Genomic DNA, 56,266 nt, shown 5'->3' with positions numbered 1-56,266 from the left:
TCAGGGCATGCCAATCGGCTGTGCCGTCACCCTTCGTGGAGACCGCATGTATGCCTTCCTGGAGCGCCTGATCAATCTGGCTCTGCCCCGCATCCGCGATTTCCGCGGTGTGAGCCCCAAGAGCTTTGACGGCCGTGGCAACTACACCCTGGGGGTGAGGGAACAGATCATCTTCCCTGAGATCTCCTTCGACAAGATCGACGCCATCAGGGGCATGGACATCACCATCGTGACCACTGCCCGCACGGATGAAGAGGGCCGGGCCCTCCTCCGCGAGATGGGAATGCCATTCCGCAGCAACTGAGCCCCCCTCGGAAACCACTATGGCCAACCACGACCCTATTTCCGACATGCTCACCCGCATCCGCAATGCGAGTGAGAAACGTCATCAGACCACCAAAGTTCCCGCCTCTCGGATGTCCCGCAGCATCGCCAAGGTGCTGCAGCAGGAAGGCTTCATCGCTGAAATCAGCGAAGAAGGCGAAGGCGTGCAGGCGCACCTTGTGCTCGAACTCAAGTACAGCGGCAAGCACCGTCAGCCCACCATTCGCTCCATGCAGCGTGTAAGCAAGCCGGGCCTGCGCATCTACAAGAACACCCGTGGCCTCCCCAAAGTGTTGGGCGGTCTTGGAGTGGCGATCATCTCCACATCCAAGGGTGTAATGAGCGACCGCGATGCCCGCAAGCAGGGCGTCGGTGGTGAAGTGCTCTGCTACGTCTATTGATCCGGAGCCAGAACCATGTCTCGTATCGGTAAATCCCCCATCCCCATCCCCGACAAGGTGAGCGTGAGCCTCGATGGTCTCGCGGTCACCGTGAAGGGCCCGAAGGGCGAACTGAAGCGCACCCTCCCTGAGGGTGTGACCATTAGCCAGGTGGAGAACACTCTGGTGGTGGCTCCCAGCAGCGACAAGCGCCGCTCCCGTGAGCGTCACGGTCTCTGCCGCACCCTGGTGGCCAACATGGTCGAAGGTGTCAGCACCGGATTCAGCAAGAAGCTGGAAATCGTCGGTGTGGGCAACCGAGCCCAGGTGAAAGGCAAGAACCTTGTCGTAAGTGCCGGTTACAGCCACCCCGTTGAGATGATTCCTCCCGACGGAATCACCTTTGCGGTGGAGAACAACACCAACGTCACCGTCTCCGGAACCGACAAGGAATTGGTGGGCAATGAAGCCGCCAAGATCCGCGCCATCCGCCCACCTGAGCCCTACAAGGGCAAGGGCATCAAATATGCGGGCGAGCGCATCCTGCGCAAGGCCGGCAAGTCGGGCAAGAAGTAACCCCCTGCCAGACCCCCTTCCGCATTTCCCACCATGTCGACTCTTTCCCGCAAACAACAGACCCAGAAGCGCCACCGGCGCCTGCGTCGCCAAATCAGCGGCTCCGCCGAGCGTCCCCGGCTGGCAATTTTCCGCTCCAACAACCACATTTACGCCCAGGTCATCGACGACGAGGCCCAGAGCACCCTTTGCTCAGCCTCTACCGTCGACAAGGACCTGCGCACCAGTCTCAAAGCCAACGCTGGAAGCTGCGATGCCTCCGTCGCCGTTGGCGAACTGGTGGCCAAACGCGCCCTCGCCAAGGGGATCCAACAGGTGGTCTTCGATCGCGGCGGCAACCTGTACCACGGACGGGTGAAAGCCCTTGCCGATGCCGCCCGGGAAGCGGGCCTGCAATTCTGACCCTGCTCTCACCATGACCGAACCCAACACCCAGACCAACCCCAACGACATCCCGGCAGCATCCGATGTACCTGCAGCCGCCGAAGGGCAGCAGGAGCAGCGCCGGGGCCGTGGCGACCGCGACCGCGGTGATCGCCGTGGTGGTGGACGCCGTGGCGACCGCCGCAACCAGGAGCGTGACTCCGAATGGCAGGAGCGCGTGGTGCAAATCCGCCGCGTGTCCAAGACCGTCAAGGGCGGTAAGAAAATGAGCTTCCGAGCCATCGTCGTTGTCGGCAACGAGAAAGGTCAGGTCGGCGTGGGTGTCGGCAAGGCCGGCGATGTGATCGGTGCTGTTCGCAAGGGCGTGGCCGATGGCAAGAAGCATCTGGTGAAGGTGCCTCTGACCCGCCACAACTCCATTCCCACCCTGTCCAATGGTCGCGATGGCGCCGCCAGCGTGCTGATCCGCCCCGCCGCTCCTGGTACGGGTGTGATCGCGGGCGGTTCGATCCGCACCGTGCTGGAACTGGCCGGCATCAAGAACGTGCTTGCCAAGCGCCTGGGCAGCAAGACTCCCCTCAACAATGCGCGGGCTGCCATGGTGGCCCTCGAGGCTCTCCGCACCCACAAGGAGACCGCCAAGGAACGGGGGATCTCCCTCGAGCAGATCTACTCCTGATTCCCCATGACTCTCCGACTCGACAATCTCAAGGCCAACGCCGGCGCCCGACGCCGCAAACTGCGCAAGGGTCGCGGCATCGCCGCCGGCCAGGGCGCCAGCTGCGGCTTCGGCATGCGCGGCCAGAAGTCACGTTCCGGCCGACCCACCCGCCCCGGCTTCGAGGGTGGCCAGATGCCCCTTTACCGCCGGGTACCGAAGCTCAAGCACTTCCCACTGGTGAACCCAAAGTTCTTCACTGTGGTGAACGTGTCTGCCCTCAATGAGCTCAAGGCCGGCAGCACCGTCAACCTCGACTCCCTAGTCAAGGAAGGGGTTGTGACCAGCCCCAAGCATCCGCTCAAGATCCTTGGCAATGGTGAGCTGAAGGTGAAACTCACCGTTCAGGCTGCGGCCTTCACCGCCTCCGCCCGCACCAAGATTGAAGCCGCTGGCGGCAGCTGCGAACTGCTCGACTGAATCCTCACGGATCCGCCAGTGCAGATCTAAGGTCTGAGCCGTCCGCAGTCCCCTGGTCTGCGGACGGCTTTTTGGCATCAAGCCCTTTCATTTCCATTCATCCATGCTCGTCAGTCGGGGTCGCAATCCCAGCGCCGGAGAGGTGATCACCCAGCTGGTGCAGAACAAAGAGTTGCGCGGTCGAGTGCTCACCACCCTCGGTCTGTTGATGCTCGTGCGCCTTGGGATTTACATCCCCATGCCCGGCATCGACCGGGTGGCCTTCCAGGACTTCCTGAAGCAAGGCGGCCAACTGATCGGCTTCCTCGACATCTTCACCGGAGGAGGCATCTCCACCCTGGGCGTCTTCGCCCTAGGGATCCTGCCTTTTATCAATGCCTCGATCATCCTTCAGTTGCTGACAGCGGCGCTGCCGCAACTCGAGGACCTTCAGAAGAATGAGGGCGAGGCCGGGCGACGCAAAATCGCCCAGATCACCCGCTATGTGGCTCTGGGCTGGGGACTGCTGCAGAGCATCGTCTTCGCGATGATCCTGCGCCAGTACGCAGTGGAAGGTCTCAGCGAGACGGTGTTCGTGGCTCAAACCGCGCTAGCACTGGTCACGGGATCGATGGTGGTGATGTGGATCAGTGAGGTCATCACCGAACGGGGCATCGGTCAGGGCGCCTCGCTTGTGATTTTCCTGAACATCGTGGCCACCCTGCCGCAGGCGCTCGGGGCCACGATCGAAAAGGCTCAGACCGGAGACCGCAATGATGTCCTGGGCATCATTGTTCTGGTGCTGGTGTTCCTGGTCACGATCGTGGGCATCATTTTCGTGCAGGAGGGCGCCCGACGACTGCCGATTGTGAGCGCCAAGCGCCAGGTGGGCGGCACCGCCCTTTTGCCCAGTCGTCAGAGCTATTTGCCTCTGAAGCTCAATGCCGGTGGCGTGATGCCCATCATCTTTGCCTCGGCACTGATCTTCTTGCCGATCACCATCGCCAATTTCACCAAGAATCCGCTGCTGATCCGCGCCTCCAGCGCCCTCAGCCCTGGCGCACCGAATCCCTGGCCCTATGCCCTGCTCTTCTTCGCATTGATCCTGGGATTTGCCTATTTCTACGCTTCGCTCACCGTGAATCCGAGCGATATCGCCTCCAATCTCAAAAAGGGTGGCGTGGCGATTCCAGGGGTGCGACCAGGCAGTGCCACGGCGACCTATCTCTCTGGGGTGCAAAACCGACTCACCTTGCTGGGGGGCCTCTTCCTTGGTGCGGTGGCGATCATCCCTTCCGCGGTGGAGCGAGCCACAGGAGTCACGACCTTCCAGGGCCTGGGTGCCACCTCGCTCCTGATTCTGGTCGGCGTGGCGATTGACACCGCCAAGCAAGTTCAGACCTACGTGATCTCCCAGCGCTACGAAGGACTTGTGCGGCAATAGGCACGTTTTCGATACGCAAAAAACACGCAATGAGCACGGCAACGTGCTTTTGCCTGACATACCCCCGATTCCCTGATCCTCCTCTTCCCACGACTACAGCCATGAAGAACCGCCTCCTCTTCCTCGGCCCCCCGGGCGCCGGCAAGGGAACCCAGGCCGCACGCCTCTCCGCAAGCCACGGCATGAAGCACCTCTCCACCGGAGATCTGCTCCGTTCCGAAGTAGCCGCCGGCAGCGACCTGGGCAAGGAAGCCGAAGCGGTCATGAACACCGGAGAACTGGTCAGCGACACCCTGGTGCTCGCCATCGTCAAGGCCCAGCTCGGCAGCCTTGATGGCGGGGGCTGGCTGCTTGACGGTTTTCCTCGCACCGTTGTTCAGGCCGAGGCCCTGGCACCACTGCTCGACAGCCTCAAGCAACCCCTCGAAGCCGTAGTGCTTCTGGAGCTCGATGACGCGGTGCTCATTGAACGAATGCTCGCCCGCGGCCGCGCTGACGACACTGAAGACGTGATCCGCCACAGACTCGAGGTCTATCGCGAGAAGACCGCTCCATTGATTGATTACTACCGCCAGCAGGGCTTACTGCTCTCGGTCGAGGCCCAGGGCAGCGTCGAGGCGATCACCGAGCGGATCGAACAAGCGCTTCAAGGGTCTTGATAGACCCGCTGTGATAGGTTAGCTGTTTGGAATTTTGGAGAGCCACACCCCATGAAGGTGCGCGCCTCGGTCAAGAAAATGTGCGACAAGTGCCGTGTGATTCGCCGCCACGGCCGGGTCATGGTCATCTGCACCAACCCCAAGCACAAGCAGCGCCAGGGCTGATCCCCAGCTGCCGGACCTGAGGTTCAGCTCTGACAGCAGAGCCCCTCAGGCCATCGCCTCAACTGCCGACACCGTCGGCCCCCGTCCCCCCTTCGATTGATTGCTCAGTGGCAAGGATTGCTGGCGTCGACATTCCCCGCGACAAGCGGATCGAAGTCGCCCTCACCTACATCTATGGAATTGGCCCCACCCGGGCCCGGACCATCCTGTCCAAGACCGGTGTCAACCCTGACATCCGCGTCAAGGATCTGGAGGATGGCGATGTGCAGAAACTGCGCGGCGCCACCGAGGCCTACACAATCGAAGGTGATCTGAGGCGTCAGGAGGGCATGGCCCTTAAGCGCCTGCAGGACATCGGCTGCGTCCGTGGCCGTCGCCACCGCATGAGTCTTCCTGTGCGCGGCCAGCGCACTCGCACGAATGCCCGCACCCGCCGTGGCGCGCGCAAAACTGTCGCTGGCAAGAAGAAGTGAGGCGAAGCCGCTGACGCCCGTCGTCACCGACCGCCCGCCCCTGACATCTCCCCCTATTCGCCTCCAGGCCCCAGCCCATGGCCAAACCCGCCAAAAAATCAGGCCCCAAGAAGGCCAAGCGCAACGTCCCGAACGGCGTTGCACACATCCAAAGCACCTTCAACAACACGATCGTTTCGATCACCGACACCACCGGCGAGGTCATCTCCTGGTCGTCGGCTGGAGCGAGCGGTTTCAAAGGCGCGCGCAAGGGCACACCTTTCGCAGCGCAGACCGCTGCCGAAGCAGCCGCCCGCCGTGCTCTCGAGCAGGGCATGCGTCAGATCGAGGTGCTGGTGCGTGGTCCCGGTTCAGGCCGTGAAACCGCCATCCGCGCCCTCCAAGTGGCCGGGCTGGAGATCACCCTGATCCGCGATGTCACGCCGCTTCCCCACAACGGCTGCCGCCGTTCCAAGCGCCGTCGCGTCTGATCGACGTTCCGCCCCCAGGTTTCCTTCCCTCCTCCCCGCTACAGACCGTGCTGCAATACCAGATCGACCGTATCGAGCATCAGATCGCTGATGATCGCGCTCAGACCGGTGTATTTCTCATCGGTCCCCTGGAGCGTGGCCAGGCAACCACCCTCGGCAATGCCCTGCGTCGGGTGTTGATGGGAGGCCTGGAAGGCAGCGCCGTCACCGCGGTACGCATTGCCGGCGTCAACCATGAATACGCCACCGTTCCCGGAGTTCGAGAGGACGTTCTCGACATCCTCCTGAACTGCAAACAGCTGAGCGTCAACAGCCGCACCAGCGAGCTGGAAATCGGTCGGCTTGTTGTCTCTGGTCCCGCTGAAGTGAAGGCCCGTGACCTGCAGTTTTCCTCCCAGGTGCAGGTGGTGGATCCGGAGCGACCGATCGCAACGGTGAGTGATGGTCACAGCCTGGAGCTGGAAGTCCATGTGGAGCGCGGCATCGGCTATCGCCCCGTTGACCGCCACAACGAAGACACCAGTGCCATCGATCTGCTTCAGATCGACGCCGTGTTCATGCCCGTACAACGGGTGAACTTCAGCATCGATGAAACGGCCGTTGCCGAAGGTGGATCTGCTCGTGAGCGGGTGCGCATGGAGGTGGTCACCGACGGTTCGATCACTCCCGATGACGCCATTGCTCAGGCGGCCAACCAGCTGATCGAACTCTTCCAGCCTCTGGCCACGGTCACGATGGTGGAGGAGCCCGGACTCGAGCCCGAGCCATCCGCAGAGGCCCAGATCCCCCTCGAGGAACTCAACCTCTCGGTTCGGGCCTACAACTGCCTGAAGCGTGCCCAGGTGAATTCCGTCTCCGATCTTATGGGCTTCAGTTACGAAGACCTGCTTGAGATCAAGAACTTCGGCTCCAAGTCAGCCGATGAGGTGATCGAAGCCCTCGAGCGCATCGGCATCTCGATCCCCCAGAGCCGCACCAGCGCCTGATTCCATCCGTTCGTCCCACCTCCGCACCTGAACCATGCGTCACCAATGTCGAGTTCCCCAGCTGGGTCGTCCGGCTGACCAGCGCAAGGCCATGCTCCGTGGCCTCACCACCCAGCTGATTCGTGAGGGTCGTGTGACCACCACCAAGGCCCGTGCCAAAGCCCTGCGTGATGAGGCCGAGCGCATGATCACGCTGGCCAAGGACGGCAGCCTCGCAGCCCGCCGCCGCGCCATCGGCTACATCTTTGATAAGCAACTCGTTCATGCCCTGTTCGACAAGGCTCAGGATCGCTACGGCGACCGGAACGGGGGCTACACCCGAATCACCCGCACGGTGCCCCGTCGTGGTGACAACGCCGAGATGGCGATCATCGAATTGGTCTGATCCAGACATCAGCGCTGTTCTCCGAATCCTCGACTGTCGAACCCTCGTCTGTCTCTGACGGCCCCATCCGGAAACGGATTGCCATCAGTGTGCAGTACGAGGGTTCCCTGTTTTGTGGATGGCAGCGGCAACGCCAAGGCACCAGCGTGCAAGGGGTCCTGGAGAGCGCGATCGCGGAGCTGGATCCCTTCCGCCCGATCCAGGCCGTTGCTGCCGGTCGTACCGATGCAGGAGTTCACGCCGCTGGCCAGGTGGTGCATTTCGACTGCTGCGGACCGATTCCTGCGAGCCGCTGGGCGCCGGCACTCAATGGGCGCCTACCCAAGAGCATCCGCGTGCGTGAAGCCGTGGAACGCCCTCTGGACTGGCATGCCTGCCACTCAGCCACCTACCGGCGCTATCGCTACACGATCTACAACGGGCGCCGTCCGAACCTGTTCCTCAGCCCCTGGACGTGGCACCGCTACCAGCTGCGCCTCGACGAGGGCGCGATGGCTCAGGCGTTAGAGGGAATGCTGGGACTGCATGACTTTTCAGCCTTCATGCGTGCCGGCAGCCGCCGCGCCCATGCCCGCACCACGATTCAGGATGTGAACCTGGAACGGCAAGGGGACCTGGTGGTCATGGACATCCAGGCCAGTGGTTTTCTCTATGGAATGGTGCGACTGCTCACCGCACAACTCGTGGCAGTGGGAGAACATCGACTCAGCCCTTCCGCCTTCGAACAACGCTGGCGGGAACGGCGTCGCCACGAAGTCAAGGAGGCCGCGCCACCCCAGGGCCTCTGCCTGCTGCGAGCTGGCTATACCGAGGCAATCTTCAGTGAGGGTGGGTGGTACGATTGCCAACCGCGGTATTTTCTGGCATCGAGTGATCCGCCACCGGATCCTCCTTCCATGCCAGAACGCCACTGAACCATTCCGGAGGCAGTGTTCGTTCACTGCACCGGCCAGAACGGCCCGCCACCTCATCAGCAATCAGCCCTGTTCCAGGGAGGAATCCACGACGAGGTAAGCTCTTTGTTTGAGCTCGGATCAGAGGGCGGTGACGCAATCTGATCCCATCTGCCCAGCTCCGCCAGCTCAGGTGGGGCATACCCGAACCGGCATGCCGGCGTGATGAACAAGACATCCGTTCCCTCCATCGATTCGATCGAACGCCAGTGGTACCTGGTGGACGCTGAGAATCAGACCCTCGGCCGACTCGCCACCGAGGTGGCATCTGTCCTGCGCGGCAAGACCAAGGCCTGCTACACCCCACACCTCGACACTGGCGATTTTGTGGTCGTCATCAATGCCGACAAGGTGCGTGTCAGCGGTAACAAGCCCCAGCAGAAGCTGTATCGCCGTCACTCCGGACGTCCGGGCGGCATGAAGGTTGAAACCTTCGCTCACCTGCAGGAGCGCCTGCCTGAGCGCATCGTGGAGAAAGCCATCAAGGGCATGCTTCCCCACAACGCTCTGGGCCGCCAGCTGTTCCGCAAGCTCAAGGTCTACAAAGGCAGCGAGCATCCCCATGCTGCTCAGCAGCCCAAGCCCCTCGCGCTCGATCCCGCCGCTTCCGCCCAATGAGCACCTCTAATTCCGTCGTCTACTGGGGCACTGGTCGCCGCAAGACCTCCGTGGCCCGCGTCCGCCTGGTCCCCGGCAACGGCACGATCACCATCAATGGTCGCCCGGGTGACAATTATCTGAACTACAACCCGGCCTACATCGCCGCCGTCAAGGCTCCTCTGCAGACCCTCGGCCTCACCGCCGACTATGACGTGCTGGTGAATGTCCGTGGTGGTGGCCTCACCGGTCAGGCCGACGCCATCAAGCAGGGTGCAGCCCGAGCCCTCTGCGAGCTGTCGGCGGACAACCGCAAGCCGCTCAAAGTTGAAGGTCACCTCAGCCGCGACCCCCGTGCCAAGGAACGTCGCAAGTACGGCCTCAAGAAAGCCCGCAAGGCTCCTCAGTTCTCCAAGCGCTGATCCCTGTCATGCCCAAGCCCGAAATTCATCCCACCTGGTATCCCGACGCCAAGGTGATCTGCAATGGAGAGGTGGTCATGACCACTGGCTCCACCCAGCCGGAGATTCACGTCGACGTCTGGAGCGGCAATCATCCCTTCTTCACTGGAACCCAGAAGATCCTCGACACCGAGGGCCGCGTGGACCGCTTCATGCGCAAATACGGCATGGGTGGCGCCGGACAGGCTGCTGGCGAAAAGAAAGCCGCTGACAGCTCCAAATCCGATGCTGCCAGCAAGGAAGAAGCTGCTGCCGACGCCTGAACAAGGCCTCCCTGTCCAGGGTCTGATGACACCTGCACTTACCACCCCCGGCCCCGGACAAGCGTCTGAGGTCGGGGGTCTTTTGATCACCGCCTGCCTGAGGGGATGGACAGCTCAACCCTGATCAGCCGCTTGGAAGCCGCCAGCACCAGCTTCCGAACCCTGGAGCGTCAGCTGGCGGATCCAGATGTGGCTGCAGATCCCAAACGCCTGGAGACGATCGCCAGGGAGCGCGCGCGACTGGAACCCCTGGTGCAGGATTACGCGAGCCTGAATCAGATCGAGGTGGAGCTCGATCAGACCCGTGCGCTCTTGCGGGACAGCCGCGGCGATACCGCCATGGAGGAGCTCGCTCAGCAGGAGCTGCAGGCCCTCCAGGACCGCCATGACGAACTGGTCAGACGGGTCACCCTGGCGTTGCTTCCCCGCGATCCACGGGATGAACGCAGCGTGATGCTGGAGATTCGCGCCGGTGCCGGCGGCGATGAGGCCTGCCTCTGGGCAGGCGATCTGGCTCGGATGTATGAGCGCTATGGCAGCCGCCGGCAGTGGTCCGTGCAACCGGTCAGCGCCAACATCGCCGATCTCGGCGGCTATCGGGAACTCATCCTCTCGGTCAAGGGGGATGCGGTGTTCAGCCAACTGAAATTCGAAGCTGGGGTCCATCGCGTGCAGCGGGTGCCCGCCACCGAATCCCAGGGCCGTGTCCACACGTCCACCGCCACTGTGGCCGTGATGCCAGAGGCGGACCCGGTGGAGGTGCAGATCGATCCCACCGAACTTGAGATCAGCACAGCGCGCTCAGGGGGAGCGGGCGGCCAGAACGTCAACAAGGTGGAAACGGCCGTGGACCTGCTCCATAAACCGACTGGGATCAGGGTGTTCTGCACCCAGGAACGCTCCCAGCTTCAGAACAGGGAACGGGCCATGGAGATCCTGCGCGCCAAGCTTTACGAGCGACAGCTGGCAGAAGCGAACGCAAAGGAGAGCTCAGCCCGCAGGGCTCAGGTGGGGACAGGCGATCGCAGCGAAAAAATTCGCACCTACAACGCCAAAGACAACCGAGTGACCGACCACAGGCTGGGGCGCAATTTCAGTCTTGATCCGGTGCTGGAGGGTCAGTTAGAAGATGTGATCGGCGCCTGCATCGCTGAGGAACAGCGCGCCAAGCTCGAGGCCCTCAGTGACGACACGGACGCCTGAGACTCAGGCCCCGATCACATATTTGGCCCACTCGCTGCGACGGCCTGAATCAATCTGACGGGTGGCCTCAAAGCTGAGGCTGCTCAAGGGCCGACGCGGCACCCGGCGCAGGGGCATGTTCGCCTCCTGAGGAGTGCGGTTTCCCTTGCGCACATTGCAGCGCAAACAGGCGGTGGTCACGTTCTCCCAGGTGTCGTCCCCACCACGACTGCGGGGCAGAACATGGTCGATCGAAAGCTGATCGCCACGGCTTCCGCAGTATTGGCAGCAGTGGTTGTCGCGCTGAAACAGGTTGCGGCGGGTCAGCGGCAACTGACGGAACGGAACGCGCACGAACTGGCGCAACCGAATGACCGTCGGCACCAGCAGATCGGCACGCACGCAGTGGTCAGGATCATGTTCCAGGCCCTCGGCCTTTCCTTTGAGCAACATCACCATGGCCCGACGCCAGGTGGTGATATTCAGCGGCTCGTAGGACGCATTGAGAACGAGAACCTGGCCCATGCCAGCCCCCTGATTAAGCGGCATGCTATCGGCATCCAACCCCTGTCAAGGTGTCCTTCACGACCGAGCCAATGACGCCCCTGCGGGACACGGAAGCGCCCGATCCCCGTCAGAGGGCCTGGCTGGAGGTATCACCAGCGGCCATCGAAGCCAATGCCCGGTCCCTTCGCGGCCTGCTGCTGCCATCCTGCGCGCTGATGGCGGTCGTGAAGGCCGATGGCTATGGCCATGGAGCCGTCACCGTGGCCCGTGCGGCCGTAGTGGGCGGCGCCAGCCAGCTCGGTGTGGCCACGCTGCAGGAAGGGATCGAACTCAGGAAGGCCGGACTGGATCAGCCCGTTCTGGTGCTGGGAAACCTCACCCAACCGGAGGAGCTGCGGGCCTGCCTGCATTGGCAACTGATGCCAACCCTGAGCAGCATGCGCGAAGCGCTGCTCTGCCAAAACCTCGCCAGTGGCAGTGGGCGTCCTTTCCGTGTCCAGCTGAAACTGGACACGGGGATGACGCGCCTGGGTTGCGACTGGGAAGAAGGGCCACGGCTGGCAGCGGCGATTGGGCAGCTGGATCAGATCCAACTCAGCGGGGTTTACAGCCACCTGGCCCTCGCCGATGGCGAGCCTGAAGGCGAGGGTGACCGGGTCACAGCCCTGCAGCAACAACGGTTTGAATCGGTTCTGCAACACCTGCCCGCCGGCGGCCCCTTGCGTCATCTCGCCAACTCGGCCGGGACGCTGCGCAGCCAGGCTCTCCATCACGACCTTGTCCGCGTTGGCCTGGCGCTCTATGGCCATTGCCCAAGCCCGCATCTGGATGGAGCCATAGCCCTGGAGCCGGCCATGGCCGTCAAAGCACGCGTGACCTTGATTCGCCAGGTGTCCGCCGGCGTTGGGGTCAGCTACGGGCATCGCTTCATCACCCAGCGCCCCAGCCGACTGGCCGTGGTGGCGATTGGCTACGCCGATGGCGTGAGCCGAGCGCTCTCGGGTCGGATCGCCGCCCTGCACCAGGGTCGGCGTCTACCCCAGGTTGGAGCGATCACCATGGATCAACTGATCCTCGATGCCACCGACCATCCCCAGCTGGAAGCCGGCAGCGTGGTGACCTTGCTGGGCCAAGACGGTGCTGAGAGGATCACCCCCCGTGATTGGAGTGAGCAAAGCGGCTCCATCCCCTGGGAGGTGCTGTGCGGTTTCAAACACCGTCTGCCAAGGGTGGTGATCTGACCTTCTGGGCCCACTCCTTGGTAAGGTGGGCAAGCCGCTGGAGAGGTGGCTGAGTGGTTGAAAGCGGCTCCCTGCTAAGGAGTTACAGGAGGCAACTTCTGTCGAGGGTTCGAATCCCTCCCTCTCCGTTGACTTAATCGATCGCAAATGCTGCGAGCTCTCTTGCCAGAGCAGGGAGCAGTGCTGTGTCCTGCGCCCGCTCCTGGCCGTCGCTGAACACCACCAAGAGGGACGGTGAGGCATCAGGCAAGCTCCACCAGGCGGCATCGTGACGGGCCTGACTCATCCAGCCGGCCTTGCTCCAGACCCTGCTCTCTGCAGGCAGCCCTTCCCCCAGGAATCCATCCACCTGATTCTCAGGATCGGCGGCCCGTTGGGCCAGATCGAGGGAACGCTCCAGCAGATCGCGTAAACGACGGCTGGCCGGAGGGGACAGCAGCGCATCGGTCATCACAGCCTCGAGCACCCTGGCCGTAGCGGCAGTGCTGAGGGCATTGCGATTGTCATTCATGACCCCGTAGAAGTCACGTTCGCGGCCATAGGGCCCTTCATTCCAGGTTTTCTGGCAACAGTTGATGCGTTCCAGCTCAGGCCATCCGATCGTCTGCAGCCAGGTGTTGACCAACTGCCGCTGCTGCTGCCATTGGCTCCAGGCCTGCCCCCGCAAGGTGGGGCCGCTGGTGGTCGCCGTGAGCAGATCCACGACCAGACCGGTGGCGTCGTTGCCGGAGTCCACGATCATGTCCCGCAGAGCCCGACGCAATTCGTCGTTGTCCACAAGGAGATCGCGCTGCAGCCAATCCTCAGCCGCCACCGCATAAAACAGCTTCACCACACTGGCGGGATAGAGGAGACGCTGATCCGCCCAGGCCGCTCCGAGGCCAGTGCCGGCAGCCGGAGCCTGCTGGTCGTAGCGCACCCACGTGATGGCCACCTGCTCAGTGAGCCCAGGCCGTCCCTCCGACTCCAGTCGGCGCAACAGGGAGGACAGATGCTCCTGCATCGCCGGGTCGGGACGGTAGAACGCCATGAAGCTGGCCGCTGAACCATGCCGACCCTAGGCACCCCACTCGCCCCTGAACTGCTCCAAGCAGGAAGCGTCTGGCAACTGACGCGAAGCGTTAACGGTTACGCCCGTGCTGCGGGCAATGGTCTGGCGACCCAAGCAGCGGCGGGCCGCCGATTCCGGGTGGTGGACAGCCCAGAACAGGCCCACCCTGGGCGCTTGCGCATTGTGCTGCTGGAGGATGGCTATCCCTGCTGGATGGCACTGACAGAGATCGTCGGCCAGGCCCGCAGCAGCGCCCCATGGAGACCGGCACTGCTCGATGAGAAGGCGATCGTCCACCGGCTGCCGGCAGTGCTCAGCTGGATCGCCGCTGCTGCCGCAAGGCCGAATGTCTATCTCTGGGGTGGCACGGTCGGGCCAGATCTTGACTGCTCAGGGTTAGTGCAAACGGCCTTTGCAAGCACCGGAATTTGGCTGCCACGGGACGCCTATCAGCAGGAGCGGTTCTGCATGCCAGTCGCCGTGCGCCCCGGGGATGACAGTCTGCTGCGCCCCGGGGACCTGCTGTTCTTCGGCACACCTCAGCGCTGCACCCATGTGGGAATTCACAGGGGTGGAGGCCATTACTGGCACAGCTCAGGACAGCAACATGGCCGCAACGGAATCGGCAGCGACTGCATTCATCCCCGTGATCAGCACCCGGTCGCCTGCCATTACCGGGCGGAACTGCGCGGGGCCGGCCGCGTGCATCGCTGCCATGACGGAACCTCATTGCCGTAGCAGCCTCTGCCATAGCAGCCCGATCTAGGTTGCCCCCACCGAACCGCACCGGGATGTCCCTCAGCGCCGCACCCTCAGCCACTGCCCTCGATGCGGGCGAGGCTCCGCTCGATCTCTCGGTGGTGGTGCCTCTCTACAACGAAGAGGAAAGCCTGCCCGAGCTGGTGGAGCAGCTGCTCACGGCCCTACGCCCCACAGGCGAACGCTTCGAGCTGGTGCTGGTCAACGATGGATCCAGCGATGGCACGGCCCAGGTTCTGGAGGATCTGAGCCTGGAGATTCCAGAGCTGGTGGGGGTGCTGCTGCGCAAAAACTATGGCCAAACAGCAGCGATGGCGGCCGGCTTCGACGTGGCACGCGGCGAGGTGATCGTGAGTCTGGATGGTGATCTCCAGAACGATCCCGCCGATATCCCGCTGCTGCTCGCCACCCTGCGCGAGGGCTTCGACCTGGTGAGCGGCTGGCGGCATCAGCGCCAAGATGCAGCACTGCAACGCAAGCTGCCTTCGAAGATCGCCAATCGCCTGATCGGGCGGGTCACAGGCGTGCGCCTGCATGACTACGGCTGCTCCCTCAAGGCCTATCGCCGCGAAGTGCTCAGCGACATGCGTCTGTATGGCGAGCTGCACCGCTTCCTGCCCGCCCTCGCCTTCATTGAAGGCGCCCGGATCACAGAAGTGAAGGTCAACCACCGCGCCCGTCAGTACGGAAGCAGCAAATACGGAATCGACCGCACCTTCCGCGTGCTGATGGACCTGCTGACGGTGTGGTTCATGAAGCGATTCCTCACCCGACCGATGTATGTGTTCGGCTTCGGTGGCCTGGTGGCGATCGCCGCCAGCCTTGTGGCCAGCGCCTACCTTCTGGCCATCAAGCTGATGGGTGCGGACATTGGCAACCGCCCCCTGCTCACCCTCGCGGTGGTGCTGGGGCTCACGGGCGTGCAGCTGTTCTGCTTCGGCCTGCTGGCAGAGCTGCTGATCCGCACGTATCACGAAAGCCAGGGTCGGCCGATCTATCGCATCCGGGCCACGTTGCGCGGTGGGCGCGCCAGCTGAACGCTGCGGCGCCCTGGAGCGCCGCGGTGGCGCTCCATCGCCGCTGCAGCCGCTTCCACGATGCGGGGATCGGGATCGCGAAGCCCTCGCCGCAACACAGGCAGTCCTGCACTGTGCCCCCACAGGGCCGCAAGGCGCACCGCCTCCAACCGCTGCTCCGGGTCACCGGACATCAGGCGGCGTAGCTCGGTTTCCAGGGTCAGACGTTCCGCCGTTGTGGATGGCGGCGACCAAGGCTCACCATCGAGGCCCACCGGCTCCAGCTCAGCCTGCGCCTGTTGCACAAGCTCCACCTGAGCGCGATTAAGGGCGGCGACGGCAGCCGCGTCGGTGCTTCGCAACAGGGTCTTGCGGGGCCGACGGCCCATTCCCCAGAGCAGAAGCGCGAGAACGATGGCAGCGCCACCAGCAAAGAACTGAGACATCGGGGGATTGAACTTTTATGTCGCCGCGAAAGCCGGCGGCGGGCGCTAAGAAAAGCGATCCCTACAGTAACGGCGGACCTTTTTGGCTTAGGCCGTCGCCATGACTGGAGATTTCGTCGCCGCCTGGATGCCCTCCGTGTTCGTGCCCCTGGTGGGAATCATGGGCCCGGCTGTGGCCATGGCACTGCTCTTCAACGTGATCGAAGCTCGCGACTGAGTCGCACCGCTCGCTTCCCAAACCGTCATTCCGATTCCTCCCATGACTGTGACCCCCGTCGCCGATCCCACCGTCGGCAACCTGGCCACCCCGGTGAACAGCAGCTATTTCGCCAAGGCCTTCCTCAACGCGCTGCCCGCCTACCGTCCGGCCCTGTCCCCCAACCGCCGTGGCCTGGAAGTGGGCATGGCCCATGGCTTCTTCCTCTACGGCCCCTTCGCCGTCTGCGGCCCCCTGCGCAACACCGACTACGCCGCCACCGCAGGTCTGCTGGCTGCCATCGGTCTGGTCTCGATCCTGACCGTCTGCCTGTCGATCTACGGCACCGCCGGCAATGGCCCCAATGTGCAGCCTGCCGACGCGACCATCGACAACCCGCCTGCCGATCTGTTCACGAAGGCCGGCTGGGCTGAGTTCGCCAGCGGCTTCTGGCTGGGTGGTTGCGGCGGTGCCGCCTTCGCCTGGTTCCTGGCTGGCACGGCCATCGTTGCCCCCCTGGTCAACATCGCTGGTGGCGTCTGGAGCGTCAGCTGATCAGACCAGTCTGACTTTCCAGTCATTCCTGTTCATTCCTTGATTGCCCCTGATGGAGCTCTTCGCCTCCATCAGGGGCTTTTCGCTGTCAAGATCGTTGCGCTTCTGCAGCAGGTGCTGCCTTGCGGTCTATTTCACAGCCGTTTCTGCGCCGGCCTGTCTTCACGATCGTGTGCAGCCTGTTGGTGTTGCTGGCCGGCCTGGTGGCCCTGGTGGGTCTTGGACTGGAGGATCTCCCCCAGCTTGCCCCCACCCGCGTGAGTGTCAGCGCCACCTTCCCAGCCGCAGGGCCGGAGGTGGTGGAGCAGAGCGTGACCGCCGTGCTCGAGAAACAGTTCAACGGGCTGGAGGGGCTCGAGAGCATGAGCTCCAGCAGTCGCCAAGGAGGCGCAAGCATCTCTCTGCGCTTTGAAGGGGGAGACCCGGAGCTCAATGCAATCAAGGTTCAGAACGAGGTCAACCTGGCGAATCGTCGACTGCCGCAGGCCGTGACCCGCCAGGGGCTCAACGTGCGCAGGTCGTCGGATGACATCCTGCTGATCCTTGGCTTCAGTGCCCCCAAAGATCTTTATGCCCCCACCTTCGTAGGGGGCTGGCTGGACCAGACCCTGCGTGAGTCGCTGCGCAGCACGCCGGGAGTTGGCGATATCCGGGTCTTCGGTAGCAGCGAACTGGCCTTCCGCCTGTGGCTGAACCCCGATCAGCTCGAGCAATACAACCTCACGAGCAACGACATCACCGAAGCCCTGGCCGAGCAAAACGTGCTGGCCGCCCTGGGCAGCCTGGGCGAGGCGCCGGCTCCTGCCGGCCAGATGTTGAGCCTTCCGGTGGATGCGGAAGGCCGACTGCTCAGCAAGGCTGACTTCGAGGCCATGGTCGTGAAACGCACAGCCGCCGGTGGGCTCGTGCGACTGAAGGATGTGGGCCGGGTGGAACTCGGCAAAGAAAATTACGGAAGCAGCGCCATGAATCTCCAGGGGGAGAGTGCCGTGGCGGTGGGGATCTATCAGCGCGACGGTGCCAATGCTCTTGAGGTGAGCCGAGCGGTGCAAACCGAGCTGACCCGTTTGCAGGAGAGCTTCCCCCCAGGGGTCAGCATGCAGGTGATCGTGGATGTGGCCGAGACGGTTCAGGCCAACCTCGACCGCACCACCGACACCCTGAGGGATGCGGTGCTGCTGGTGCTGGTGGTGCTGGTGCTGTTTCTTGGCCGCTGGCGTCTAGCGATGATCCCTGGGATCGCCGTGCCGGTGGCCCTGATTGGCAGTTTGGTGATCGTGAAACTGAGCGGTTCCAACCTCAACAGCCTGATCCTCTTTGGCCTGGTGCTGGCCACGGGCATCGTGGTCGATGACGCGATCGTGGTGAGTGAAGACATCGCCGGTCGCATTGAGAGAGGCGCAGAACCTCAGGGGGCTGCAGAAGATGCGATGGCAGAACTTGCCGGTGCTGTGATCGCCACCTCGCTGGTGCTGGCGGCCGTTTTCGTGCCGGTGCTGCTGATTCCTGGCTCCATCGGCCGCCTCTATCAGCCGATTGCGTTGGCGATCAGTGGCGCGATCCTGTTCTCCACTTTCAATGCACTCACCTTCACCCCGATGGCCTGCGCCAGGGTGCTCGGCCCCGGTGGCGGCCGACTGCCCGGTCCGATTAAACGGCTCAGCGCCAGCCTGCGTGGAGGGATGAGCAACCTGCAGGAGCGCTATGGACGCCTGTTGGCGATCTGGCTCCCCCGGGGACGCATGGTGATCGCCCTGCTGCTGGCGGGCCTGATGATCACAGGGATTGGGCTCGCGACGATGCCCACCGCCTTCATCCCCGATGAAGACCAGGGTCAGGTGCGTGGCTATTTCACCCTCCCAGACGGAGCCAGCCTGGAGCGCACCGAAGCGGTGATGGAACAGATCCGACAGGTGGTGGCTGGCGAGCCGCTGATTCGCACCGGCAACTTCTACGCGGGACGATCCTTCGGACAGAGTGGTGAAGACAAGGGATCCTTCTATCTGCGGCTGGTGCCACTGAAGGATCGACCGGGGGCGGAGAACAGCAGCGAAGCCGTGAAGGAACGTCTGAACAGGGCCCTGCGACGGCGCATCAAGGATGCCCGCGTGGTAGTCACCACCCCCCCCACAGTGCGTGGCTTCAGTAGTGAGTCGGGCCTTCAGCTGGAGCTGCTCGATCGCAGCGCCGGCCAGCTCAGCCTGGCGGACTTTGAGGAGCAGGCCCAGCGCTTCATCCGCGCTGCCGAGGCCACTGGAGATTTCGAGCGGGTGAGCACCCGCTTCGATGCCAGCTCACCGCGCTGGCGCCTGGAGATCGACCGCAGCCAGATGGCAGCGCTCGACCTACCCGTTGGGCGGACCCTGCGGGACATCGGCACGGCCATCGGCGGCCGCTACATCGATGACACCTTTGAAGGCGGGCAGATCCGCACGATCTATCTGCAGCTCGATGGAGCCAACCGCCGTGATCCAGGAGATCTCACCAGCCTGATGGTGCGCAATCGCCAAGGGGATCTGGTCTCGGTCGCCAACGTGGCCCAACTCAAACCGGCCGAAGGTGCCAACAGCATCGACCACTACAACCAGAACCGCTCCATCAGCATCACGGCGATTCCAAACGATGGCGTCAGTAGCGGTCAGGCGATCGACCTGCTGCAAGACATCAGTGAGCGCACGGGCGGCACCAGTCTTGGCTTGGCATTCACGGGCTTAGCCAGGGAGGAAACCAAGGCAGAAGACGTGTCATGGATCCTGTTCAGCTTGGGGATTCTGGTGGTGTATCTGCTGCTGGCCGGTCTCTACGAAAGCTTCCTCGATCCGTTGATCATCCTGCTCACGGTGCCGATGGCCCTGCTTGGAGCACTGATCGGCCTCAAGCTGCGCGGACTGCCCCTCGATGTTTACGGGCAGATGGGAATGCTGGTGCTGGTGAGCCTGGCTGCCAAGAACGGCATCCTGATCGTGGAATTCGCCAACCAGCGGCTGGAGCAGGGGATGGCTCTGCTTGATGCGATCGAAGGAGCCGCGATCAACCGCATGCGACCGATCCTGCTCACGGCGGTCACCTCTCTGGCGGGCTTCCTGCCACTGCTCCTGGCGAGTGGCACTGGCTCCGCCAGTCGTCTCAGCATCGGCACGGTGGTCTTCAGTGGCCTGCTCGTGTCCACCCTGCTCTCCTTGTTTGTTGTGCCGGCGATGTATCTGCTCCTGAAGCGCTGGCGCGGAGTGCGGCCGGAGCCTGCTCCGCAGTTGGATGGATGATCCTCAGCAGGGCTCAAAGCGGGCATTCAAAGCAGGGCCACCCCCGGGCGGAACCCTGCAGGGTCCAGCGTCCGGGCGTTCTTTAGGCCTGGAGGAATGGACAACGGAGCTCACGCCAGGAGCCTTTGCCACCCTTGATGGGACAGCAACCGGTTCATCAAGCCTGACCTGCGCGAGGTCGATGCGCTGACTGGGCAGCATCTGCATGGTCAGGTTGTACGTGGTGGTAGCGGCAGCCAGTAGAAGCACCAACTCGAGCTTGGGAGGAATCGATGGCCAGCGGGACGGGGGCATGACAAGCAACTGCACAGGCTCTGCCCAGTGGAGCGCGGAGCCAAGCCCCAAATGTGACTGCATCGCCACCCAACAGTGACGCGATGCATACGGAACCGGCGTGCAGCGATTCGTAAGGTGTAAGCCTCTTTGTCGTGTGGTGTGTCCGTCATGGTCAGCAGTGCATCGACCCAGCGCACCTCCTCGGAGCAGGCGCAATTCTTCTCCTATGGCGAAGCCGCCAACCCGATTCGCAGTGGCCTGACAGCGTTGGTGCCCTATCGATCCTTCTCACCTGCCTTCTTCCAGGAGCCTGGTAGCGCGGTGCTGCCACTGGATTTGAGTCAGGAGCTGGGCTGCGCAGGCCCCGCCACGGGTCCGTCTCTGTGTGCCAACTTCATCCGCCTGGATCAAGGCGAGTTGCGAACCGCCGCCGTAGCGACCAGCCAGCTGTTCTTCGTGGCCGAGGGCGAGGGAGAAACCGCAGCCTGTGGTGAACGCTTCGCCTGGAGCAAAGGCGACATCCTTGTGCTGCCGGCCGGCGGCGACGCCATCCACACTTGCGGCCACAAGGCCGCCATCTACTGGGTTCACGACGCACCCCTGTTGCGTCATCTCGGAGTCACCCCAAGCGAAAGCCGGTTTCAACCAACCTTCTACAGCCACCGCGACAGTCAGCGCCATCTAGCTGAAATCGCCGAAAGCCCCTCCGGTGCCAAGGCCAATCGGGTGAGCGTGCTCCTGGGCAACAGCGCCTTCGCTCAGTCGCGCACGGTCAGCCACACACTCTGGGCCATGCTGGGGATCCTGCCGGCGGGACAGGAGCAGAAGCCACACCGCCACCAATCCATTGCTCTCGATTTCGCCGTGGCCTGCCAACCAGGCTGTTACACCCTGATCGGCACGCAGCTGGATCGTGATGGCAGGATTCTCAATCCCCATCGAGAGGATTGGCTTGAAGGCGCCTCCTTCGTGACACCGCCCGGCTACTGGCATTCGCACCACAACGAATCAGGAGCCGATGCCTATGTACTTCCCATTCAAGATGCCGGCCTGCACACCTATCTGCGCACTCTCGACATCCTGTTCAGCAGCTCAGGGGGTCTGGCGACGGAGACGCCGCTGGGTGACTGACTGCCAGGCACCAGAGCTGTCATAGCGACGGATCAACTGCTCAAGCTGTCTATCAGCCGGCATCCACCAGGCTTCCACGCAAAAAGAAGCGCGATGGCTGACTTGCTCAGGCACGCGAAAAGCACCGCCATCGGGCAGCCAACGGACTCCAGCAAGATCCTGAACTCCAAGGCACGACTGCACAGAGGCCAGCGATGGTTCAGGCCAGTCCGCCGTGATCGTCAGCTCCTCGCCATGCCATTCACCAGTCAGCTGCTCAGGCGAAAGGGATGGGCGCTCAGGCTCATCAGTTCCGGCTCGAAACTCCCGAATCAGAACAGATCGCTCAAATATTCCGGACTCACTAAAAAGAATCACCAGGCGATGGCGCCGGTCGGCGTCGATAAAACCGAATTCGCCTCCAAAAGCAGTCCCAGGAGCAAGCTGCTGGGACCCCTTGCAGAACGTGCCTGAAGGGAAAAAGACAACCTGACGCCCCAGTGTTCGATAGTCCTGCTGCATGGAGCTAGTGGGTGCGCCGCGATCAGCCGCCGAGCCGGAAAGAGCAGGGTCCTCCCAGCGCTGCAAGCCAAAGCGCACCAAACGCTCATCATCTCCCTGCTCCAAGGTGAGAATCGAACTGGTACGAGACAACTCTCGCTGCTGAGAATCAAGTGACGCAAAGGTGCCATGCCACTCACCGAGATTGCGCAGAAAGTTCTCCCACTGGCTGGTCATCGATGAGATCGAAAGGATCGTGACGCTAAGCCTTCAGCGATGAGAGCGCTGCAACTGTCGACCACACAAGGCCGCCTCAACTTTGGATCCCAAGCAAAAACCCCGCCCGGTGATCCGGACGGGGTCGAGGAACGACTCTTGGGGAATCCAGATGGATTCAGCTGAGCAATCAGCCGAACTTGCCGGATGTGGAGGCGATCAGGAAGGCGGCGTACGTGAGGATGTAGCCGATCGTGAAGTGGGCGAGACCCACCACACGGGCCTGAACGATCGACAGAGCTACAGGCTTGTCGCGCCAGCCCACCAGGTTGGCGAGAGGCGTGCGCTGATGAGCCCAGACGATGGTCTCGATCAGCTCCTGCCAATAACCACGCCAGGAGATCAGGAACATGAAGCCGGTCGCCCACACCAGGTGGCCGAACAGGAACATCCAGGCCCAGACGGCGAGGTTGTTGCTGCCGAAGGGGTTGTAACCGTTGATCAGCTGGGAGCTGTTGAGCCACAGGTAATCACGGAACCAGCCCATCAGATAGGTGCTGGACTCATTGAACTGAGCCACGTTGCCCTGCCAGATGGCGAGGTGCTTCCAGTGCCAGTAGAAGGTGAGCCAACCCACGGTGTTCAGAGCCCAGAAGACAGCCAGATAGAAGGCGTCCCAGGCCGAGATGTCGCAGGTGCCGCCACGGCCGGGGCCGTCGCAGGGGAAGGAGTAGCCGAAGTCCTTCTTGTCAGGCATCAGCTTGGAACCACGGGCGTCCAGTGCACCCTTCACAAGGATCAGGGTGGTGGTGTGGAGTCCAAGAGCGATGGCGTGGTGGACCAGGAAGTCACCAGGGCCGATGGGAAGGAACAGGTCGTTGCCACCATTATTGATGGCATCCATCCAACCGCCCATGTAGGCAGCGTTGGCGTTGGCAGCTACACCACCGGCATTGGAAAGCAGCACGTCGAAGCCATAGATCGCCTTGCCGGAAGCGGCCTGGACGAACTGAGCGAAGACGGGCTCCACCAAAATCTGCTTCTCGGGAGTACCGAAAGCGACGACCACGTCGTTGTGGACGTAGAGGCCGAGGGTATGGAAACCGAGGAACAGGGAGACCCAGCTCAGGTGGCTGATGATCGCTTCCTTGTGCTCGAGCATCCGGGCCAGGACATTGTCCTTGTTGGCTTCGGGGTCGTAGTCACGGATGAAGAAGATCGCACCGTGGGCGAAGGCACCGCACATCAGGAAGATGGCGATGTACTGGTGGTGGGTGTACAGGGCTGCCTGAGTCGTGTAGTCCTTCGCGATGAAGGCATACGAGGGCATCGAGTACATGTGCTGCGCCACCAGGCTGGTGACCACGCCGAGGGAAGCCAGAGCGAGGCCGAGCTGGAAGTGCAGGCTGTTGTTGATGGTGTCGTAAAGACCCTTGTGGCCAGCGCCCAGGTCACCAGGGGTGCCTTTGGGTGGGTTGTGGGCTTCGAGGATCTCGCGGATGGAATGGCCAATACCGAAGTTGGTCCGGTACATGTGACCGGCGATCACGAACAGAACGCCGATGGCCAGGTGGTGATGCGCAATGTCGGTGAGCCAGAGGGCTTCCGTCTGAGGATGGAAACCACCCAGGAAGGTCAGGATCGCGGTGCCTGAGCCTTCAGCGGTACCGAACACCTGACCCATGGAGTCGGGGTTCTGGGCGTACACGCCCCAGTTGCCGGTGAAGAAGGGTCCCAGACCGGCGGGGTGAGGCATCACGTTGAGGAAGTTGTCCCAACCAACGTGCTGACCGCGGGATTCAGGGATCGCAACGTGAACCAGGTGACCGGTCCAGGCAATGGAGCTGAAGCCGAAGAGAACGGCCAGGTGGTGGTTGAGGCGTGATTCAGCGTTCTTGAACCAAGCCAGGGAGGGACGGAACTTGGGCTGCAGGTGCAGCCAGCCGGCGAAGAGGGCCCAAGCCGACAGGATCATCATGAAGATGGAACCCTGATACAGCTCGGCATTGGTCTTCATGCCGATTGTGTAGAACCAGTGATAAAGGCCTGAGTAGGCAATGTTCACCGGGGAGGAAGCACCCGCCTGGGTGAAGGCGTCAATCGCGCCCTGACCGAAGTGGGGATCCCAGATTGCGTGAGCGATGGGGCGCACGTGCAGGGGGTCGGCGACCCACTGCTCGAAGTTGCCCTGCCAGGCGATGTGGAACAGGTTGCCCGAAACCCAGAGGCCGATGATCGCCAGGTGACCGAAATGGGTGGAGAAGAGCTTTTGATAAAGCTTCTCCTCCGTCATTCCGTCATGGCTCTCGAAGTCGTGAGCCGTGGCGATGCCGTACCAAATACGACGGGTTGTCGGGTCCTGTGCCAGACCCTGGCTGAACGAAGGAAATTTCGTTGCCATTAGGGAAAAGACAGGTGGAGATCAGCCGACCACAAGGATGTGGGCGTGGAAGAAGGCCCAGGTGGTCGCAATGCCGCCCAGGAGGTAGTGGGCAACACCCACGGCACGGCCCTGGGTGATGGACAGCGCACGGGGCTGGATGGCGGGAGCCACCTTCAGCTTGTTGTGAGCCCAGACGATGGACTCAATCAGCTCCTGCCAGTAGCCGCGGCCGCTGAACAGGAACATCAGGCTGAAGGCCCAGACGAAGTGAGCACCAAGGAACATCAGGCCGTAGGCACTGGTGTTGGAGCCGTAGCTGTTGATCACCTGTGCGGCCTGAGCCCACAGGAAGTCACGCAGCCAGCCGTTGATGGTGATGGCGCTGTTGGCAAAGTTGCCGTTGGTGATGTGCTGGACGGAACCGTCAGCATTCACCGTGCCCCACACATCGCTCTGCATCTTCCAGGAGAAGTGGAAGATCACGATGGACAGGGAGTTGTACATCCAGAACAGACCCAGGAACACGTGGTCCCAGGCGGACACCTGACAGGTGCCACCACGACCGGGGCCATCGCAGGGGAAGCGGAAGCCCAGGTTGGCCTTATCGGGCACGAGGCGGGAGCTGCGGGCGTAGAGAACACCCTTGAGCAGGATCAACACCGTCACGTGAATCGTGAAGGCATGGATGTGGTGCACCATGAAATCGGCGGTGCCCAGAGGAATCGGGGCAGCGGCGACCTTGCCGCCCACAGCCACGACAGTGCCGTTGAACACTTCACTCACGCTGGAAAGAGCGTTGGGAGCAGTGCTACCGGCAGCGGCGGCGTGGAGGCCCTGGATCCATTGAGCGAAGACGGGCTTCAGCTGAATCGCAGAGTCGCTGAACATGTCCTGGGGACGGCCCAGGGCACGCATGGTGTCGTTGTGGATGTAAAGGCCGAAGCTGTGGAAGCCCAGCCAGATGCAGACCCAGTTCAGGTGACTGATCAGGGCATCGCGAGCCTTGAGCACCCGGTCGAGCACGTTGTCCACATGCTTGGCGGGGTCGTAGTCGCGGATCATCGCGATCGCGCCGTGAGCGGCGGCACCGACGATCAGGAAGCCACCGATCCACATGTGATGGGTGAACAGACCGATCTGGGTGGGGTAATCGATCGCCATGTACGGATAGGGAGGCATCGCGTACATGTGCTGAGCAACGATGATGCTCAGGGAGCCCAGAAGGGCGAGGTTCACGGACAGCTGTGCATGCCAGCTGGTGGTCATGAACTCAAACAGGCCGTCATGGCCCTTGGAGGCTGGGAACAGCAGGGGATCGCCCTTCTGACCCTCGAGGATCTCCTTGATGGAGTGACCGATGCCCCAGTTGGTGCGGTACATGTGACCGGCCACGATGAACAGCACCGCGATGGCCAGATGGTGATGGGCGATGTCGCTCATCCACATGCTGCCGGTGACGGGGTTCACGCCACCCTTGAAGGTCAGGAAATCGCTGTAGGCGGCCCAGTCACCACGGAAGAAGGCACCGATGCCGGCGCTGAATCCGGGATAGAGCTGCGCAAGCAGATCCTGGTTGAAGAACTCGTGGGGCAGGGGAATGTCAGCCACGGAAGCGATGGTCTTGCCGTTGAGCACCAGCGGCTGGCCGGCGTCGATGGCATCCATCAACTTGGTGGTGGGCAGAGACACGTGCAGAAGGTGTCCGGTCCAGGACAGTGACCCCAGGCCGAGAAGACCGGCCAGGTGGTGGTTGAGCATGGACTCAACGTTCTGGAACCACTCCAGCTTTGGAGCTGCCTTGTGGTAGTGGAAAACGCCGGCGTTCAGCATCAAGCCGGCCATCACCAGGGCGCCAATGGCCAGGGCCATCAGCTGCGTCTCGTTGGTGATGCCCCAGGCACGCCAGACGTGGAAGAGACCGGAGGTGATCTGAATGCCTTGGAAACCGGCACCCATATCGCCATTGAGGATCTCCTGGCCGAACACCGGCCACACCACCTGAGCACTGGGCTTCACGTGGGTGGGATCGGCAAGCCAGCCGGAGAAGTTGGAGAAGCGAGCGCCATGGAAGAAGGCGCCGCTCAGCCAGATGAAGATCACGGCCAAGTGGCCGAAGTGAGCACTGAAGATCTTCCGAGAGACCTCCTCAAGGTCACTCGTGTGGCTGTCGAAATCGTGAGCGTTGGCGTGGAGGTTCCAAACCCAGGTGGTGGTTTTGGGACCTTTCGCGAGGGCACGGTCGAAATGTCCGGGCTTGCCGAACAGTTCAAAGGTCGCTGGATTGTCGACCTTTTCGACCTGGCTCTTCGCGGTGCTCCCACGCTCTGGTGGGCTGATGGTCATCGAGTCGTTCCTCGAGGGACGGGGTCGAGGTGGAGGGCCACCCCTCCGACAAACCGGAGGTTCATCGGGGCCCCGGATGCAGCGCAGCAAGGCTTCACCACACCCGGGCGCCAGTGGTTTTCAGAGGCGGAAACCCCTGACTCTCACTGGAGCATTGGGCCCCAAAGAGGGGACCGCTGGCGGAAGCATAGAGGCGAAGATCCGCCACTCGGCACGGGAGTTACAAAGGTTCAATCCCTCAGCGCACCAGTCGTGGCATGGGGTCTGCGGAAGGCTGATTAACAGCAAATCCGAGAAGATTGATCGCGCTTGTTTTATCAATTCGGAAAAACAATTCCCATCCGCTAACACAAACTCTGGCGACTGGGCACCTGTGCGCCTTCAGACCAGAATGCCTTCTATCCGCCGCACCGTCCATGGGGGACTCGGCTCTGCGCCGCCTGATCACCGTCCTGATGACAGGCCTGATGACGGGCCTGATCTCTGTGCTGATCCTTCTAGAGGTCCCAGCCCCGGCACAGGCCCTCAGCCTGCCTTGGTCACGGGGGACGGCTGATCGCGAGCCAGTGACGCTGCCCGCAGCCGGTCCCTCAGGCCGACTACAGGAGGTCGCCGCACCAGGGGCCGTCCAGCAGCTGCGGCGAGAGCTTGCGAGCCACCAGCCTCGCCTGAGCCTTGAAGGGCCTAGCAACGACAGCGTGCTCAATGGGGAGACCTGGACCCTGAAGCTCAGGGTGGAGGACTGGCCTGCAGCCTCAGATCCAGAGCTCGGCCTCGGTGCCCACATCGCTCTGCAAATCGATGGGTCACCGCCTCAGCGCTTCAGCCAAGTGAGCAACGGGCATCTGCAGGCTCAACTGCCAGCCCTCAGCCCGGGCAGTCACAGGCTCAGTGCCTACGCCGCGTATCCGTGGGGGGAAGCGGTGAAGACCCCTGGCGCCAGCCTGAACTGGCGGCTCCATCAAGCCCAGGCTCTCGAAGGCACCCAACCGGAACAAAACGCCCCCTGGCTGGAGCTTGTCAGCCCATCAGAACTCAGCGCAGGCGAGCCGCTGCTGCTCGACTGGCTCATCTGGAATGCACCGCTCCAGAACCTGCGAGCAGGGGATGCCCGCTGGCGTCTGCGACTCACCCTCAACGGCGACAGCTTCCTCATGGATCGCCAGGAGGCTCTCTGGATTCGCGGCCAGGGCAGCGGGAACCAGGAGGTGCAGATGGAACTGCTCGACAGCCTGGGCGAACCGATCACTCCCGTGTTTAACAATCAACTGCGGGTCGTGAGCAACCGCCGAGGCAAGAGGCCCGTTTGGATGCAATCCAGCCTGAGTGGTCAGCAGCTGGCGCGACTCCTGGGCCAGGCACTTCCCGAGCAGGAGCCAGCCTCCAAACCAGCCGCCATTGCAGAGCCTGAGGCCGATCCAATCGTCGCCCCATCATCGGAGCAGACGCCGAACGCCCCAGCGGTTGCCCCACAAGCAGCAAGCCCTGCGACAGCGGCAACAGAGAAGGTGCCAACGGAGAATGTGCCAACAGAGAACGCATCCACAGCAGAACCACCCGCGCAAAACGCACCGGTCGAAGACGCACGTGCTGCCCAACCAGACGGGACAGACCCTGTGCCAGAACAGCCTTCTCAGGAGCAACCTGCAACCCGTCTGATCCCCCGGGCCGAGCCGCCGCCACTCGCCCCCACCAGCAGCCTGGGAGGATCAGCTCGGGAGCTGTTGAACGCCGATGGCACCCAGCGCTGATCCTTTGAGCCTGACGTTCTGAACGCCGCAACGCCCGCCTCTAACGCTCCCCACTCTCTGGCCATGGGGCTTTCCGCCAGCGCCTGGCCATTGCTGCAACGCCTCAAGCAAGGCGGTTACGTCGACACCCTTGCCCTGACCGTTCAAGCGGCCTCAGGGCTTCAGGAGCAACCTGCCGATCTCCAGATTGGTCGTGCCGCAGACCTCCTGAACGAGCACTGGGCGCGCAGCAGCACCCTGATCGTGATCGGCGCGTTGGGAGCCGTCACTCGCTTGGTGGCACCCCTGCTGACCCATAAAGATCAGGATCCAGCTGTGCTGGTGCTCGATGCCCACGGACGCGTTGTCATCCCCTTGCTGGGAAGCCACACCGCAGGCGCTGAACAGCAAGCCCGCGAATTGGCGGCAGAACTAGGAGGTGAGGCAGTGCTCACCGGCGATGCTGCCAGCCAGGGACGCCTGGCCCTTGATGCCTTCGGGGAAGCCTGGGGCTGGCGGCGGGGAGGTCCCACGGGGGCCTGGCATGACCTCATGATCCGCCAAGCCGGGGGCGAGACCAGCACCATCCGCCAATCGGTCGGCAGCCAACTGTGGCGTCAACTGCCAGGAGCGGCAGATCACTGTTGTGAAGCGGAAGAGGAAGCGTATGCCGATCTCACAGTCACAGCGGAGGCCAGCCCTGCTGATGGCTGCCGCTGGCATCCGGCCTGTCTCTGGCTGGGGATCGGCTGTGAGCGCGACACCAGCCCAAGCCTTGTGCTTCGCGCGATCGACCGGGCCTTGCGCCAGTCAGGACTCGCCCCCGAGGCGGTGGCAGGGCTGAGCACCATCACGCGCAAGGGGGATGAACCAGCCCTGCTCCAGATAACTGAGGAACAAGGCTGGCCCCTCCAGCTTTTCGAGCCAGAAGCCTTGGCTGCTGTTGAAGTCCCCACCCCATCCCCCGTTGTAAAAGCAGAAATGGGAACCCCATCGGTGGCGGAAGCCGCCGCCCTCCTGGCGGCTGGAACCGAAGGGCGCCTGGTCCAGGCGAAAAGCATTGAGAAGCCGCTTGGCCCGGAGGAACAGGGAGCGGCCACGGTGGCGATCGCCCTTGGCGGACAGCCCTATGCACCTCAACGGGGGGAACTGCATCTGATTGGCAGCGGCCCCGGAGACCTGAGCCTGCTCACCGCTGATGCCAGTCGCGCCCTGGCACGCTGTGCCGTCTGGGTGGGCTACGGGCTGTACCTCGATCTGCTCGAGCCCCTGCGCCGGAGCGACCAGGCCCGCCTTGACGGCCAGCTCACCCGCGAATGGGAGCGCTGCGCCGAGGCCCTCGACCTGGCACAGCAGGGGGTGAAGGTGGCCTTGATCTCATCAGGCGAGAGCGGCATCTACGGCATGGCGGGCCTGGCCCTAGAGCTCTGGTTGCAACAACCCGAAGGCCATCGGCCCAGTTTTCAAGTGCATCCAGGAATCTCAGCCCTGCAGCTGGCAGCGGCTCGGGCGGGCGCTCCGCTCATGCACGACTTCTGCACCATCAGCCTGAGCGACCGGCTCACCCCCTGGGCAGTGATCGAACGGCGCCTGGAGGGAGCGGCGGCAGGCGATTTCGTCGTAGCGCTCTACAACCCCCGCTCCAAGGGGCGCGATTGGCAGCTGGCGCGAGCCATCGAGCTGCTGAGAACCGAACGAGAGGGCAGCACCCCTGTGGTGTTGGCCAGGCAGCTGGGAAGGGATGACGAGACGATCCAACACACCACGCTGGAAGCGCTGAATCCCTGTGATGTCGACATGCTCACGGTGGTGCTGATCGGGAACAGCACCACTTATGCGAAAGCCGGAACCATGGTCACCCCACGGGGCTATCCGGGAGCCAGCCTGAGCTGACTATCCCTAGCGGTCGTTAGAAAAGAGAGCCCAACTCCTGACCTCGAAGGGCATGACTCATGCAGTCGGGATGACAGGATTCGAACCTGCGGCCCCTTCGTCCCGAACGAAGTGCGCTACCAAGCTGCGCTACATCCCGATGGCCCGACTGTAGAAGATGACCTCCACCCTGAAACCTGAGTGGCTGCGCGTGAAAGCGCCGCAGCGCGAGCGCATCGGCGCTGTTGCTGACCTGCTTCTCGACCTCAGGCTCAATACGGTTTGTCAGGAGGCCAGCTGCCCGAATATCGGCGAATGCTTCGCCGGCGGCACCGCCACGTTTCTGATCATGGGGCCCGGCTGCACCCGCGCTTGCCCCTATTGCGACATTGATTTCGACAAAAGTGTTCGAGAGCTGGATCCCACCGAGCCCGAGCGCCTCGGGGAAGCCGTGGCGCGGCTTGGCCTCAAGCACGTGGTGATCACCTCAGTGAACCGCGACGATCTCACCGACGGCGGGGCCAGTCAGTTTGTGGCCTGCATCGAACAGGTGCGACAACGCTCACCCCAGACCACGATCGAACTGCTGATTCCTGATTTCTGCGGCAACTGGGAGGCACTGGCCACGGTCTTGGACGCCGGTCCAGACGTGCTCAACCACAACATCGAGACCGTTCCCAGCCTTTATCGCAAAGCCCGGCCCCAGGGTGTCTACAGCCGATCCTTGGAACTGCTGGAGCGGGTTCGCCATGGTTGGTCAAGGGTCTACAGCAAGTCAGGGCTGATGGTGGGGCTGGGCGAAACCGATCAAGAGGTGCTCGAGACCCTCGCCGACCTACGCCGCCATGACGTCGACATCGTCACCATCGGCCAGTACCTCTCCCCTGGCCCCAAGCACCTACCGGTGGACCGCTTCGTACGGCCAGAGCAGTTCGAAGCGTTCCGCCGCCATGGCGAAGAGGAGCTCGGCTTCCTGCAGGTGGTGAGCACACCACTCACCCGCAGCAGTTATCACGCGGGCGAAGTGCGGAAACTGATGGCATCGCATCCGCGCTGAAGGCATGGGCGCGCGAATCAGACAGCCTGTTCAATCCAAATGCGGAAGGCGCTGACCGAGCCAGGCTGCGCGCAGCGGCGAAGCAACCGCGATCCAACAATGGAACCTCAGTCGCGCCGGCCTGGAACGGGAGACGGGTCAGCGATGATCTCCAGTCCCGCCACCGGGCGCCATTCCTCCAAGGTCCAGTGCACAAGGCCGCGGGCAATCATCGGATCCTTCTGCACAAGTGCCAGGGCTTGGTCGTAGCTCTCAGCCTTCAGCACCAACAGCCCGCCGCCGCCAGGCTGCCCCTCACGATTCACAAGAAAGCCACTTGAGATCACCATCCCCGCCGCCCGGAGTTGCTCAACCCAGTGGCAATGGGCTTCCAGATGGCTTCGGCGCTGCTCCACAGTGAGTGTGGCCGTCGCGGCAGTGAACGTCTCGTGCTTGATGAAAAAGGGCACAGGCGGGGCCTGGAGGATCAGGCCGCAACGGCCGTGCGATCGACCAGACCCATAGCCGCCCGCTCGCTGGGAGGGACCAGCAGCTTGAAGCGGCTCTTCCAGCTGCTCCAGTCAGAGAGGATCGCCGCGGCCTTCTCACTACCTGTGGAGGCCAGATGGGCTTCCAACAAGGGCTTGAGTACAGCTTCCTGCTCGCTGGTGTCGACGGCACGAATCTCCACGATCTCGTGGTTCACCCGGTCCACCAGGCCACCCGACTCATCGAGGATGAAGGCCACCCCACCCGTCATGCCAGCGCCGACGTTCCGGCCAGTGCTGCCAAGCACGACCACCACTCCACCGGTCATGTATTCACAGCAGTGGTCACCAGTGCCTTCGACCACGGTGCGAGCACCGCTGTTCCGCACCGCAAACCGCTCGCCGGCGCGGCCATGCACCAGTAACTCACCCCCCGTTGCGCCATACAGGCAGGTGTTGCCAAGAATGACCTGGTCCCCAGGAGACGCGGTGCCTGGGTTCGGCACCAGCACGATCCGGCCACTGTTCATTCCCTTGCCGATGTAGTCATTGGCTTCGCCCTGCAGGCGTACATCCATGCCCTGGACAAGGAAGGCCCCGAAGCTCTGGCCTGCAGCACCCTGGAAATGGAGCTGCAACTGACCGTTAAAACCGCGGTTGCCGTGGCGAGCAGCAATCTCACCGGCAAGACGAGCGCAGACGCTGCGGTCGGTGTTCACGATCTCGATGCTGCGCTGAATCGTGCCGTGGCTCTCAATCGCCGCCATCAGCTCGGCATCGGCCAACAGCTGATCCTCGAGCACCGCTCCATTGCCATGGGCATCGGCAGCGTGGGTGAGCCAAGAGCGATTGTCCGTGCCTGCCACTGGAGCCAGCAGGGTGGTGAGATCCAGGGACTCCGTCTTCTCGAGTTTCACCTGCCGCCTCTGCAGCAGTTCATTGCGACCGATCAAATCCTCGAGACGTGCCACACCCAGCACGCTCAGCAGCTGACGCACCTCTTCGGCAACGTAGAGGAAGAAATTGACGACATGCTCAGGCAGCCCTGTGAAGCGTTGACGCAGGGCCTCCTTCTGGGTGGCCACACCAACGGGGCAATTATTGGTGTGACAGACGCGAGCCATGATGCAGCCTTCGGCGATCATCGCCACCGATCCGAAACCGAATTCCTCAGCGCCCAGCAACGCTGCCATCACCACATCCCAACCTGTTTTGAGGCCGCCATCGGCACGCAGGAGCACGCGATCGCGCAAGCCGTTCTCCATCAAGCTGCGATGGACCTCGGTAAGACCGAGTTCCCAGGGACCACCGGCATGTTTGATCGAGCTCAGAGGTGAGGCGCCCGTGCCACCGTCATGTCCAGAAATCTGGATCACATCGGCATTGGCTTTGGCCACTCCGGCAGCGATCGTGCCGATGCCGATCTCAGCCACCAATTTCACCGACACCTTGGCGCTCGGATGCACCTGGTGCAGATCGTGGATCAACTGCGCCAGATCCTCAATCGAATAGATGTCGTGATGCGGTGGTGGCGAAATCAACGCCACCCCGGGCTTGCTGTTGCGCAACCAGGCGATGTACTCATCCACTTTGGGGCCGGGCAGCTGACCGCCCTCGCCGGGCTTGGCCCCCTGGGCCACCTTGATCTCCAACTGCTTGCCGCTGCGCAGATATTCCGCCGTCACACCAAAGCGGCCTGAAGCAATCTGCTTGATGGCTGAGCAGGCGGTATCACCGTTGCGCAGTCCCTTAATGGCCGGGAGAGTCGCCGAACGCCCCTCAGCATCCACATCATTGAGCGGACGGAAGCGGGCCGGATCCTCACCGCCCTCGCCACTGTTGCTCTTGCCGCCAATGCGATTCATCGCCACGGCGAGGACTTCATGGGCTTCCCGGGAGAGAGCTCCAAGGCTCATACCGCCGGTACAAAAGCGGGAACAGATGCTTTCCACACTCTCCACCTGATCAAGGGGGAGGGGCGTGGACGCAGTCCTGAACTCAAGCAGGTCCCGCAAGGCGGTCACCGGCCTGTTCTCCAGAAGCGTGCGATAGATGCCGAAGTGGTCATAACCGGGGCCTTCATGGACGGCCTTATGCAGCACCTTCGCCATCTCCGGGCTGTTGAGGTGGTATTCACCGCCAGTGCGGTACTGCACAAAGCCCATGAACTCGAGCTTGCTGCGGTTGAGCTCGGGGAAGGCCTTGGCATGGAGCAGAAGCGTTTCCCTGGCCAACTCGCGCATGGAGAGGCCCGCCACCCGGCTGGTGGTCCCTGCAAAGGATCGCTCCACCACGTCGGCACCGAGACCGATCGCCTCAAAGATCTGAGCACCGTGATAACTGGCGAGCAGGGAGATGCCGATCTTGGAGAGGATCTTGCGGAGACCATTCTCCAGGGCGATCCGCACATTCGCCTGGGCGTCTCCAGGGGTGAGGGCAGGCAGTTTGCCCTGTTCGATTCGCTTCTGAGTTTTGGGATGGGCCAGCCAGTGGCGGGTGGTCTCCCAGGTGAGCCAGGGGCAGACGGCACTAGCGCCGTAGCCGATCAGACAAGCGAGGTGATGGGTGCTCCAGCACTGGGCGGTCTCCACCACCAGAGAACAGCGCAGGCGCTGGCCCGTCCGAAGCAGGTGATGGTGCACGGCACCAACAGCCAGTAGGGGTGGCAAGGCGGCAGCGGTGGCCTCAAGCGAAGCAGGCATGCCGGCCAGGCCATGGCGATCGCTGAGCACAAGGATCTGCGTCCCGGACTCCACGGCAGCGGTGGCAGCGGCACAGAGCCGATCCAGAGCCTCCGGGAGACTGTTAGCCGAAGCCGTGGGATCAAATTGCGTCGACAGGGTCGTGCAAGGCAGACCCTGCTGCGCCAGAGCCCGAAGCTCCTCTTCATTCAGCACCGGCGAGTCGAGGTGCACCAGAGCTGCGGCCTCCGCCTGGGGGCGAAGGGCGGGGCGGCGTTCACCGAGATGCATCTCAAGGCTCATCACCAGCTTTTCCCTCAGGGGATCAATCGGCGGGTTGGTGACCTGAGCGAAGCGCTGCTTGAAATAGTCGTAAAGCAGATGCGGCTTGTCAGAGAGCACCGCCAGAGGGATGTCATCTCCCATGCAGTAGGTGGGCTCCTTACCGGCACCCGCCATGTCCTCGATCACCAGCTCGAGATCTTCGGCGGTGAAACCAGTCGCTGTCTGCAAACGCAGCAGATCCAGATCACCGAGCTGACGGTCCTGCGTCCAGGCCTGGGCATCAAGGTGGCGGCGATGCTGCTCAAGCCAGCTGGCGTAGGGATGGCGTGATGCCGCGTCTTCTTTCACAGCCCAGTTTTCGAGCAGCTCGCCCCGCTCGAGATCCACAGCCAGCATCTGCCCCGGGCCGAGGCGGCCACGGCTGACCACGGTTTTGCCGCTGAGGTCCACCACACCGGTCTCCGAGCCCATGATCACGAAGCCATCGCTGGTCGTGCACCAGCGGGCCGGGCGGAGGCCGTTGCGGTCGAGGGTGGCGCCCACCCGCTTGCCATCGGCAAACACGAGAAGCGCTGGGCCATCCCAGGGCTCCTGAATGCCGGCATTGAACTCATACATGGCCTGCACAGCAGGCCGACTTTCGAGCTCAGGCTGGTGACGGAAGGCCTCCGGAACCAGGGTGATCAAGCTGTCCGTGATCGAACGACCACTGCGGACGAGTAACTCGAGGGTGGCATCGAGGTTGGCTGAATCACTAAAGGCCGGATTGACCACTGGGTTGAGGTCACCCGCAGCTTCACCCCAGACCTCATGCAAGCGGGACTCGGAGGCCCGGGCCCAGTTGAGGTTGCCCAGCAGCGTATTGATTTCCCCGTTATGGCCCAGCAATCGCATGGGCTGGGCAAGGGGCCAGCGGGGCAGGGTGTTGGTGCTGAAGCGGCGGTGATAAACCGCAAAACTCACCGCAAAGCGCGGATCGCGGAGATCGGCGAAGAAGGCCGCGAGAACCTCCGACCGCACCATGCCCTTGTACACAACAGTGCGGCTGCTGAGGGAGGCCACATAGAGATCCCGAGCCGCCTCAGCCCCCCAGACCTGGCGGGCGCGATCACCGATCCGACGCCGCAAGCGGAAAAGCAGGGCCTCCAGCTCATCGCCAGCCTGATCAGCTGCCACGAGCCACTGGTGGATCGCTGGAGCGGTCTCGCGCGCCAAGGGGCCGAGCACGGATGGGTCCACCGGTACCTCACGCCAGCCGCAGGAGCGCAAGCCGAGGGCCTCTGCCTCCTCCGCCGCAAATCGCTGTGCCTCGGCGCAGCGACTGGGGTCTGCAGGCATGAACATCATGCCCAGACCACGACCACCTGTGACCTCTGCCACCTCGGGCCAGACGGCCGCCAGATAACCCCAGGGGATCCCGCAGAGCACTCCGGCTCCATCGCCGGAATCGCCATCACCGCCGCACCCGCCGCGATGTTCCATGCAGCCGAGACCGCGCAGGGCCTGCTGAAGGAGCCAATGGCTGGCCTCACCTTGAAGCTGTGCCAGGAAACCCACACCACAGGCGTCCTTCTCACCGGCCACTGCCGCTGGAGCACTGCTGTCGCAGTAAGGCCAGAAGGGGCCGGAAAGGTGTGTCATAACCCGACGATGCGATCTCAGATCTTAAGGACGCGTGGTGCCTGTTCAGGATCCGGCTAGCGTCTGGCCCATGGTTGATCCACCGCTGCCGCCAGCGCCCGTCGCCGAGGTGCGTGTCGCCAGATCGATCAAGGGCGATCGCATCCGCCTGGCGGGAATGGACCTGAACAGTCCCTGGCTCTGGGTCGGGGGCGGTCGAACCCAGCCGACGCAACTTTGGCTACCCCTCGAGCTTCTTGTGAACAAGCTCGGGTTCCAGCGAAGCGAAGCAGCAGACGGCCCGCAGCTGGAGTGGTATGGGCGCAGGGCAAGCCTGCGGAGCCTGCCGCAACGCAGCCTGGACGACGAGGTGGCGATCGAGGTGGCGGACTGGCTGAGCAGCACCGGCGTGGGTTTGTCGCGCTCGGAGCAGACCCTGCGACTGACCCTGGCCTCCCCGCGCCTACAGCGACTGCGACGGGGGAAGGGCAGCACAGCCAACCGACTCGTTTTTGACCTCTCGGGACCAGCGCTGGTGCAGCGCCAGGGCAATGATCTGATCCTCCGAATCAGCACCACCCCAACCCAGGCCGGACAGCTGCGGGGGATGGGACTGCGGATCCAGCGTCAGCGGCTGCAACTCACCCTGATCGGCGCGGGGCAGAGCTTGTCCTCCCTCACGCTGGCCGAGCCCTGGCGGATCGTTCTGGATGGGGTCCGTTCGGGCGAGGGCGGTGGAAGGAGCCAAGGCCGTGACCCCCTTGCAGCGGCACTGGTCGATCCCCGGATCCAGGCGCTGATTCGCGATGGGCTCGTGCTCGATCGCCGCTCGCTGACCGTGGGGGTGAAACCGCTACGGATCTATCGGGTTGGCAGCAACCCTCTGCAGCAGGGCCTGCGCCTGCAACCCCTTGCCCCTTTACATGCCCAGCAAGGACTCCGCTTCCTCAACCAGCTCTCGCAACCGGCCGGGGCACTGCTCGCGGTGAACGGCGGGTTTTTCAACAGGGTGCGGCAGCTTCCGCTCGGGGCGGTTCGTCTGGACGGCACCTGGCTATCAGGACCGATCCTGAACAGGGGGGCCATCGGCTGGGACAGCGGCAGCCGGCTGAACTTTGGACGCCTGAGGCTGCATCAGGAGCTTGTGGTCTCCGGTGGACAGCGCTGGGGGCTGGCCAGCCTCAACAGCGGCTATGTGCAGAAGGGGCTGAGTCGCTACACCCGTGCCTGGGGGCCGGTCTACCAAGCGCTCAGCGGCCAAGAGCAGGCCCTGAGCATTGACGATGGACGCGTGCTTGCCGTTCATGGCACCGCAGCCCTGGCCAGGGGGGTGCCCCTCGCAAGTGATGTCGATTTGATCGTGGCCAGGGGGGGCGCACCACTACCGGCCCAGATTGGAGATCGCGTTGAGTTGCGCTCTGAGGCTTCCAATCCGCTCGGCAATCGGAGGCAAGTCATGGGCGGTGGCCCACTGTTACTCCAGGGGGGCCGGGTTGTGCTCAATGGTCGTGCGGAGGGGTTCAGCGCCGGCTTTATGGCACTGGCGGCACCGCGAACGGTTGTGGCGCAAGACCGCGATCGGCTTTGGCTGCTGACCCTGGAGGGTGCCGGCGGCAGCGATCCCACCCTGCTCGAGACCAGCCTGGCCCTGCGCCAACTTGGACTGGAAGAGGCCCTCAACCTCGACGGAGGCAGCTCCACGTCACTCCTGGTCGCCAACAGGCTTGTCATGAGCGGGCGGTCCTTCCCACCGCGGGTGCAGAACGCCCTGGGACTGGTGCCAGAGTGAGCAACCTCACGATCAGATCCGGAGCCATGGGCACGAACCTGCTGATCACGCCGGCTGCCGCTGCAGAGCTTGGCCGCCAGGCCGCTGTGGCCGGAACACCAGGTCAGATGCATCTTGATCTGCTGGATGGCAGCTGTGAAACCCATGTGATCCGGCTGCAACCGGGACCCATGGGAGGAGTGCCGGTGGCCCGCGCCGATGGCATCACCCTGCATGCTCCCGCAAGTCAGGCGGGGCAGCTGGAGGGGCTCTGCCTTGATTACCGCGGCGATCTCAGCGGTGGCGGCTTTCTGGTGACCGCCCGCAGCGGCATTCGCTGCTGCCCTTGCGGCAGTGCTTTCACTCGCCTCTGAGGACACTGCAGGCGACCCGGTATGGTGGTGGATTGTCGAACCAGGTCGGGGTACCGGCCGCATCCCGACCGTCGATGCCAACCATCCAACAGCTGATCCGTCACGAGCGCCAGACCCTCAAGGCGAAGACCAAGTCTCCAGCCCTGCGCTCATGTCCCGAGCGCCGGGGAGTGTGCACACGCGTGTACACGTCCACGCCCAAGAAGCCCAATTCGGCTCTGCGCAAAGTGGCACGTGTGCGCCTCACCTCGGGCTTCGAAGTGACGGCCTACATCGGTGGCATCGGCCACAACCTCCAGGAGCACTCTGTTGTGCTGATCCGCGGCGGTCGTGTGAAGGATCTGCCTGGTGTCCGTTATCACATCATCCGCGGAACGCTTGACACCGCCGGCGTGAAGGATCGTCGCCAGTCGCGCTCCAAGTACGGCGCCAAGACTCCTAAGGAGTGATGGCAGTGCGTCTCTCACTGACGCCCCAATCCTGAAACCACCCTCTTCCCCTTTCTCCCTTACCCACGGTTCATGTCCCGCCGTAACGCCGCCGAGAAGCGCCCGATTCTTCCCGATCCCCAGTTCAATAGCCGCCTCGCCACGATGATGGTGGTGCGCTTGATGAAGCACGGCAAGAAATCCACCGCCCAGCGGATCCTGTCCGATGCCTTCAGCCTGATCGGCGAGCGCACCGGCGGCGATCCCCTCGAGCTGTTCGAAACGGCCGTGAAGAACGCCACGCCTCTGGTGGAAGTGCGAGCCCGTCGCGTCGGTGGTGCGACCTACCAGGTGCCCATGGAAGTGCGCCAGGAGCGCGGCACAGCCATGGCCCTGCGCTGGCTCGTCAGCTTCTCCCGTTCCCGCAACGGCCGCAGCATGGCCCAGAAGCTCGCCGGTGAATTGATGGATGCCGCCAACGAGGCCGGCAACGCCGTTCGCAAGCGCGAAGAAACCCACAAGATGGCCGAAGCCAACAAGGCTTTCGCCCACTACCGCTACTGACTCACCCTCGCCCTGAACGCTCTCGGCTGTTCAGGGCGGACCTGTAGAGTCTCACCCGCCTTTTAACGCCCCACCCCGGAGTTTCCTGTGGCTCGCGCCTTTCCCCTGGAACGCGTCAGAAATATCGGTATTGCCGCTCATATTGACGCTGGTAAAACCACCACCACCGAACGAATCCTGTTCTATTCAGGTGTGGTGCACAAGATCGGTGAGGTGCATGACGGCGCCGCTGTCACCGACTGGATGGCCCAGGAGCGTGAACGTGGAATCACCATCACCGCTGCGGCCATTTCCACCAGCTGGAATGACCATCGGATCAATATCATTGATACCCCCGGCCACGTGGATTTCACCATCGAGGTGGAACGTTCCATGCGGGTTCTCGACGGTGTGATCGCTGTGTTCTGCGCCGTGGGTGGCGTTCAGCCTCAGTCTGAGACTGTTTGGCGCCAAGCCGACCGCTACTCCGTGCCTCGGATGGTGTTCGTCAACAAGATGGACCGCACCGGCGCCGATTTCCTCAAGGTGCATGGCCAAATCAAGGATCGCCTCAAGGCCAACGCCGTGCCGATCCAGCTGCCGATTGGTGCCGAGGGCGATCTCAGCGGCATCATCGACCTCGTGGCCAACAAGGCTCACATCTATAAGGACGATCTCGGAAAGGACATCGAAGTCACCGACATTCCTGCCGACATGGCTGATCAGGCAGCCGAGTGGCGGACGGTCTTGATGGAGGCGGTTGCCGAAACCGACGAAGCCCTGATCGAGAAGTTCCTGGAGACTGGCGAACTCAGTGATGAAGAGCTCAAGAAGGGCATCCGTGATGGCGTCCTGAAGCACGGTCTCGTTCCGATGCTCTGCGGCTCCGCCTTCAAGAACAAAGGTGTGCAGCTGGTTCTTGATGCCGTTGTTGACTACCTGCCCGCCCCCGTGGATGTGCCCCCGATTCAGGGTGTGCTCCCCGATGGCAAGGAAGCCGTGCGTCCCTCCGACGACAAGGCTCCCTTCAGCGCCCTGGCCTTCAAGGTGATGGCTGACCCCTACGGCAAGCTCACCTTCGTGCGCATGTATTCCGGCGTCCTGGAAAAGGGCAGCTACGTGCTCAACTCCACCAAGGGCGAGAAAGAGCGCATCTCCCGTCTGGTAGTGCTCAAGGCAGACGACCGGGAAGAGGTTGATGAACTGCGCGCCGGCGACCTGGGAGCGGTTCTTGGCCTGAAAGCCACCACCACCGGCGACACCCTCTGCTCTCCCGAAGATCCCATCGTTCTTGAGACCCTGTTCGTCCCTGAGCCGGTGATCTCCGTGGCGGTGGAGCCCAAGACCAAGGGCGATATGGAGAAGCTCTCCAAAGCACTGGTGTCTCTGGCAGAGGAAGATCCCACCTTCCGGGTCAACACGGACGCCGAAACCGGACAAACCGTGATTGCCGGCATGGGCGAGTTGCACCTGGAGATCCTGGTGGACCGCATGCTGCGTGAATTCAAGGTGGAGGCCAATATCGGTGCTCCTCAGGTCTCCTACCGCGAAACCATCCGTGGTTCAGCCAAGGGGGAGGGCAAGTTCTCCCGCCAGACCGGTGGTAAGGGTCAATATGGCCATGTGGTGATTGAAATGGAGCCGGGCGAGCCCGAATCCGGGTTTGAATTCGTCAACAAAATTGTTGGTGGTGTTGTTCCAAAGGAATTCATCAAGCCCTCGGAAATGGGCATGAAGGAGACCTGCGAATCCGGTGTGATTGCTGGATACCCCATGATCGACATCAAAGTCAGCATGGTTGACGGGTCGTACCATGACGTGGACTCGTCAGAAATGGCGTTCAAAATCGCCGGCTCCATGGCCTTCAAGGATGCGGTCAAGAAGTGCAATCCTGTGCTTCTTGAACCGATGATGAAGGTTGAGGTCGAGGTTCCCGAGGATTTCCTCGGCTCGATCATCGGTGACCTGTCTTCCCGTCGAGGACAGGTGGAAGGTCAGGCCATTGACGATGGCACGTCAAAGGTCTCGGCCAAGGTGCCTTTGGCCGAGATGTTCGGCTACGCCACCGAGCTCCGATCCATGACCCAGGGTCGGGGTATCTTCTCGATGGAATTCAGCCACTACGAGGATGTTCCTCGCAACGTCGCTGAAGCCATCATCTCCAAGAATCAGGGCAATTCCTGATCTCTACCCTCCCCTAAATTCACCCCCGATTCTTTTAAAAAAATGGCTCGCGAGAAGTTCGAAAGGAACAAGCCCCACGTCAACATCGGCACCATTGGCCACGTTGACCACGGCAAAACCACCCTCACCGCTGCGATCACGAATGTGCTCGCCAAGAAGGGTCAAGCCAAGGCTCAGGCCTATGACCAGATTGACGGTGCTCCGGAGGAGCGCGAGCGCGGTATTACCATCAACACCGCCCACGTCGAGTACGAAACCGACATCCGTCACTACGCCCACGTCGACTGCCCCGGTCACGCGGACTACGTGAAGAACATGATCACCGGTGCCGCTCAGATGGACGGCGCCATCCTCGTGTGTGCCGCCACCGACGGCCCCATGGCTCAAACCAAAGAGCACATCCTGCTGGCCAAGCAGGTGGGTGTGCCCGCTCTGGTGGTTGCACTCAATAAGTGCGACATGGTCGATGATGAGGAGATCATCGAACTGGTGGAACTGGAGATCCGCGAACTGCTCTCCAGCTACGACTTCCCTGGCGACGACATCCCCGTGGTGCAGGTCTCCGGCCTGAAGGCCCTCGAGGGCGACGCCGAGTGGGAAGCCAAGATCGAAGAGCTGATGAAGGCCGTCGATGAGAACATCCCCGAGCCTGAGCGCGAAGTCGACAAGCCCTTCCTGATGGCCGTCGAAGACGTGTTCTCCATCACCGGTCGTGGCACCGTGGCCACCGGCCGTATTGAGCGCGGCATCGTCAAAGTCGGCGAAGAAATCGAAATCGTCGGCATCAAAGACACCCGCAAGACCACCGTTACCGGTGTGGAGATGTTCCGCAAGCTGCTCGATCAGGGCATGGCCGGCGACAACGTCGGCCTGCTGCTCCGCGGCATCCAGAAGGAAGACATCGAGCGCGGCATGGTGCTCGTGAAGCCCGGCTCCATCACCCCTCACACCAAGTTTGAGGGTCAGGTGTACGTGCTGAAGAAGGAAGAAGGCGGCCGTCACACCCCCTTCTTCGCTGGCTACCGCCCGCAGTTCTATATCCGTACCACCGACGTGACCGGCCAGATCACCGCCTTCACCGCGGAAGATGGCTCCAACGTCGAGATGGTGATGCCCGGCGACAACATCAAGATGACCGGTGAGCTGATCTGCCCCGTGGCCATCGAGCAGGGCATGCGCTTCGCTATCCGCGAAGGCGGCCGCACCATCGGTGCTGGCGTGGTCTCCAAGATCATCGAGTGATTATCAAGCGATGATCGTCAGGGGATGGTTCGGCCGCGTCCGGGCCGTCCCCTACACTTTTTAAATCGAACCTCGACAATTCACCGTCTCCGATCCCCTCGGGGGCTTCCTCTGCGCATTCCATGTCCACCGCAATCGCTCAGCAGAAGATCCGCATTCGCCTCAAGGCGTTTGATCGCCGCATGCTGGATCTCTCCTGCGACAAGATCATCGAAACGGCCGACAACACGGCAGCAACGGCCATCGGTCCCATTCCTCTTCCCACCAAGCGCAAGATCTACTGCGTCCTGCGTTCTCCCCACGTTGACAAGGATTCACGGGAGCATTTCGAAACACGCACCCACCGTCGGATTATCGATATCTACAGCCCCTCGGCAAAAACAATCGACGCCCTGATGAAGCTTGATTTGCCAAGCGGAGTTGACATCGAAGTGAAGCTCTGAGGCGCACCCGCCCCAGCGGTCAGCTGCCTAGGATTGATCTCACTGAGATCGTGCTGCGTGGCTGACCTGTCCGTCAGGGAATTACCCCTGTTCCCCCTGCCGGATGTTGTTCTGTTTCCAAGGGAAGTGCTCCCTCTGCACATCTTCGAGTCGCGCTATCGGATGATGCTCCGCAGCGTTCTTGAAGATGATCGTCGCTTCGGAGTGATCCGCTGGGATCCTCAGAATCAAACCGTGGCCCCAGTTGGCTGCTGCGCCGAAGTTCTGCAGCATCAAACCGGCGAGGATGGTCGAAGCAACATTGTGACCCTGGGTCAGCAGCGCTTCAGAGTGCTTGATGTGGTGCGGGAGGCGCCTTACCGCACAGCGCTTGTGAGCTGGATCGAAGATGAGCCGCTCGAATCTCCCGATGCGCTCGAAACCCTCACCCAATCGGTCGATCAGGCCCTGCGTGACGTTGTTGAACTCACCGGCAAGCTGACCGGTTCACCCGCCTCCCTCCCTGAAGACTTACCCGATCTCCCTAGGGAACTCTCCTTCTGGATCGGAGCCCACCTGGGAGGCCCTGTTGCTGATCAACAGCAGGAACTGCTGGAACTCACCAGCACCCGCGAACGCCTTGAACAGGAATACGCCATGCTCGATGAAACCCGTCGCCAGCTGGCAGCTCGCACGGTCTTACGTGACACCCTCGCGAACACCGAGGAATGCTGAGCGCTACAGCCCAGGGCCTGGCCGCCCTCCTTGCCATTGGCGTCGGAGCGATCGCTTTCAGCCTCTGGACCCGCCGCAATCGCGCCTATCAATCCAGTGCCAGCGTCGCGGCCGCCTACGACGCCTGGACCGACGATCGCCTGCTTGAAACTCTCTGGGGTGACCATGTGCACCTCGGCTACTACGGCGATCCACCGCGGCGGCGGGATTTTCGTGCCGCCAAGGCAGATTTTGTGCACGCCCTGGTGCACTGGAGCGGACTCGACCAACTACCACCTGGTTCTCGCATCCTGGATGTGGGCTGCGGCATCGGTGGCAGCGCCAGGATCCTTGCCCGCGACTACGGCTTTGAGGTGCTGGGTATCAGCATCAGCCCAGCCCAGGTGGCCCGTGCCACAGCACTGACCCCTGAAGGCATCCACTGCCGATTCGCAGTGATGGACGCCCTCGATCTGCAACTCGCCGATCAACAGTTCGATGCTGTCTGGAGTGTTGAAGCCGGCCCCCACATGCCCGACAAGCAGCGCTATGCCGACGAACTTCTTCGGGTACTCCGCCAGGGCGGCGTGCTGGCGGTCGCGGACTGGAACCGCCGCGATCCATCAGACGGCGAGATGAATGGCGTGGAGAAGCATGTGATGCATCAGCTGCTCACCCAGTGGGCCCATCCCGAATTCGCCAGCATCAAAGGTTTTGCCAGCAACATCGCCGCCAGCCCCCATCAAAGGGGCGTCTTGGAGACGGATGACTGGACCCGGGCAACACTGCCCTCCTGGATCGACTCCATTGGAGAGGGGCTGCGCAGACCCTGGGCCGTTCTCAGCCTTGGCCCCAGGGCAATCCTCCAAGGCCTCCGCGAAACTCCCACCCTGCTGCTGATGCACTGGGCCTTCGCCACCGGTTTGATGCAGTTCGGCGTCTTCAGAATCAGCCCCGGTGGGGGTCAATCCGCAGCCAACTCCGAACTGGGGTAAGCACCGAACTGAGCCAGGTGCTCACAAAGAGGGGTCAGAAGTTCAGTGAGTTGGCGGAGCACCTCCCCTCCCTGCTCTGCAGGAAGCTCCACATCCATGAAGAACACATATTCCCCAAGCTCCCGTTTTGAGGGGCGCGACTCGATCCTGCTCATGTTCAGCCCAAGCGTTGCCACCGCAGTGAGGGCCTCCAGCAAGGCACCTGGTGCATTGCGGTGCAGAGAGAAGGCAAGGCTGGCGACATCTCCCTCCAAGCGCCGCTCGCCACGCTGCAGCAGCAGGAATCGGGTGCAGTTTCCGCTGGCATCGTTAATCGGATAAGCGAGCGACTCCAACACTCCCTCCTCGGCCAGGGAACGACTCGCAATCGCCGCACGGAACTGACTGCCCCGCACCATGCGGGCCGCTTCTGCGGTGGAGCTGGTGGGTAGCTGAAGGGCATTGGGAAGATGACGCGACAGCCAACCGCTGCACTGAGCCAAAGCCTGGGGGTGCGACAGCACCTCAGACACCTGATCAAGACGACCGCTGCTGAGCAGCGCATGCCGGATCGGTAACACCAGAGCACGCCGGATGCAGAGATCCGGATGGGCCCAGAGTGCATCCAGACTCGTGGTCACACCACCTTCCACGGAATTCTCCACGGGCACGACCGCCGCCTCGCAGCGACCATCAGCGACGTGATCAACGACGGAACGCAACCCAGGGCAGGGCAGCAACTCCACCGGATCCAGAGCCTCGAGCTCCACCATGGCGCGGGCCGCTCGCTCGCCGTAGGTTCCCTGCGGCCCGAGGAAAGCCACGCTCGTGGTCATCAATCGCCCTGCAAACACTCGATAGGATCATGGCGCGTCAGCGTCCGCTCATGCCCCTGGCCTTCCGCGCCAGCCAGCACTTGAACCTCACGGTGAACCGTCGGGCGGATGCGCTGCCGGCCTATCTGCAAGAAGAGGATCGGGTGGTGAAGGCCCTTCTGGATCCGAGCCAGCTCAGCCTGCTGGCCCCAGGCCGATACCAATACACCGTCACGACACTGCAGGTGTTCCAACTGCAGGTGAAACCTGTGGTCTGCCTGGAGGTGACCCATCAGGACAATCGACTGACCATGCGCGCGCTTGACGCCAACCTTGAGGGGCTGGGGCTCGTGGATGACTTTCAGCTCACCCTCGAAGCGGTCCTCGAAGCGCGTAGCTCCGGCTTGGAGGGTTTAGCCACCCTGGGGGTAGAAGTGAGCCAGCCCCCGTTGCTTCGACTGATCCCCCGCAGGGTGCTCGAAAGCACCGGCGAATCGATCCTCAACGGCATCCTCTTGACCATCAAGGGCAGGGTCGGACGTCAACTGGTGAACGATTTCGAGCGCTGGTGTGAGAGTTCAGAACCCGCCTGAGGCAGAGACAACCTGCTCAGGCAAAGGGATATTGCGCAGAAAACTCCGGCGATGCAAAGGCGTCGGACCTTCAGCCATGAGTGCCTGTCGGTGCCGTGCTGTGCCGTAACCGGCATGGGAGTCCAGCGCATAACCAGGGAACCGTTGCGCGAGCCGGCGGATCAACGCATCACGGGCCTCCTTGGCCAGCACGCTGGCCGCAGCAATCGCTGCGCACTGGCTATCCCCCTGCACAATCGTCTGCTGTGGATGGGGCCAGGGCCGAAGGGGAAGCACCCCATCCACCAGCACAAGAGCGGGCTGCTGGGGCAGCCGCTGCAGCGCCCGAAGCATGGCCTGCTCGGTGGCGCTGCGGATTCCGATCGCATCAATCTCCCGTGCTGAGGCCTGACCGAGTCCCCAGGCTGCAGCGAGCGTTTCGATCAGAGGCACCAAGCGTGCTCGGCGCCGAGGGGTCAAGGCCTTGCTGTCGGTCAACCCCTGAGCAAGAAGCCCATGAGCGGCGGCTTCATCAAGCACCACAGCTGCGGCGAACACAGGGCCGAAGAGACAGCCTCGCCCGACTTCATCGACACCGGCGACCCAGTCAGTCATCGGCGCATGCGGCGTGCTTCAGTCCGCGCTGGCGGCCGAGGAACGGCGGCGGCGGCGGCGTGGTTCTTGATCTTCGTCGGAGCCATCGGAACCGGCTGCCACCGGCACAGGCTCAGCCTGGGGCTCTGCGGGGGGCTCAGTCGCAACCACAGCCACCGGCTCAAATGGGGTGATCTCCAGGGGCGTGATCTCAACCAACAGCGGCGCAGAATCGGCTTGGGTTGAGGTCTCGGCCACCGCGTCCGACCTGCCGTTGTCGTCTGGAGCAGCCGTGGATCGGCCTCCGCCACGACTACCCCCGCGACTGCCGCGACGGCGACGACGACCACTGGAAGCCGCCAGTTGCTGACGGGCTTCCTCCAGCACTGCGTCGGCGTCTTCGCCAGGACGCACCACCCGCACCAGCAGGTTGTCGCTTTCCGGGGGTTCCTCAAGCAGTAGAGCAGGACTTAGGCCAAGCCAGCCATAGACCTCCTCCTGCTGCTCGGTCATCGGCACGGCCAACAGCTCAGGGTCCTGACGACGGGCCGCCGACTCAGGAGCCGCCACCGCTTCGCTCACGTCGGCATCCACCGCCAAGCTGGCATCGGTGTCGTCGCTGATCACAGCGGCGGCACTTCGCCCCCTGCCGCCTCGGCGGCGGCGGCCACCACTGGATTCAGAGGGAGGCGCCACTTCAGCGCGGGCAGAAGCTGCCGATCGCACCAAACCAGTCGCGGTGGCTAGGGGCTGGAGCAGGTCCTTACCGGGCAGCACTGCCACATGCCCCAGACCACCACAGCTTGGGCAGGCGCGGCCGAACAACTCATAGATGTTTTGCCCCTGCCGCTTACGGGTGAGTTCCACCAGACCAAGCTCAGTGAGCTGTGCGATCTGCGGACGGGCCGCATCATCACGAATGGCCGCAGTGAAATATTCGAGCAACTGCAGCTGATCGCGGCGGGAGTCCATGTCGATGAAGTCGACGATGATCACCCCACCGATGTTGCGCAGCTTCAACTGGCGGGCGATTTCGACGGCCGCCTCACAGTTGGTCCACAGGACGGTCTCCCGAGCATTGGCCGATCGGGTGAAGGAGCCCGAATTGACATCGATGACCGTGAGCGCCTCAGTGGGCTCGATGATCACGTAACCCCCGGATGGGAGATCCACCCGGGGCTTGAGGGCATCGCGGATGGCGGCATTGACCTTGAAATGCTCCAGCAGCTCAGCTGGCTCAGGATGGGCATCGACCTGAACGGCAGCACCCTCCTCACCGAGGAAACCCGTAACCCGTTCCACCGCGGCGGGGTCATCCACCACCACCCTGCTGAGATCCGGACCGGTGTGATCGCGCAGGATGCGGTGAATAAAGTCCTCATCACGGTTGAGAAGCACCGGAGGAGCGGCCGTTTCTGCCGCCCGTTGAATGGCCTCCCACTGGCGAAGCAGCGATTCGAGGTCATCGATCAAAAGCTCTTCGCTCACCCCTTCCGCCTCGGTGCGGATCAGCAGACCAGCTCCAGGCGGTTTGACAAGAACGCCCAAGGCACGCAGACGATTGCGCTCACCCTCTGAACCAATCCGGCGGGAGATGTTCACCCCCTGGCCGCTGGGTTGGAGCACCAGGTAACGACCAGGAAGAGCCAGATTTCCAGTGAGGCGCGGCCCTTTGGTGCCCGTCGGTTCCTTCATCACCTGCACGAGCACACGCTGACGGGGCTCCAGCAGTTCGGTGATGCCGGCGGCCCCTTTCTTCAGGCGCAGGGGGCCGAGATCAGTGACATGAATGAAGCCGTTCTTTTCGCTTTCACCGATGTTGACGAAGGCTGCATCAATCCCAGGCAGCACGTTTTCCACGGTCCCGAGATAGACATCACCGATCTGATATCGACCCTGCGCAACGATCAGTTCATCAACGCGCTCGTCGGTGAGCACTGCGGCGATCCGCAGCTGCTCGGCGATGACAATTTGTTGGGGCATGGAGAAGGTCAGAGAGCGCCCCTTAGGGCGTAAATCCGATCAGAGACCTGCCGGTCCACTGCACGGAAACAACGTGTTCGGCCTGGGCCGTTCAAGAAGAGGGCGGAGGATTAACTCCTATGGAGCTCACAGACGGCGTGAATCAGGACGCATGGAGCTGAGGCAACAGGCCTCCGTTTCCTCAGGATCTGGGAGCGAGAAGACCGGGTCAATCCCGTAGCGCAGTGCTCAGGGGGTGTTGACTTGTGATCAATTTAGCACTGGCTTGATCACGTCCTGCAGGCGAAGTGCAACGCGTTCCACATGCTGCAGCTGCAGAGAGCAGCCCAGTGCATCCCCCAACCAGGACTGAATCTGCGCGGGCTTGAGACTGCGGCCTTGGGGATCGATGGCTGCCGAAAGATGCAACCTGACGCCATCACCATGAGCTTGGCTGAGCTGGAGATCCTGCAGGCAGGGTCGGCAGTCGCGCTCCCGAGGACGGCCCTTTTTATCCGTGTCACGCCAAAGCAGTTCCGTGCGTGCCATCAAGGCAGCAATGGCATCTTGCCAATGCGATGGCTCTGGTCTCTCACCCTCCACGACCTTGAGCCAGAACCGCCACTCGGCGGCCTCCAGCCGCTGGGACAGGCTGGGCTCGGACACGGGGACCTCCTCGGCTGAAAGCAGCCGGAATCCCTCAGGAAGCGTGGGCTGCCAGGCCGCCAGGACCGCTTCTGGATCAACAGATTCGAGAAATTCGAGGTCCATCCACTCGCCGTGAGCCTCGACGCCAAGGGGCAAAGCGAGGGCGAGTTGCAGTCGTGGCAGGGGGTGAAAGCCGCCGGTGTAACTCACCGGCAAACCGCTGCGCCGCAGGGCCCGCTCCAGCATCCGCACCACATCGAGATGGCTCAGGAGCGCCATGGCGCCGGTTTTGCTGAAGCGGAAACGCAGGCGACAGACCCGGGCACTGGGGGGTGGCACGGAGGGCTGCTGGGTCGGCACGGGAGGTGGCGGGACCACCACGTTGTGGCCCAGATCCGGACCACAGACGCCGCAACTGCTGCAGCCCTCGAAAGAGCAGTCAGGAACCACCGCCGCCGCCAGAGCCCGCTGCAAGTCCTCCGCAAGCCAAGCCTTATCAATCCCTGTGTCGATGTGATCCCAGGGCAGGGGCTGGCGGCAAAACGCCTCCAGGTCATCGCGACTGAGGGCCGTGACCGCACTCCAACTGCCCACCTCCATCTCCCGGTAGCGCCCCTCCAATCCCGCCGCCGCGATCGCCCCGGTCCAGGCCTCGTAGGTGCGGTCGAGCGACTCAAACCAGGCATCCATTCCGGCACCGGCACGCCAGGCGGCTTCAATCACCGGCGCCAGGCGGCGGTCACTGCGGCCCACGAAATCTTCCATCGCCGACAGGCGCACGTCGGTGAAGTTCACTTTCAGGCCCCGCTGTTGCCGGAAGGCATCCCGCAACAGCTGCTGGCGGCGCTGAAATTCAGCTGTGGAAACGCTGTGCCATTGGAAGGGCGTGTGCGGCTTCGGGGTGAAATTGCTGATCGTGATGTTGAGATTCAGGCGGCCCAGATCGCGGCAGCGCTGCTGAAGCATCACGCAGGTGTCGGCGATGCCGAGCACATCGGCGTCAGTCTCACCCGGCAGACCGATCATGAAATACAGCTTCACCTTGCGGTAGCCGTTCTCCATGGCGGTGCGGATGCCATTCAGCAGGTCGTCGTCAGTCAGTCCCTTGTTGACAATGTCGCGCAGGCGCTGTGTGCCGGCTTCCGGCGCGAAGGTCAAGCCGGCTTGACGGCCGCCGCCCAGGATGTGAGCAATGTTCTGATCAAAACGGTCCACCCGCTGGCTCGGGAGCTGCAGGGTGACGTTCCGATCAGCCAGTCGGTTGCGCAACTCGACCCCCACCGCCGGAAGCGCCAGATAATCACTACAACTGAGCGACAGCAGAGAGAAGTCGCTGTAGCCCGTCGTTTTCATGCCGGTCTCCACGGCCTCGATGACCGCTTCCGGCTCCACATCACGGGCTGGACGCGTAAGCATGCCGGGCTGACAGAAGCGACACCCACGGGTGCACCCGCGCCGGATCTCAACGGTCAGCCGGTCGTGGACCGTTTCCACATGGGGCACCAAGCCCATGGCGTAGTGGGGCATGGGGGTAGCGACCCGCCGCAACAGCCTGCGGGGCAGCTCTGGGTGGATGGGCTCGAGGGTGACCCCGTCGGTCGCTGGGGCATAAAGCGAGGGCACATAAACCCCTGGAACCTGAGCCAGGTCCCTCAGCAGAGCTGAGCGAGTCAGGCCGGCATCCTTGGCCTCCGCCACCACAAGACCGATCTCAGGCAGCAACTCCTCCCCGTCCCCCAGGGCGATGAAGTCAAAAAAGGGGCTGTAAGGCTCGGGATTACTGGTGGCGGTGGGGCCACCGGCAAAAATCAGTGGCGTTGCCTCGGGAGCATTCAGAGGCCAATCGCCCCGATCGGCGGCACGGAGGGGAATGCCCGCAAGATCCAGCATCTCGAGGATGTTGGTGGCGCCGAGCTCATAGCTGAGGCTGAAGCCAAGGATGTCGAAGGCAGGGAGAGGACGTCGACTCTCCACGGCGAACAAAGGCTGCTTCAGCTCACGCAGACGCGCGGCCAGATCAGCGGCTGGCAAGTAGGCACGGTCGCAGAGCTGCCCCGGAACGGCGTTGAGAATCGAATAGAGAATGATGTGGCCGAGATTGCTCGAGCCCACTTCGTAGATCTCGGGATACGTGAGCGCCCAGCGCACCCTGGCAGCCAACCAGTCACGCCGCTCCACACCGAGTTCATGACCGATGTAGCGAGCGGGGCGATTGATCCCTTCGTTCACCAGGCTCTCGAAAGGAACCGGCGGCCAAGCCTCCGACACATGGTCGGATCCGGCACTGGGTGATGGCGTCGCAACGGTCATGGCCACCGGGGCACTTCTCGCATCGTATGGAGGGATCCCTCCAAAGCTCCCGGCCGCGTAGCAGGATGCCCCCCAGCAACGTGCTTCGTTTTCCCGTGGTTCTGGTCAACAGCAATTACCTCAAACTCAAGGCCGGCTACCTGTTTCCGGAAATCGCTCGTCGGGTGAAGGCCTTCAGCGAGGCAAACCCTGAGGCGGCCCTGATCCGCCTGGGGATCGGCGATGTGACCGAGCCTCTGCCCCTGGCTTGCCGTGAGGCAATGAAGGCCGCCATCGATGAAATGGGAACCAACGCGGGATTCCATGGCTATGGCCCGGAGCAGGGCTATGGCTGGCTGCGCGAAGCGATTGCCAAGCACGATTTCCAAGCGCGCGGCTGTGCGATCAGCGCTGAGGAAATCTTTGTCTCCGATGGCTCCAAGTGCGACAGCAGCAACATCCTCGACATCCTCGGCAGCGGCAATCACATCGCCGTCACCGACCCGGTGTATCCCGTCTATGTCGACAGCAACGTGATGGCGGGCCGCACCGGAGAGGCCGGTGACAACGGCCGCTACGGCGGACTGACCTACCTGCCGATCAGTGCCGACAATGGCTTTACAGCTCAGATCCCTAGCGAGCCAGTGGATCTGATCTATCTGTGCTTCCCCAACAACCCCACTGGGGCGGTGGCCACCAGGGCTCAGCTCAAGGCCTGGGTCGACTATGCCCGCGCCCATGGTTCCCTGATCCTGTTCGATGCGGCCTATGAGGCCTTCATCCAGGACCCTGAACTCCCCCATTCGATCTACGAGATCGAAGGCGCCCGTGACTGCGCCATCGAATTCCGCTCCTTCTCGAAGAACGCCGGCTTCACCGGAACCCGCTGCGCCTTCACCGTGGTGCCGAAGGGATTGAAAGGCAAGGCCGATGACGGCTCCGAAGTGGAGCTTTGGGGCCTTTGGAACCGCCGTCAGAGCACCAAGTTCAACGGCGTCAGCTACATCATCCAGCGTGGTGCTGAAGCGGTGTACTCCGACCAGGGCCAACAAGAGATCAAGGCGCTGGTGGGCTTCTACATGGAGAACGCCGCCATCATTCGCCGGGAACTGAGTGCTGCAGGCATCGAGGTGCATGGCGGTGAGCATGCTCCCTACGTCTGGCTGAAAACCCCTGCTGGCACAGACTCCTGGGGCTTCTTCGACCACCTGCTCAACAAAGCTCATGTGGTGGGCACCCCTGGCAGCGGCTTCGGCGCCGCCGGTGAGGGTTACTTCCGACTCTCCGCCTTCAACAGCCGCGCCAATGTGGACGAAGCCATGGCGCGCATTCGTCGTCTGTGACCGTGTCGGTTTTACATTGCCCAGAGCCGAGATCCTTGGTCATGGTGGTGAACACCTCCAGCCCCAGCCCCGGCGGCGCCGCCGTGATCGAGAAGCAGAGCGAGCGGGTGCGCAAGCGCTCGCCCCGCTACAAAGTGCTTCTCCACAATGACCCGGTCAACACCATGGAATACGTGGTAACGACCCTGCAGCAGGTGGTGCCGCAGCTGAGCGAGCAGGACGCCATGGCTGTGATGCTCGAAGCGCACAACACCGGGGTTGGCCTGGTGATCGTCTGCGATCTCGAACCGGCCGAGTTTTACTGCGAAACCCTCAAGGCCAAAGGGCTGACCAGCACTCTGGAGCCAGAGAGCTGAGCACTCCAGCCCGCCGGTCTGTCGCTGCCCTCTGGCAGGACTGGCTGCGGCAGCACCGTCGCTGGCTACCGACCGTGCTGTTGATTCCAGCCCTCTATGGCCTGGGCTGGCTGCTGATCCAACCGATGAGCTGGCTCTTCCCGAGCATCCCGCTGGCCTCCAGAAACCTGATGGGCACCCTCGTCAGCGAACTGCTGTTTCTGCTGGTTCTGCCGAGTTGGGTGCGCATCCGTTGGAACAGCGCCCATCCCTGGCAAACCCTGGGCGTTAGGTCGTCTCAGCGCAGCGAAGGTCCAGGTGCACGACTCCGCGGCGGCCTCGGCTGGGCCTTCGCTCTGCTGCTGTTGATCACAGGGCTCAGCCTGGCGGGTGGCTGGGGTCAGTGGCTGGGGGATCTAAGCCTCGCGGAGCTCCTGAATGCCGTATTGCTCTGCATTGGGGTCGGCCTGGCGGAAGAACTTCTCTTCCGAGGCTGGCTCTGGGGAGAGCTCAACCACCTCATTGGCCCGCGCTTGGCCCTTCCGGGTCAGGCGCTGATCTTCAGCCTGGTGCATACCCGCTTCAACCTTGGCTTCTGGCCGATGCTGGGCTTGCTGATCGGGCTGTTTCTACTGGGGATAGCCCTGGCAACCCGCCGGCGGCTCGATCAGGGATCTCTCTGGGGGTGCGTCGGCCTCCACGGCGGACTGGTGGGTGGCTGGTTTGCCCTGCAGTCGGGACTGATTCAGTGGTCTCCCCTTTCACCGCAATGGCTGACAGGACCTGGTGGCAATCCCCTCGGCGGAGTCGTCGGAATCCTGGCCCTCAGCGCCCTCCTGGTGCGTCAGCTCACGGCTTTAGCCAAGGCGGCCCGTCCCTCTACCGGCGCGCGCAGCGCTTGATCCAACGGCGCAACGCCGTAATCACGCTCCAACAGATCCATCACCGTGCGACCGAAATCTCCTGGATTGCGGTCAAACGCTTCAAGACAGATCCTCCCGAAGGTGCTGCCCATCGGCTCCGGATTCCAGAGCAGCTTGCGCGCCGTCCAGGGCATCATGCTCATTGGGTTGTAGCCAGGTTTCAGCAGCCCCTGATCAAAGCCGTACTGCTCTAAGTGGGTGTGGGGCTGCAGGCCGATGAAGAAGATCGCGGGCTCCACCCTGTCAGCCCCGAAGATCCGCTCCAACTCGCGGTGATACGCCACGGTCTGACGAATCGTCTCCGGGCGTTCGTCGATCACGTTGAAGGAGTAGTTCACCGACACGTGATCGCGGAAACCGGCTGCTGCCAACATCCGACAGCTCTCGAGCACGGTGCGCAGGTTGTAGCCCATGCGCATCTTGCGAACGAGTTCCTGGGAGCCAGAGGTGATGCCGATTTCGAAGTAGCTCATCCCGGTGGCCACCATCAGCTCAGCGAGCTCGGCATCCAGGTTGTCGGCTCGGATGTAAGCCGCCCAGCGGATGCCGGTGAGCCCCTCGGCCTTCACGGCCCGAAGCAGCTCCTTGGCATCGTCGATGTAACGCCGGGCTGGAATGAACTGGGCATCGGTGAACCAGAAACCGCGCACACCTCGGTCGTAGAGCTGACGCATTTCTGCCACAACCTCCTTCACAGGGTTGAGGCGCACCTGCTTGCCCTCGACCACCGTGTAAACGCAGTAGCAGCAGTTGTGGGGGCAGCCCCGCTTGGTTTGAACGCCGACGTAGAAGTCGCCTCCGTCGAGATACCAGTCGAGCTGGGGCCAAATCGACGCGATGTAGGTGTAATCGCAAGCCGTCTTCGGGCGACTTTCAGGCTGTTCATGGATCAGTCCTGGCCGGGGGGGCTCACCAACGACGTAGCAGCGTTCGCTTTGCAGCGAGTGGCCGAGCAGAAGCTTCTCCAGCAAGGGTTCACCCTCGCCGAGGGAAACGATCGTGCCCTTAGGGAGGGAACGGCCAAGCTGCTCATAGAAAACACTGACGGCGCCACCACCAAGCACGGCCCGGGCCGTCGATCGGTGGCGCTGAGCCCGCGCTAGTCCCCGACGCACAAGGCGCTGGTTACGCCAAAGCTCCCCGTAGTGACTCGCCATCAGCCGGACGCCACCAAGGGCACCTCGCAGACGCTTCAGCGGATTGCGCGCGTAGAAAACCTCGAAGGAGTTCTGAAGAGGGTTACCTCCGCGTCCATCGACGGGGGCGTAGATCTGAATATCGCGCCACGAGAACACCAGCAACGTCGGCTGGAACTGGTCGATGACAGCCAGCAAGACGCGCTCCACATCCAGCACCGGCAAAGCGGCTAGATCGAGGATCCGCTGAGGCAGCCCAGGAAAACACTTGTGGAGGTGATCGGCCAAATAGATCGGCCCGATCGGGAAGATGGGGTTGCAGGGCAATCGCACCAGCAGCACGCGCTCACCCGCAGCGGGGGCCTGAAGCGCAAAGGGTGACAGCGACATGGATCGGCCCATCGGCAGGACGCTAACAACCACCGGGGCCGCAACGCCCCTTCAAGCTTCTTCACAACAGCTTCACAAAGCCGTCGACACACAGCGCAATCTTCTGTTACAGTCGTTCCTGGCAGGGCATCCCTGCCCTTCCGTAACCGCTCTTCGGAGCATCGTTTCCCGTTCTCATGACCACCACCATTCAGCAGCGCTCCGGCGCCAATGGCT

54 protein-coding genes and 2 tRNA genes (1 of these 56 cut by a window edge) are annotated in these 56,266 nt (G+C 62.8%); 42 read left to right on the top strand and 14 right to left on the bottom strand.

Going from position 1 to position 56,266, the window contains the following annotated elements; translation table 11 throughout:
• The 18 genes from rplE to prfA all read left to right on the top strand — a co-directional run.
• Positions 1 to 304 carry the 3' portion of a 50S ribosomal protein L5 gene (gene rplE, locus CWE16_RS07045; RefSeq protein WP_131454723.1) on the top strand. It extends 236 nt beyond the left edge of the window, so 304 of the gene's 540 nt are visible here — the last part of the coding sequence; its start codon lies beyond the left edge, outside the window; the stop codon is at positions 302 to 304.
• 19 nt (positions 305 to 323) lie between these two features.
• Positions 324 to 725 carry a 30S ribosomal protein S8 gene (rpsH, locus tag CWE16_RS07040; RefSeq protein WP_131594224.1) on the top strand — a complete coding sequence of 134 codons (402 nt, stop codon included), beginning with the start codon at positions 324 to 326 and terminating at the stop codon, positions 723 to 725.
• 15 nt (positions 726 to 740) lie between these two features.
• The gene (rplF, locus tag CWE16_RS07035) at positions 741 to 1,280 is read left to right on the top strand and encodes a 50S ribosomal protein L6 (protein ID WP_131594222.1); all 540 of its coding nucleotides are present in this window, start codon (positions 741 to 743) and stop codon (positions 1,278 to 1,280) included.
• Between the two features lie 33 nt (positions 1,281 to 1,313).
• Positions 1,314 to 1,682, top strand: a complete 369-nt coding sequence (gene rplR / locus CWE16_RS07030; protein WP_131454726.1) for a 50S ribosomal protein L18 — start codon at positions 1,314 to 1,316, stop codon at positions 1,680 to 1,682.
• A 13-nt stretch (positions 1,683 to 1,695) separates the two neighbouring features.
• The gene (gene rpsE, locus CWE16_RS07025; protein WP_131454727.1) at positions 1,696 to 2,343 is read left to right on the top strand and encodes a 30S ribosomal protein S5; all 648 of its coding nucleotides are present in this window, start codon (positions 1,696 to 1,698) and stop codon (positions 2,341 to 2,343) included.
• A 6-nt stretch (positions 2,344 to 2,349) separates the two neighbouring features.
• Positions 2,350 to 2,802: a 50S ribosomal protein L15 gene (rplO, locus tag CWE16_RS07020; protein ID WP_131454728.1), complete on the top strand. Its 453-nt coding sequence runs from the start codon at positions 2,350 to 2,352 to the stop codon at positions 2,800 to 2,802.
• A gap of 103 nt (positions 2,803 to 2,905) precedes the next feature.
• Entirely contained in the window at positions 2,906 to 4,225 is a 1,320-nt protein-coding gene (secY, locus tag CWE16_RS07015) for a preprotein translocase subunit SecY (protein ID WP_131594221.1), read from the top strand.
• Between the two features lie 101 nt (positions 4,226 to 4,326).
• Positions 4,327 to 4,884, top strand: a complete 558-nt coding sequence (locus tag CWE16_RS07010; protein ID WP_131594219.1) for an adenylate kinase — start codon at positions 4,327 to 4,329, stop codon at positions 4,882 to 4,884.
• A 51-nt stretch (positions 4,885 to 4,935) separates the two neighbouring features.
• The gene (rpmJ, locus tag CWE16_RS07005) at positions 4,936 to 5,049 is read left to right on the top strand and encodes a 50S ribosomal protein L36 (RefSeq protein WP_006173336.1); all 114 of its coding nucleotides are present in this window, start codon (positions 4,936 to 4,938) and stop codon (positions 5,047 to 5,049) included.
• 107 nt (positions 5,050 to 5,156) lie between these two features.
• Positions 5,157 to 5,522, top strand: coding sequence for a 30S ribosomal protein S13 (gene rpsM, locus CWE16_RS07000; RefSeq protein ID WP_131454731.1), 366 nt, complete (start codon positions 5,157 to 5,159; stop codon positions 5,520 to 5,522).
• A gap of 77 nt (positions 5,523 to 5,599) precedes the next feature.
• Positions 5,600 to 5,992: a 30S ribosomal protein S11 gene (gene rpsK, locus CWE16_RS06995; protein WP_006854807.1), complete on the top strand. Its 393-nt coding sequence runs from the start codon at positions 5,600 to 5,602 to the stop codon at positions 5,990 to 5,992.
• A gap of 47 nt (positions 5,993 to 6,039) precedes the next feature.
• Complete coding sequence (locus CWE16_RS06990) at positions 6,040 to 6,978, top strand: DNA-directed RNA polymerase subunit alpha (RefSeq protein WP_131454732.1); 939 nt, start codon at positions 6,040 to 6,042, stop codon at positions 6,976 to 6,978.
• Positions 6,979 to 7,012: 34 nt separating this feature from the next.
• Positions 7,013 to 7,363, top strand: a complete 351-nt coding sequence (rplQ, locus tag CWE16_RS06985) for a 50S ribosomal protein L17 (RefSeq protein WP_131454733.1) — start codon at positions 7,013 to 7,015, stop codon at positions 7,361 to 7,363.
• 14 nt (positions 7,364 to 7,377) lie between these two features.
• Entirely contained in the window at positions 7,378 to 8,277 is a 900-nt protein-coding gene (gene truA / locus CWE16_RS06980; protein ID WP_131594217.1) for a tRNA pseudouridine(38-40) synthase TruA, read from the top strand.
• A 204-nt stretch (positions 8,278 to 8,481) separates the two neighbouring features.
• Positions 8,482 to 8,934, top strand: coding sequence for a 50S ribosomal protein L13 (rplM, locus tag CWE16_RS06975; protein WP_131454735.1), 453 nt, complete (start codon positions 8,482 to 8,484; stop codon positions 8,932 to 8,934).
• Complete coding sequence (gene rpsI, locus CWE16_RS06970) at positions 8,931 to 9,335, top strand: 30S ribosomal protein S9 (protein WP_131594215.1); 405 nt, start codon at positions 8,931 to 8,933, stop codon at positions 9,333 to 9,335. The genes rplM and rpsI overlap by 4 nt, the downstream gene beginning before the upstream one ends.
• An 8-nt stretch (positions 9,336 to 9,343) precedes the next feature.
• Positions 9,344 to 9,637 (top strand): 50S ribosomal protein L31, encoded by a 294-nt coding sequence (gene rpmE, locus CWE16_RS06965; protein WP_131594213.1) that lies wholly within the window; start codon positions 9,344 to 9,346, stop codon positions 9,635 to 9,637.
• Positions 9,638 to 9,742: 105 nt separating this feature from the next.
• Positions 9,743 to 10,840, top strand: coding sequence for a peptide chain release factor 1 (prfA, locus tag CWE16_RS06960; protein ID WP_131594212.1), 1,098 nt, complete (start codon positions 9,743 to 9,745; stop codon positions 10,838 to 10,840).
• A gap of 3 nt (positions 10,841 to 10,843) precedes the next feature.
• On the opposite strand, the gene CWE16_RS06955 is transcribed toward prfA, so the two are convergent.
• Positions 10,844 to 11,344, bottom strand: coding sequence for an HNH endonuclease (locus CWE16_RS06955; RefSeq protein WP_131594210.1), 501 nt, complete (start codon positions 11,342 to 11,344; stop codon positions 10,844 to 10,846).
• 71 nt (positions 11,345 to 11,415) lie between these two features.
• Between CWE16_RS06955 and alr the strand changes: the two genes are divergently transcribed.
• On the top strand, positions 11,416 to 12,567 hold the full coding sequence (alr, locus tag CWE16_RS06950) for an alanine racemase (RefSeq protein ID WP_131594208.1): 1,152 nt from the start codon (positions 11,416 to 11,418) through the stop codon (positions 12,565 to 12,567).
• Positions 12,568 to 12,606: 39 nt separating this feature from the next.
• A tRNA-Ser gene (locus CWE16_RS06945) sits at positions 12,607 to 12,695 on the top strand.
• A gap of 5 nt (positions 12,696 to 12,700) precedes the next feature.
• On the opposite strand, the gene CWE16_RS06940 is transcribed toward CWE16_RS06945, so the two are convergent.
• Positions 12,701 to 13,597 (bottom strand): serine hydrolase, encoded by an 897-nt coding sequence (locus tag CWE16_RS06940; RefSeq protein ID WP_131594206.1) that lies wholly within the window; start codon positions 13,595 to 13,597, stop codon positions 12,701 to 12,703.
• 18 nt (positions 13,598 to 13,615) lie between these two features.
• Here CWE16_RS06940 and CWE16_RS06935 point away from each other — a divergent pair, with 18 nt between their 5' ends.
• Together CWE16_RS06935 and CWE16_RS06930 are read left to right on the top strand one after the other, a co-directional pair.
• Positions 13,616 to 14,356 carry a C40 family peptidase gene (locus tag CWE16_RS06935; protein WP_131594204.1) on the top strand — a complete coding sequence of 247 codons (741 nt, stop codon included), beginning with the start codon at positions 13,616 to 13,618 and terminating at the stop codon, positions 14,354 to 14,356.
• Positions 14,357 to 14,409: 53 nt separating this feature from the next.
• Positions 14,410 to 15,414: a glycosyltransferase family 2 protein gene (locus CWE16_RS06930; protein WP_131454743.1), complete on the top strand. Its 1,005-nt coding sequence runs from the start codon at positions 14,410 to 14,412 to the stop codon at positions 15,412 to 15,414.
• Here CWE16_RS06930 and CWE16_RS06925 read toward each other — a convergent pair.
• The gene (locus CWE16_RS06925; RefSeq protein ID WP_131594202.1) at positions 15,372 to 15,839 is read right to left on the bottom strand and encodes a HEAT repeat domain-containing protein; all 468 of its coding nucleotides are present in this window, start codon (positions 15,837 to 15,839) and stop codon (positions 15,372 to 15,374) included. The two genes, CWE16_RS06930 and CWE16_RS06925, sit on opposite strands and share 43 nt — an antisense overlap.
• A 100-nt stretch (positions 15,840 to 15,939) precedes the next feature.
• Here CWE16_RS06925 and CWE16_RS06920 point away from each other — a divergent pair, with 100 nt between their 5' ends.
• The 4 genes from CWE16_RS06920 (at position 15,940) to CWE16_RS06900 (ending at position 21,260) form a co-directional block, all read left to right on the top strand.
• Entirely contained in the window at positions 15,940 to 16,056 is a 117-nt protein-coding gene (locus tag CWE16_RS06920; RefSeq protein ID WP_131454745.1) for a photosystem I reaction center subunit VIII, read from the top strand.
• Positions 16,057 to 16,098: 42 nt separating this feature from the next.
• On the top strand, positions 16,099 to 16,590 hold the full coding sequence (locus tag CWE16_RS06915) for a photosystem I reaction center subunit XI (RefSeq protein ID WP_131454746.1): 492 nt from the start codon (positions 16,099 to 16,101) through the stop codon (positions 16,588 to 16,590).
• A gap of 122 nt (positions 16,591 to 16,712) precedes the next feature.
• The gene (locus CWE16_RS06910; RefSeq protein ID WP_131594200.1) at positions 16,713 to 19,853 is read left to right on the top strand and encodes an efflux RND transporter permease subunit; all 3,141 of its coding nucleotides are present in this window, start codon (positions 16,713 to 16,715) and stop codon (positions 19,851 to 19,853) included.
• Positions 19,854 to 20,297: 444 nt separating this feature from the next.
• A complete protein-coding gene (locus tag CWE16_RS06900) occupies positions 20,298 to 21,260 on the top strand; it encodes a cupin (protein ID WP_131594196.1) in 963 nt (320 codons plus the stop codon).
• Here CWE16_RS06900 and CWE16_RS06895 read toward each other — a convergent pair.
• The 3 genes from CWE16_RS06895 to psaA all read right to left on the bottom strand — a co-directional run bounded on the left by CWE16_RS06895 (position 21,222) and on the right by psaA (position 26,682).
• Complete coding sequence (locus tag CWE16_RS06895) at positions 21,222 to 21,977, bottom strand: DUF3598 family protein (protein ID WP_131594194.1); 756 nt, start codon at positions 21,975 to 21,977, stop codon at positions 21,222 to 21,224. The genes CWE16_RS06900 and CWE16_RS06895 overlap by 39 nt on opposite strands.
• Positions 21,978 to 22,146: 169 nt before the next feature.
• Entirely contained in the window at positions 22,147 to 24,357 is a 2,211-nt protein-coding gene (psaB, locus tag CWE16_RS06890) for a photosystem I core protein PsaB (RefSeq protein ID WP_131454751.1), read from the bottom strand.
• Positions 24,358 to 24,378: 21 nt separating this feature from the next.
• The gene (psaA, locus tag CWE16_RS06885; RefSeq protein WP_131454752.1) at positions 24,379 to 26,682 is read right to left on the bottom strand and encodes a photosystem I core protein PsaA; all 2,304 of its coding nucleotides are present in this window, start codon (positions 26,680 to 26,682) and stop codon (positions 24,379 to 24,381) included.
• Positions 26,683 to 27,098: 416 nt separating this feature from the next.
• Here psaA and CWE16_RS06880 point away from each other — a divergent pair, with 416 nt between their 5' ends.
• Positions 27,099 to 28,433 (top strand): hypothetical protein, encoded by a 1,335-nt coding sequence (locus tag CWE16_RS06880; RefSeq protein WP_131594192.1) that lies wholly within the window; start codon positions 27,099 to 27,101, stop codon positions 28,431 to 28,433.
• A gap of 63 nt (positions 28,434 to 28,496) precedes the next feature.
• On the top strand, positions 28,497 to 30,305 hold the full coding sequence (gene cobJ, locus CWE16_RS06875; protein ID WP_131594190.1) for a precorrin-3B C(17)-methyltransferase: 1,809 nt from the start codon (positions 28,497 to 28,499) through the stop codon (positions 30,303 to 30,305).
• A 65-nt stretch (positions 30,306 to 30,370) separates the two neighbouring features.
• On the opposite strand, the gene CWE16_RS06870 is transcribed toward cobJ, so the two are convergent.
• Positions 30,371 to 30,444, bottom strand: a tRNA-Pro gene (locus CWE16_RS06870).
• Positions 30,445 to 30,462: 18 nt separating this feature from the next.
• On the opposite strand from CWE16_RS06870, the gene lipA reads away from it, so the two are divergent.
• Entirely contained in the window at positions 30,463 to 31,341 is an 879-nt protein-coding gene (gene lipA, locus CWE16_RS06865) for a lipoyl synthase (RefSeq protein ID WP_131454755.1), read from the top strand.
• 107 nt (positions 31,342 to 31,448) lie between these two features.
• On the opposite strand, the gene CWE16_RS06860 is transcribed toward lipA, so the two are convergent.
• Both CWE16_RS06860 and gltB read right to left on the bottom strand, forming a co-directional pair.
• Entirely contained in the window at positions 31,449 to 31,790 is a 342-nt protein-coding gene (locus CWE16_RS06860) for a YciI family protein (RefSeq protein WP_131594188.1), read from the bottom strand.
• A gap of 17 nt (positions 31,791 to 31,807) precedes the next feature.
• Positions 31,808 to 36,415, bottom strand: coding sequence for a glutamate synthase large subunit (gene gltB, locus CWE16_RS06855; protein WP_131594186.1), 4,608 nt, complete (start codon positions 36,413 to 36,415; stop codon positions 31,808 to 31,810).
• A 70-nt stretch (positions 36,416 to 36,485) separates the two neighbouring features.
• Here gltB and CWE16_RS06850 point away from each other — a divergent pair, with 70 nt between their 5' ends.
• From CWE16_RS06850 to CWE16_RS06810, 9 genes are all read left to right on the top strand, one after another.
• Positions 36,486 to 38,183 carry a phosphodiester glycosidase family protein gene (locus tag CWE16_RS06850; RefSeq protein ID WP_131594184.1) on the top strand — a complete coding sequence of 566 codons (1,698 nt, stop codon included), beginning with the start codon at positions 36,486 to 36,488 and terminating at the stop codon, positions 38,181 to 38,183.
• A gap of 26 nt (positions 38,184 to 38,209) precedes the next feature.
• Positions 38,210 to 38,536, top strand: a complete 327-nt coding sequence (locus CWE16_RS06845) for an AIR synthase (RefSeq protein WP_131594182.1) — start codon at positions 38,210 to 38,212, stop codon at positions 38,534 to 38,536.
• Between the two features lie 74 nt (positions 38,537 to 38,610).
• Positions 38,611 to 38,985, top strand: coding sequence for a 30S ribosomal protein S12 (rpsL, locus tag CWE16_RS06840; RefSeq protein WP_131454763.1), 375 nt, complete (start codon positions 38,611 to 38,613; stop codon positions 38,983 to 38,985).
• A 72-nt stretch (positions 38,986 to 39,057) separates the two neighbouring features.
• Positions 39,058 to 39,528: a 30S ribosomal protein S7 gene (gene rpsG, locus CWE16_RS06835; protein ID WP_131454764.1), complete on the top strand. Its 471-nt coding sequence runs from the start codon at positions 39,058 to 39,060 to the stop codon at positions 39,526 to 39,528.
• Between the two features lie 87 nt (positions 39,529 to 39,615).
• Entirely contained in the window at positions 39,616 to 41,691 is a 2,076-nt protein-coding gene (fusA, locus tag CWE16_RS06830) for an elongation factor G (protein WP_131594180.1), read from the top strand.
• A gap of 42 nt (positions 41,692 to 41,733) precedes the next feature.
• A complete protein-coding gene (tuf, locus tag CWE16_RS06825; RefSeq protein ID WP_131594178.1) occupies positions 41,734 to 42,933 on the top strand; it encodes an elongation factor Tu in 1,200 nt (399 codons plus the stop codon).
• Between the two features lie 122 nt (positions 42,934 to 43,055).
• Entirely contained in the window at positions 43,056 to 43,376 is a 321-nt protein-coding gene (rpsJ, locus tag CWE16_RS06820; RefSeq protein WP_006042265.1) for a 30S ribosomal protein S10, read from the top strand.
• A gap of 57 nt (positions 43,377 to 43,433) precedes the next feature.
• Positions 43,434 to 44,090, top strand: a complete 657-nt coding sequence (locus tag CWE16_RS06815) for an LON peptidase substrate-binding domain-containing protein (protein WP_131594176.1) — start codon at positions 43,434 to 43,436, stop codon at positions 44,088 to 44,090.
• Positions 44,084 to 45,064: a methyltransferase domain-containing protein gene (locus CWE16_RS06810; RefSeq protein ID WP_131594174.1), complete on the top strand. Its 981-nt coding sequence runs from the start codon at positions 44,084 to 44,086 to the stop codon at positions 45,062 to 45,064. The genes CWE16_RS06815 and CWE16_RS06810 overlap by 7 nt, the downstream gene beginning before the upstream one ends.
• Here CWE16_RS06810 and pheA read toward each other — a convergent pair.
• Positions 45,034 to 45,879 (bottom strand): prephenate dehydratase, encoded by an 846-nt coding sequence (gene pheA / locus CWE16_RS06805; protein WP_131594172.1) that lies wholly within the window; start codon positions 45,877 to 45,879, stop codon positions 45,034 to 45,036. The two genes, CWE16_RS06810 and pheA, sit on opposite strands and share 31 nt — an antisense overlap.
• Positions 45,880 to 45,929: 50 nt before the next feature.
• Here pheA and CWE16_RS06800 point away from each other — a divergent pair, with 50 nt between their 5' ends.
• Entirely contained in the window at positions 45,930 to 46,451 is a 522-nt protein-coding gene (locus CWE16_RS06800) for a DUF1997 domain-containing protein (protein WP_131594170.1), read from the top strand.
• Here CWE16_RS06800 and CWE16_RS06795 read toward each other — a convergent pair.
• The 3 genes from CWE16_RS06795 to CWE16_RS06785 form a co-directional block, all read right to left on the bottom strand.
• Positions 46,437 to 47,045, bottom strand: a complete 609-nt coding sequence (locus CWE16_RS06795; protein WP_131594168.1) for a ribonuclease HII — start codon at positions 47,043 to 47,045, stop codon at positions 46,437 to 46,439. The two genes, CWE16_RS06800 and CWE16_RS06795, sit on opposite strands and share 15 nt — an antisense overlap.
• Positions 47,046 to 47,063: 18 nt before the next feature.
• Positions 47,064 to 49,007 carry an Rne/Rng family ribonuclease gene (locus CWE16_RS06790; protein ID WP_131594166.1) on the bottom strand — a complete coding sequence of 648 codons (1,944 nt, stop codon included), beginning with the start codon at positions 49,005 to 49,007 and terminating at the stop codon, positions 47,064 to 47,066.
• 249 nt (positions 49,008 to 49,256) lie between these two features.
• Positions 49,257 to 51,944 carry a TIGR03960 family B12-binding radical SAM protein gene (locus CWE16_RS06785; RefSeq protein WP_131594164.1) on the bottom strand — a complete coding sequence of 896 codons (2,688 nt, stop codon included), beginning with the start codon at positions 51,942 to 51,944 and terminating at the stop codon, positions 49,257 to 49,259.
• 95 nt (positions 51,945 to 52,039) lie between these two features.
• Here CWE16_RS06785 and CWE16_RS06780 point away from each other — a divergent pair, with 95 nt between their 5' ends.
• The 3 genes from CWE16_RS06780 (at position 52,040) to CWE16_RS06770 (ending at position 54,503) form a co-directional block, all read left to right on the top strand.
• Positions 52,040 to 53,266, top strand: coding sequence for an LL-diaminopimelate aminotransferase (locus tag CWE16_RS06780; RefSeq protein WP_131594161.1), 1,227 nt, complete (start codon positions 52,040 to 52,042; stop codon positions 53,264 to 53,266).
• 41 nt (positions 53,267 to 53,307) lie between these two features.
• Positions 53,308 to 53,622, top strand: a complete 315-nt coding sequence (gene clpS / locus CWE16_RS06775) for an ATP-dependent Clp protease adapter ClpS (RefSeq protein WP_201737974.1) — start codon at positions 53,308 to 53,310, stop codon at positions 53,620 to 53,622.
• 74 nt (positions 53,623 to 53,696) lie between these two features.
• Positions 53,697 to 54,503, top strand: coding sequence for a CPBP family intramembrane glutamic endopeptidase (locus CWE16_RS06770; RefSeq protein ID WP_236629633.1), 807 nt, complete (start codon positions 53,697 to 53,699; stop codon positions 54,501 to 54,503).
• Here the strand turns inward: CWE16_RS06770 and CWE16_RS06765 are convergent.
• Positions 54,446 to 56,050 (bottom strand): photosystem II high light acclimation radical SAM protein, encoded by a 1,605-nt coding sequence (locus CWE16_RS06765; RefSeq protein ID WP_131594159.1) that lies wholly within the window; start codon positions 56,048 to 56,050, stop codon positions 54,446 to 54,448. The two genes, CWE16_RS06770 and CWE16_RS06765, sit on opposite strands and share 58 nt — an antisense overlap.
• Between the last annotated feature and the right edge of the window lie 216 nt (positions 56,051 to 56,266).

This window comes from Synechococcus sp. BS55D, from assembly GCF_004332415.1.
Classification (GTDB): Bacteria; Cyanobacteriota; Cyanobacteriia; order PCC-6307; family Cyanobiaceae; genus Synechococcus_C.
The sequence above is the reverse complement of the archived record's forward strand: the minus strand, read 5'-3'. Positions and strand labels throughout refer to the sequence as shown.

Bases quoted from the DNA above. Each gene is read 5' to 3' on its own strand.
- CWE16_RS06940 (WP_131594206.1), bottom strand. From the start codon at position 13,597: ATGGCGTTCTACCGTCCCGACCCGGCGATGCAGGAGCATCTGTCCTCC.
- CWE16_RS06900 (WP_131594196.1), top strand. From the start codon at position 20,298: ATGGTCAGCAGTGCATCGACCCAGCGCACCTCCTCGGAGCAGGCGCAA.
- gltB (WP_131594186.1), bottom strand. From the start codon at position 36,415: ATGACACACCTTTCCGGCCCCTTCTGGCCTTACTGCGACAGCAGTGCT.
- CWE16_RS06785 (WP_131594164.1), bottom strand. From the start codon at position 51,944: ATGACCGTTGCGACGCCATCACCCAGTGCCGGATCCGACCATGTGTCG.
- CWE16_RS06925 (WP_131594202.1), bottom strand. From the start codon at position 15,839: ATGTCTCAGTTCTTTGCTGGTGGCGCTGCCATCGTTCTCGCGCTTCTG.
- CWE16_RS06800 (WP_131594170.1), top strand. From the start codon at position 45,930: ATGCCCCTGGCCTTCCGCGCCAGCCAGCACTTGAACCTCACGGTGAAC.
- rpsI (WP_131594215.1), top strand. From the start codon at position 8,931: ATGAGCACCTCTAATTCCGTCGTCTACTGGGGCACTGGTCGCCGCAAG.
- psaB (WP_131454751.1), bottom strand. From the start codon at position 24,357: ATGGCAACGAAATTTCCTTCGTTCAGCCAGGGTCTGGCACAGGACCCG.
- rpmJ (WP_006173336.1), top strand. From the start codon at position 4,936: ATGAAGGTGCGCGCCTCGGTCAAGAAAATGTGCGACAAGTGCCGTGTG.
- prfA (WP_131594212.1), top strand. From the start codon at position 9,743: ATGGACAGCTCAACCCTGATCAGCCGCTTGGAAGCCGCCAGCACCAGC.
- CWE16_RS06850 (WP_131594184.1), top strand. From the start codon at position 36,486: ATGGTTGATCCACCGCTGCCGCCAGCGCCCGTCGCCGAGGTGCGTGTC.
- rpsE (WP_131454727.1), top strand. From the start codon at position 1,696: ATGACCGAACCCAACACCCAGACCAACCCCAACGACATCCCGGCAGCA.
- CWE16_RS06765 (WP_131594159.1), bottom strand. From the start codon at position 56,050: ATGTCGCTGTCACCCTTTGCGCTTCAGGCCCCCGCTGCGGGTGAGCGC.
- rplR (WP_131454726.1), top strand. From the start codon at position 1,314: ATGTCGACTCTTTCCCGCAAACAACAGACCCAGAAGCGCCACCGGCGC.
- rpmE (WP_131594213.1), top strand. From the start codon at position 9,344: ATGCCCAAGCCCGAAATTCATCCCACCTGGTATCCCGACGCCAAGGTG.
- CWE16_RS07010 (WP_131594219.1), top strand. From the start codon at position 4,327: ATGAAGAACCGCCTCCTCTTCCTCGGCCCCCCGGGCGCCGGCAAGGGA.
- pheA (WP_131594172.1), bottom strand. From the start codon at position 45,879: ATGACCACGAGCGTGGCTTTCCTCGGGCCGCAGGGAACCTACGGCGAG.
- rpsJ (WP_006042265.1), top strand. From the start codon at position 43,056: ATGTCCACCGCAATCGCTCAGCAGAAGATCCGCATTCGCCTCAAGGCG.
- rpsG (WP_131454764.1), top strand. From the start codon at position 39,058: ATGTCCCGCCGTAACGCCGCCGAGAAGCGCCCGATTCTTCCCGATCCC.
- CWE16_RS06955 (WP_131594210.1), bottom strand. From the start codon at position 11,344: ATGGGCCAGGTTCTCGTTCTCAATGCGTCCTACGAGCCGCTGAATATC.
- CWE16_RS06895 (WP_131594194.1), bottom strand. From the start codon at position 21,977: ATGACCAGCCAGTGGGAGAACTTTCTGCGCAATCTCGGTGAGTGGCAT.
- CWE16_RS06920 (WP_131454745.1), top strand. From the start codon at position 15,940: ATGACTGGAGATTTCGTCGCCGCCTGGATGCCCTCCGTGTTCGTGCCC.
- clpS (WP_201737974.1), top strand. From the start codon at position 53,308: ATGGTGGTGAACACCTCCAGCCCCAGCCCCGGCGGCGCCGCCGTGATC.
- CWE16_RS06795 (WP_131594168.1), bottom strand. From the start codon at position 47,045: ATGACTGACTGGGTCGCCGGTGTCGATGAAGTCGGGCGAGGCTGTCTC.
- secY (WP_131594221.1), top strand. From the start codon at position 2,906: ATGCTCGTCAGTCGGGGTCGCAATCCCAGCGCCGGAGAGGTGATCACC.
- CWE16_RS06935 (WP_131594204.1), top strand. From the start codon at position 13,616: ATGCCGACCCTAGGCACCCCACTCGCCCCTGAACTGCTCCAAGCAGGA.
- rplF (WP_131594222.1), top strand. From the start codon at position 741: ATGTCTCGTATCGGTAAATCCCCCATCCCCATCCCCGACAAGGTGAGC.
- rplO (WP_131454728.1), top strand. From the start codon at position 2,350: ATGACTCTCCGACTCGACAATCTCAAGGCCAACGCCGGCGCCCGACGC.
- psaA (WP_131454752.1), bottom strand. From the start codon at position 26,682: ATGACCATCAGCCCACCAGAGCGTGGGAGCACCGCGAAGAGCCAGGTC.
- cobJ (WP_131594190.1), top strand. From the start codon at position 28,497: ATGGGGCTTTCCGCCAGCGCCTGGCCATTGCTGCAACGCCTCAAGCAA.
- CWE16_RS06790 (WP_131594166.1), bottom strand. From the start codon at position 49,007: ATGCCCCAACAAATTGTCATCGCCGAGCAGCTGCGGATCGCCGCAGTG.
- rpsK (WP_006854807.1), top strand. From the start codon at position 5,600: ATGGCCAAACCCGCCAAAAAATCAGGCCCCAAGAAGGCCAAGCGCAAC.
- CWE16_RS06915 (WP_131454746.1), top strand. From the start codon at position 16,099: ATGACTGTGACCCCCGTCGCCGATCCCACCGTCGGCAACCTGGCCACC.
- rpsH (WP_131594224.1), top strand. From the start codon at position 324: ATGGCCAACCACGACCCTATTTCCGACATGCTCACCCGCATCCGCAAT.
- alr (WP_131594208.1), top strand. From the start codon at position 11,416: ATGACGCCCCTGCGGGACACGGAAGCGCCCGATCCCCGTCAGAGGGCC.
- rpsL (WP_131454763.1), top strand. From the start codon at position 38,611: ATGCCAACCATCCAACAGCTGATCCGTCACGAGCGCCAGACCCTCAAG.
- CWE16_RS06930 (WP_131454743.1), top strand. From the start codon at position 14,410: ATGTCCCTCAGCGCCGCACCCTCAGCCACTGCCCTCGATGCGGGCGAG.
- tuf (WP_131594178.1), top strand. From the start codon at position 41,734: ATGGCTCGCGAGAAGTTCGAAAGGAACAAGCCCCACGTCAACATCGGC.
- rplM (WP_131454735.1), top strand. From the start codon at position 8,482: ATGAACAAGACATCCGTTCCCTCCATCGATTCGATCGAACGCCAGTGG.
- rplQ (WP_131454733.1), top strand. From the start codon at position 7,013: ATGCGTCACCAATGTCGAGTTCCCCAGCTGGGTCGTCCGGCTGACCAG.
- CWE16_RS06845 (WP_131594182.1), top strand. From the start codon at position 38,210: ATGGGCACGAACCTGCTGATCACGCCGGCTGCCGCTGCAGAGCTTGGC.
- lipA (WP_131454755.1), top strand. From the start codon at position 30,463: ATGACCTCCACCCTGAAACCTGAGTGGCTGCGCGTGAAAGCGCCGCAG.
- CWE16_RS06810 (WP_131594174.1), top strand. From the start codon at position 44,084: ATGCTGAGCGCTACAGCCCAGGGCCTGGCCGCCCTCCTTGCCATTGGC.
- CWE16_RS06880 (WP_131594192.1), top strand. From the start codon at position 27,099: ATGGGGGACTCGGCTCTGCGCCGCCTGATCACCGTCCTGATGACAGGC.